Raw genomic sequence first — 45,185 nt, forward strand, 5'->3', positions numbered from 1 at the left:
ACGACGACCTGCCGTGCATGGACGACGACGACGAGCGCAGGGGCAGGCCGTCCTGCCACGTCGCCTTCGGAGAGGCGCTCGCGCTTCTCGCCGGAGACGGCCTGCTGACGAAGGCGTTTTCCGTCGCTTCGGAGGGCGGCAGCGCGGAAGCGGTGCGCGTTATCTCCGACTGCGCCTACGAAATGGCGCTCGGGCAGGCGGATGAATTCGTCAACAAAGACGCATCAATTTTGGTTGACAATATACTCGAAATATACGCACGCAAGACGGGCGCACTGCTTGTTGCCGCCGCAGTCTGCGGAGGCATAGCAGCAGGTGCGGACGGCGAAACGCTCGATAAGCTCCGCGCCTTCGCACTCAATCTGGGGCTTGCGTTCCAGCTCCGCGACGACCTTCTCGACGCGGACGGCGAGGAAAGTTTGCTCATCGCCGTCGCGGGAAGAGCCGCCGCGGAAAAGCTCGCCGCAGAATACACTCAAAAAGCCGAAGCCGCGCTCGCGGGCTTCGGGAACAAAGGTTTTCTTCTGACGCTTACCGATAAATTACTTCACAGAAACAGATAGGACGTAAAATGCAGTTTTCGGACATCGCAAAACTGAATATGCCTCAGGCGGTGCGCGATATGAAGCAGGAGGAGCTGACCGCCCTCGCGGACGCGGTGCGCGAAGCGATAATCGCGACCGTTTCCAAAAACGGCGGACACCTCGCGTCGAGTCTCGGCTGCGTGGAGCTGACCGTCGCGCTGCTTAAGGTGCTCGATCTGTCGAAGGACCACGTCGTCTGGGACGTCGGCCACCAGAGCTACGCCTACAAGATCCTTACCGGCAGGGCCGAAAGTTTCGCCACGCTGCGCAAAAAGGACGGACTTTCCGGCTTCCCGAAGCCGCGCGAGAGCGAATACGACGCCTACGCGACCGGACACAGCGGCAGCGGCGTTTCCGCCGCCTTCGGCATGGCGTCCGCCGACGCGCTGAAGGGCAGCGACGCTAAATCCGTCGTCGTCATCGGTGACGCGTCCTTCTCCAACGGAATGGTTTTCGAGGCGCTCAACAGCATCGGCAATTCCAAAAAGAACCTCATAATAATCCTCAACGACAACGGGCGCTCGATAGCGAAAAACCACGGCGCCTTCGCGCGTTATCTGCTCCGCACGCGCACGAGGATGTCGTATTACAACACGAAGAAGCGCGTTGAGCGTTTCTTCAAGGCGCTGGGAATATTCGGCAGGCCGTTTCTGGCGTTCCTCAACTGGATTAAGCGGATGCTCAGGGCGATGCTGCTGCCGAACACCATGTTCGAGAGTCTCGGCGTCGACTACCTCGGCCCGATCGACGGCCACAATATAGAAGACACCGTCGCGGTGCTGAAACGCGCCTACCGGATGAACAAGCCGGTGCTCGTCCACGTCGCGACCGTCAAGGGCAAGGGCTACGAGCCCGCCGCCTCCGAGCCGGAGGGCTTCCATGGCGTCTCCGGCTTCGACGTCGACACCGGCAAGGTAGCCGAGGGGACGGGCGAGACCTTCTCCGCGGCGTTCGGTGACGCGCTGACAGCGTTCGCGGAAGCGGATGACCGCGTCTGCGCCGTTACCGCCGCCATGACCGCGGGAACGGGCCTCAAGCCATTCAAGGAGAAGTTTCCCGACAGGTTCTTCGACGTCGGCATCGCGGAGGAGCACGGCGTTTCCTTCTGCTGCGGGCTCGCCGCACGGGGTATGAAGCCGGTGTTCGCGGTGTATTCGGCGTTCCTGCAGCGCGCCTACGATCAGCTTCTGATAGAGGCCGCGTTCCAGAAGCTGCCGGTAGTATTCGCCGTCGACAGAGCCGGAGTCGTCGGCGAGGACGGCGAAACCCACCAGGGACTTTTTGACGCCGCGTACTTGACCGGTATTCCCGAAATGACCGTCTACGCGCCCGCATTCCGCGACGAACTCGCCGCGATGCTCGGCGAAGCGCTCGCGCTCGACGCGCCCTCCGTCGTCCGCTATCCGCGCGGCGGCGAGGGAACGAAGCCCGCGGGCTATTCCTACGCCGGAGCGCCTTACGAATACTCGGAGCGGGGGAGCGTGCTCGCCGTGACCTACGGACGTATTTACTCCGAGCTGCGCGCCGCGATTGACTTTGAGAATCTGCCCGTCTCGACGCTGAAGCTCAACAGGATCAAGCCGCTCGAGCTTCCCGACGGGATAGCGAAATATGACAGGATAGTATTTTTTGAAGAGGGCATAAAGACCGGCGGCGTCGCCGAACAGATGCTGGCGAAGCTGTCCGCGGCGGGCTGGAACGGAGAGTTCGTCATCCGCGCCGTCGATGACAGATTCGTTCCTCATTCCACCGTGAAAGAAGCGCTCGCCGCGCTCGGCCTCGACAGAGCCGGTATAGCGGCTTCGCTGAAGGAGATCATAGGCGGGTGATATTATGAAAGCATTAATAGTATGCAACAATAACGAGCGCAGCCGTCTTGCCGCGAACCGCGCGCGGGAGCTGCTTCTCGCGTCCGGTGACGAGGCCGTCGTGACGGAAGAGGGGCTGCGCGAAGACGCCGACCTCTGTGTTGTCGTCGGCGGCGACGGAGCGGTGCTCCACGCCGGCAAGGAGGCCGCGCTGCGCGGGATTCCCGTGCTCGCGCTGAACACCGGCAGAGTGGGCTTCCTCACCGCGCCGGAAGCGCCCGCCGTGTTCAGCGTCGGAGGTCTGCTTGAAAGCGCGCGCAGGGAGAAGCGTATGCTGCTGGAAGTGAAATTGACCGGCACCGACGGAAGCGAGCTGAGCTCCGGCTATGCGCTGAACGAAGCTGTCATATCGCGCGGCGGCATTTCCCGCATAATCGATATAGCCATTGCTGTCGACGGCAGCGAAATATACACCGTGCGCGGCGACGGAGTCATAATCTCCACGCCCACCGGCTCGACCGCGTATTCGATGTCCGCGGGCGGCCCGATAGTCGCGCCGGAGGTATCGTCGATGATCGTCACGCCCGTCTGCCCCTACACGCTGGCGGCGCGCGCGGTCGTTCTGCCGGATACGGCTGAGGTTTCGGCGAAGGTTTTCGGCCTCGACGAGCGGGAGGCGATGCTGACCGTAGACGGCGGCGCGCCGGTTTCGCTCCGCGAGGGAGAATGCGTCGTGCTTCGCCGCTCGGATAAGTTTCTTGAGCTGCTGACGCCGGACGGGGCGTCCTTCTACGAAAAGATAAAAACAAAACTATTCGGTATAGATTGACCGGAAGAGAGGTAAGCTTATGAAGCCCACCAGACACGTCAAGATACTCGAAATAATCGAAAGCCGCACTATCAGCACTCAGCAGGAGCTCCGCAGGGCGCTGCTCGACGAGGGCTACAACGTCACGCAGGCGACGGTCTCGCGCGACATCAACGATCTGAACCTCGTCAAAGTCCGCACGCCGTCCGGCAAATACGCCTACGGCGTTTCCGGCAGGGAGGACGCGCTCGGCAATCCCGAGAAGTTCTCCAAGCTCTTCAACGAGGCGATGATAAAGGCGGATATCGCGCAGAACATAGTCGTCATCAAGAGCTATCCCGGCATGGCGAACGCCCTCTGCTCACTCATCGACGCGATGAAGAACCCCGACATCGTCGGCACCATCGCGGGCGACGACACGATCTTCGTCGTGCTCCGCACCAACGAGCGCGCGGAGCTGCTGCGTATGGATCTGGAAGAAATGATATCCTGACACGCGGAAAGGAGGGAGCATATGCTTTCTTCGCTTCACATAGAGAATATCGCCGTGATACGCTCCGCCGACGTGGAATTTTCCGCCGGCTTCAACGTGCTGACCGGCGAGACCGGCGCGGGCAAATCCATCCTCGTCGATTCGATAAACCTCATCCTCGGCGGCAGGGCGGCGCGTGACATGATCCGCTCCGGCGAGGCGAAGGCGTCCGTTTCCGCCGTCTTCACCGACGTTGACGAAGCGACGCTGCGCTTCCTCGCGGAAGCGGGCATCTACGCGGAGGACGGCGCGGTGCTCTTCCGCCGCGACGTTACCGCGGACGGCAAAAGCTACTGCCGCATAAACGATAAGCCCGTCGTCGCCGCGACGCTACGCGGCTGCGCCGCCGCGCTCGTGGACATCCACGGCCAGCACGACAGCCGCCTGCTCATGCTGCCGGAGCGGCACATGGACTACATAGACGCTATCGGCGACTGCGCGCACGAGCTTGAGAGCTACGGCGAAAAATACGCCGAATACACTGCGCTGACCGACAAGATAGACGACCTGCGCCGCAAATCCGCGGACAGGGAGAAGCGGCTTGAACTGCTTTCCTTCCAGTGCGATGAGATCGCCGCGGCGAATATCCGCGTCGGCGAAGAGGACGAACTGAACGAGCGCAAGGCGCTGATACTCAACCGTCAGCGCATTGTTTCCGCGCTCTCCGAAGCGCGCGAAAAGCTCAGCGACGGCGAGGAATTCAACGCCGTTGACGCGGTCTACCTTTCGCGCCGCCTGCTCGACGGCGTTTCATCCGTTTCGTCCGAGCTCGCTGAGACCGCCGCGAAGCTTGAGGAGGTCTACTTCTCGCTGCGCGACGCCGCAGACAGAGTCGCCGCCTTCCTCGACTCAATGGACGGTGGCGAGAACATCGACGAGGTCGAGGAGCGCCTCGACGTCATCTACAAAATGAAGCACAAATACGGCGGAAGCGAAGCCGCAGTGCTGGAATACTACCAAAAAATCAGCGAGGAATTGGGGCTCATCAGCGATTACGAAGGCGCGCTGAATAAGCTCGAAGCGGAGCGCGAAGCCGTCTTCGCGGAGCTGAAGACACGCGCCGCCGCGCTTTCGGAAAAGCGGCGCGCCGCCGCCGCGAAATTCGAGCGCGAGGTGCTCGCGCAGCTTAAGTTCCTCGATATGCCGAACGTCGTCTTCAACGCGAAGCTGACGGAGTGTGATTACTTCTCCGGCGGCGCCGAGACCTGCGAATTCCTCATCAGCGTCAACCCGGGCGAGCCGCCGAAGCCGATAATCCGCATCGCGTCGGGCGGCGAGCTTTCGCGCATAATGCTCGCGATCAAGACCGCCCTCGCCGAGAAGGACGACGTTGCCACCATAATCTTCGACGAGATCGACACGGGCATCAGCGGCAGGGCTGCGGACAAAATAGCGTTAAAGATGAAGGAGGTCAGCCGCGACCGCCAGGTCTTCGCGGTAACGCACCTGGCGCAGATCGCCGCCTACGCCGACCGCCATCTTCTGATAGAGAAAAACGTCGTCGGCGGCAGTACCTTCACATCCGTCAAAGAGCTCGACGAAGCCGGCAGGGTGGAGGAGCTCGCCCGCATCATAGGCGGAAGCAGGATAACCGACGTCACCAGAGAGAGCGCAGCGGAGATGCTTTCGCAGGCGCGCGCGGAAGGAGCGTAAAAATGAAAACGGTAGTGCTTGACGGATACTCCGCCAACCCCGGCGATCTTTCGTGGGAATGGCTCGCGAAATACGGCGAATACGAGGTCTACGACTACAGCAAGCGCGAGGAGATACTCCCGCGCAGCGAAGGCGCGGACGCGCTCATCATAAACAAAACCGTGCTCGACGCTGATACACTCCGCGGGCTGAAAACGGTGAAATACGTCGGCCTGCTCAGCACCGGCACGAACGCCGTCGACCTGGAGGCCGCGCACGCGCTCGGCATAACTGTCGCGAACGTGCCCGCCTACAGCACGATGTCAGTCGCGCAGCACATATTTGCGCTGATCCTTTCGCTGACCGACGGCGTCGCGGAGCACAACGCCGCCGTAAAAGCGGGGAAGTGGACCGCGAGCCCGCAGTTCTGCTTTTACGAAACGCCGCTCCACGAGCTCGCCGGCAAGACCTTCGGCGTCGTCGGCATGGGCAGCATCGGCGCTGCGGTGTCGAAGATCGCCGACGCCTTCGGTATGCGCGTTATCTACACGAGCCGCACGAAGAAGGACTGCCCGTATGAGTTCGTTTCGCGCGACGAGCTTCCGGCGAGGTCGGATTTCATCGCCTTCTGCTGTCCGCTGAACGCGGAAACGGCAAACTACGTCTGCGACGATTTCATAGCGAAATGCAAGCCCGGCTGCGTGATCATAAACACCTCGCGCGGCGGAGTCGTCGACGAGGAGGCGCTCGCGCGCGGGCTCGACAGCGGCAGGATATCCCACGCGCTGCTCGACGTTATGAGGCGGGAGCCGCCGTTCGGAGGCAGTCCGCTGCTGAACCGCGCAGACTGCACGATTACGCCCCACACCGCGTGGGGAACCTACGAGGCGCGCGTGCGCCTGATGGAAAAGGTCGAGGAGAACCTCCGCAGCTTCCTTGAGGGGAGCCCGATAAACGCGGTCTGAAAGGAGCGTTCCGATGCCGAAGAACCCGTACCAGAAGCTGAAGCTGCTTTATATAAAAGACTACCTCGAGCGCTATTCGGATGAGGAGCATCCCGTCAGCGTTCATGAGTTGATACAGTATCTTGACAAAAACGGCGTTTCCGCCGAGCGCAAAAGCATATACGATGATATCGAATGCTTGCGCGACTTCGGTATGGATATTGTCAACGTTAAAGGTAAACAATCCGGTTATTACCTCGTATCGCGCGACTTTGACCTGCCGGAGTTGAAACTGCTCGTCGACGCGGTCGCGGCGGCGAAATTCCTGACGGAGAAAAAGTCGCAGGGCATCATCAAAAAGATCGCGTCACTCGCGGGCGAATACCGCGCGGGTGAGCTGAAACGCGTCGTCTACGTCCCGAACCGCGTCCGCGCGCACAACGAACGCATATTCTACAACGTCGACGCGATCCACTCCGCGATCTCCGCGGGGAAGACAATAACCTTCCGCTACACCGAGTGGAAGCTCGACTTCGGCGGCACGAGCCGCGTCAAGCGCACATTCCGCCGGAACGGCAAAAACTATGAGATAACCCCCTGTGAACGGGTGTGGGACGACGAGTACTACTACCTGATCGGTTACGACGCCGCCGAGGATATAATAAAGAACTTCCGCGTCGACAAGATGGAGCAGCCGCGCGTTTCCGACAGGCCCGCCGACAAGTCCGACAAGATTGCGAAGTTCGACGTCGCCAAGTATATGGAGAGTACCTTCCGTATGTTCAACGGCCCGGAGGAAGACGTCGCGCTGCTGTTTGACAACTCACTCATAGGCCTCGTCGTCGACCGCTTCGGCGAGAACTGCCGCGTGTCGAAGCACGACGAAAACAGCTTCGAGCTGCGCGTCAGAGCGAAGATCAGCCCGCAGTTTTTCGCCTTCCTTTTCGGCTGCGGCAGCATGGTAAGGGTGCTCGCGCCCGAGTCGCTGAAAAGGGAGTACGCGGAAAAGATCAAGGAGGTTGCCGACCTGTACTGACGGCGCGTTTTTCCGTCGTTTGCCGCTGTTGCTATTGAAACAACGGTCGACCGGTGTTATAATATTCTGATAAGGAGAAACAATGAGCGTGATTCCGAAAAAGCTGACGGCGTTACTTGTCGCGGCCCTGATGCTCGTCGCCGCGACGGGCTGTTCCTTCGTGAACAGGGGCGTTGTTTTCCTGCGCCGCGTTACCACTCCGCAGAGCGAAGCGGTGATTGACGTTTCGGGTACGCGCAAGTTTTATTACGATCAGCTTACCGAGGAGGAGAAGCTGAATTACCGGCTGCTGCTCGCCGCATATCAGCGTATGGACGAAGAGGTCACCGGCCTGACGCTCCCTGTCAAGGATATGATCCGCATAAACAAGCTGATGCTGCTGGACTGTCCGGAGCTGTTCTGGGTGGCGAACTCGGGTGTTTACTATGACGAGAACCTCATCCCGCTGCTCTATATGGGCGGCAGGTACACACCGCGCTACCGCTACACACGCGAGCAGGTCACGAAGCTGACGGCGCAGATAGACGCCGTCTGCACCGCTTTCGCGGAGGAGTACGGGGACAGAAGCGACTACGAGAAGGCGCTCGCGGCATACGAATACATAATAGATACCACCGAATACGACAACGAGACCGCGGAGGTTATCATTGAACGCAAGGACTACGATCCGCTTACAGACGACAGTCAGTGCATCGTCAGCGTTTTCGTCAATCACGAATCGGTCTGCGCCGGATATTCGGCGGCGTATCAGTACCTGCTGCGCAGGGTGGGGGTATTCGCGACTTCAATTATCGGCACCGTGACGAACGCCGAAACGGGGCAGAAATACAACCACGAATGGAGCGCGCTTCAGCTCGACGGCGAATGGTATTACACCGATATAACGTGGGGCGAGCCGGAGGCGGAGGAACGCCTCGCGGAATACAGCTACTTCTGCGTGACGAGCGAGGAGATGACCGCGTCCCATAAGCCGAACGACTGGGCGGAATACCCGGAGAGCGAAGCGGTCGCCTGCAATTATTTCTACCGCAACGGCGGCTATTACGCCGAGCTCGATATACCCGGGATAGGCGCGGAAATAGTCGCTGCCGTCAGGGACCGCCGCGACTTCCTCGCGCTCAAATTCGCCGGCAAACGCGACTACGCGGCGGTGAAGGAATACCTGCAGTACGCGACGGGCAAAGCGGTGAACATTTCGCGCTATCTGCGCTACGCCGCGGCGAAATACGAGTATATGCAGTTGGATAAAACAACTTTCAGCGCGCTGGACGATCTGAAGATCATAAGACTGCATTTTACATACGATAACGGAGAAGAAACGTAATGGAAAAGGTCGACGTATTACTTGCGACTTACAACGGAGAACGGTTTTTAAGGCCGCTGCTTGACAGCGTCCTCGGCCAGTCGCACTCCGATATATCGCTGATAGTCAGCGACGACGCCTCCTCGGACGGCACGAGGGAGATCCTGCGCGAATACGCGCGCAACGACCGCCGCGTGAAACTCTTCGAGCAGCCGCACAACCTCGGCTTCGTCCGCAACTTCGAGTTCCTGCTGACGCAGAGCGACGCGCCCTACGTCGCGTTCGCCGATCAGGACGACGTCTGGGCGCCCGGTAAACTCGAGATAATGCTCTCGGTGCTTAAAACGTCCGGCAAAAGTCTTGCCTACACCGATATGCGCCGCATAGACGCGGAGGGTAAGGTGATTTCGGAGAGCTGGTTCAGGGAAAAAAGCTACCCGAAGCTTTCCGGCACAGCGATAAAGGCGTGCGCCGTCCGCCACTTCTGCGCGGGCTGCTCGCAGCTTTTCACCGCGTCAGTCAGGCGCAAGATGCTGCCCTTCAAGAGCGACGTTTTCGCTCACGACTGGGTGAGCGTCTTCTGCGCCGCGGAGCTGATGGGCATCATCTATATGCCCGCCGCGCTGACGAACTACCGCGCCCACGAGGGCAATGTTTACGGCACTGTTACCGACTACGCCGGCAACGTCATAAGGCAGAGCCGCGGGGACGCTTCTTACGCGGGCTACCTTGAATACAGGCGCGCGCTCATCGAGCAGAACCACCTGCGCGGAGCGCGTATGTGCCGCGGCTACTCCGCGCTCGGCGGCGGGCTCGACGCTTCGATCGCGTATCTCGAAAGATGCAAGCAGGTCAAGCGCTTTTCGCCGCTGCTGCACAAATACTTCATGAATATGAAGCCGGGCGGACTCGGCAGGCGCATGTTCTACGAGCTGCTCTACCTGCATTTCCCGTTTTTACATTTCCTGGCATACAAAAGAATTCTGAAAAGGAGCGCACAATGAAAGGAATTATTCTTGCCGGCGGCAGCGGCACGCGTCTTTACCCGATAACGATGGTGACGAGCAAGCAGCTCTTGCCCGTATATGACAAGCCGATGGTATTCTATCCGCTGTCGACGCTGATGCTCGCGGGGATAAGGGATATCCTCATCATCTCCACCCCCACCGACCTGCCGAATTATCAGAAGCTTTTCGGCGACGGCGGCAGCTACGGCGTGCGCCTGAGCTACAAGGAGCAGCCCTCGCCGGACGGACTCGCCCAGGCGTTCATTCTCGGCAGGGAGTTCATCGGCGGCGACACCTGCGCGATGATACTCGGCGACAACATCTTCTACGGCAACGGCCTTGCGGAGCTGCTGAAAAAGGCGGCTTCGCGCACCGAAGGCGCGACCATCTTCGGATACTACGTCGAGGATCCGGAACGCTTCGGAGTCGCCGGCTTCGACGAGAACGGCAAGGTCGTTTCGCTCGTCGAGAAGCCGAAGGACCCGCCCTCGAACTACGCGGTCACGGGGCTTTACTTCTACGACAACAAGGTCGCGGAATACGCCTCTTCGCTGAAGCCCAGCGCCAGAGGCGAGCTTGAGATCACCGACCTCAACCGCATATACCTCGAAAAGGGCAACCTCAACGTCGAGCTGCTCGGCCGCGGCTACGCGTGGCTGGATACCGGCACCGTCGACTCGCTGCTCGAGGCGTCCTCCTACGTTTCCGTCATCGAGAACCGACAGGGCACTAAGATCGCCGCCCTCGAGGAGATCGCCTACAACAACGGCTGGATCGACGTCGAAACGCTGAAGGAAGCGGCCCGCAAATACGGCAAATCCCCCTACGGCAAGCATCTTATGAACGTCGCCGAGGGCAAGATAAAAGACTGAAGGAGAACCGTTGTTAATGGAAATAATCAAAACGGAACTTGAAGGCGTGCTCATCATCGAGCCCAAAGTGTTCGGCGACAACCGCGGCTGGTTCACCGAGACCTACTCGAAAAAGGTTTTGCAAGAAGCGGGTATAGATGTCGAATTCGTGCAGGATAACCACTCCTACTCCGCGCAGAAAGGAACGCTCCGCGGCCTGCACTTTCAGATGAACCCCATGGCGCAGACGAAGCTCGTCCGCTGCACGCGCGGCAGGATAATCGACGTCGCCGTCGACTTCCGCAAGGGCTCGCCGAACTATAAGAAGTACGTCGGCGTCGAGCTTTCAGAGGAGAACAAGCGCCAGCTGCTTCTGCCGAAGGGCTTCGGCCACGCGTTCCTGACGCTGACCGACGACGTCGAGGTGCAGTACAAGGTGGACGCGTACTACGCGCCCGACTGCGACCGCTCCGTCAAATTCGACGACCCCGACATCGGCATCAACTGGCGGCAGTGGGTTGACGGCGACCCGGTAATTTCGGAAAAAGACAGAAAAGCGCCGCTGCTCAAAGACAGCGACTGCAACTTCATTTATAACAAATAAAACCGCTGAGGCGGGGAATGGAGACGTTATGAAGATTCTCGTCACCGGAGGAGCCGGCTTTATCGGCTCGAATTTTATCTACTACATGCTCAGGGAGCACCCGGACTACAATATAGTCTGCATCGACAAGCTGACCTACGCCGGCAACCTCGAAACGCTCGAGGAGGCGCTGAAAAACCCGAACTTCTCCTTCGTAAAGGCGGACATCGCCGACCGCAAAGCCGTCTATGAGCTTTTCGAAAAGGAAAGCTTCGATATCGTCGTCAACTTCGCGGCGGAGTCGCACGTCGACCGCTCGATCGAAACGCCGGAGCTTTTCCTCGCGACCAATGTCATGGGCACGCAGGTGCTGCTGGACGCCTCCCGCAAATACGGCGTCAAGCGCTATCACCAGGTATCCACCGACGAGGTCTACGGCGACCTGCCGCTCGACAGGAAGGACCTCTTTTTCACCGAGACGACGCCGATCCACACCTCCAGCCCGTACTCCGCGTCAAAGGCGGCTGCGGACCTGCTCGTGCTGGCGTACCACCGCACCTACAAGCTGCCGGTGACGATCTCGCGCTGCTCGAACAACTACGGCCCCTATCACTTCCCGGAGAAGCTCATACCGCTGATAATCTCCCGCGCGCTCGCCGACGAGCCGCTGCCGATCTACGGCAAGGGCGAGAACGTCCGCGACTGGCTCTTCGTCGAGGATCACTGCTCCGCGATCGACCTTATCATACATAAGGGCAGAGTGGGCGAGGTCTATAACATCGGCGGCCACAACGAAAAGACCAACCTCGAGGTCGTCAAGGAGATACTCAAACAGCTCGGCAAGCCGGAGTCGCTGATAACCTACGTCACCGACCGTCCCGGCCACGATATGCGCTACGCGATCGACCCGACGAAGATAGTCGACGAGCTCGGCTGGAAGCCCGCCCACGACTTCGAGAGCGGCATAAAATACACCGTGCAGTGGTATCTCGACAACCGCAAGTGGTGGGAGAACATCATCAACGGCGAATACAAGAATTATTACGAAAAGATGTACTCCGGCAGATAAGGAAGCGATATAAATGAAAGTATTGGTCACGGGCGTCAAGGGCCAGCTCGGCTACGACGTCGTCAAGGAGCTTGAAAAGCGCGGCGTAGAAGCCAAAGGCGTCGACATCGAGGATTTCGACCTCACGAACGCGGCTCAGGTAATGGATTACGTCACCGCCTGCGCGCCGGACGCGGTCGTGCACTGCGCCGCCTTCACCGCCGTCGATAAGGCGGAGGAGGCGACGGAGCTCTGCTTCGCCGTCAACGCCGAAGGCACCGGCAATATCGCGAAGGCGTGCAAATCCGTCGGCGCAAAGCTGATCTACATCAGCACCGACTACGTTTACGACGGGCAGGGGAGCGAACCCTTCGCGCCCGACAGCCCGAAAGCGCCGATAAACAAATACGGCGAGAGCAAATACCTCGGCGAACTCCGCGCTGCCGAGCAGACGGATAAGCTCTTCATCGTACGCATCTCGTGGGTGTTCGGCGTCAACGGCGGCAACTTCGTCCGCACGATGCTGAAGCTCGGCGAAACGCGGGGGGAACTGACCGTCGTCGACGACCAGATCGGCTCGCCGACCTACACCGCCGACCTCGCCGTGCTGCTCGCGGATATGGTGCAGACGGAGAAATACGGCGTCTACTGCGCCACTAACGAGGGGTACTGCAGCTGGGCTGAGTTCGCGCAGGCGATCTTTGACGCCGCGGGCGCGGACGTGAAGGTCCTTCCGATCAGCACGGAGGAATACCTGCAAATGCGCCCGCAGGCAGCGAAACGGCCGAAAAATTCGCGTATGTCAAAGCAGGCGCTTGACGACGCCGGCTTCAAGCGACTCCCGCCGTGGCAGGATGCGCTCGTGAGATATATTGATACTATTCTGGGGGAATACGGCTATGCACAAAATCGTTAAAAAACAACGGCTGAACGAAAACACGGTGCTGATGGAGATAGAAGCGCCGCTCGTCGCCGCTAAGGTTAAGGCGGGGCAGTTCATCATGCTCCGCATCGACGAGCACGGTGAGAGGATACCCCTCACCGTCGCCGACCACGACGCCGTAAGGCAGACGGTCTCGATCATATTCCAGGAGGTCGGCGCCACGACGATGCGCCTCGGCGAAATGAACGAGGGCGATTGCCTCCGCGACGTCGTCGGCCCGCTCGGCAGACCGTCCGAGCTGGAGGGCATAAAGCGCGCCGCCGTCATCGGCGGCGGACTCGGATGCGCGATCGCGTATCCGCAGGCGAAGGCGCTTCACGAAATGGGCGCGAAGGTGGACATCATCGCGGGCTTCCGCAACGTCGGCATCGTCATCCTCGAGGACGAGATGCGCGCCGTATGCGATAACCTCTACATAACCACCGACGACGGCTCCAACGGCAACAAGGGCTTCGTCACCGACGAGCTGAAAAAGCACATCGAGGAGGGCGCGGACTACGACGCCGTCATCGCCATCGGCCCGCTGCCGATGATGAAGTTCGTATCGAAGCTTACGAAGGAGTACGGCATAAAGACCATCGTCAGCATGAACACCGTAATGATCGACGGCACGGGGATGTGCGGCGGCTGCCGCGTCACCGTCGGCGGCGAAGTGAAGTTCGCCTGCGTCGACGGCCCCGACTTCGACGGACACCTTGTCGACTTCGACGAGGCGATGAGGAGAAACGGCTTCTACAAGGCGGAGGAAAAGGCCGCGGTCGAAGCGCATAAGTGCCGTCTCGGCATGGGAGGCAAATAATGGCAAACATGACACCCAACAAATGCCCGATGCCCGTTCAGGACCCGGACGTCAGAAACAAAAACTTCGAAGAGGTCGCCCTCGGCTACACCATGGAAATGGCGATGGGCGAGGCGGAACGCTGCCTCAACTGCAAAAACAGCCCCTGCGTCAGCGGCTGCCCCGTCGGCGTGCGCATCCCCGACTTCATCTCGCTTATCAAGGCGGGGGATATCGAGGGCGCTTACGCGAAGATAAAGGAAACGAACGCGCTGCCCGCCGTCTGCGGCAGAGTCTGCCCGCAGGAGAACCAGTGCGAGAGCAAGTGCGTGCGCGGCATAAAGACCGAGCCGGTCGGCATCGGTCGGCTTGAACGCTTCGCCGCCGACTACTGCTTCGGCAAGGGAGACGCCGGCGAAAAAGCCGCCCCCAACGGCAAGAAGGTCGCCGTCGTAGGCGCCGGCCCCGCGGGTCTTACCTGCGCGGGCGCGCTCGCGAAGCTCGGTTACTCGGTCACTATCTTTGAGGCGTCTCACGTTGCCGGCGGCGTGCTCGTCTACGGCATCCCGCAGTTCCGTCTGCCCAAGGAGATCGTCAAGGCGGAGATCGACGCGCTTGAGGCCTCCGGCGTGGAGATCAAGCTCAACGCCGTCGTCGGCAGAGCCGTCACGATCGACGAGCTGCTCGGCGGCGAATACTCCGCCGTCTTCGTCGGCACCGGCGCTGGACTCCCGAAGTTCATGGGCATCGAGGGCGAGGCGCTCAACGGCGTCTATTCCGCCAATGAATACCTGACTCGCATCAACCTGATGAAAGCGTACAAGGACGAATACGACACGCCAATCAAGCGCGGCGGCAGCGTCGCCGTCGTCGGCGGAGGCAACGTCGCGATGGACGCCGCCCGCTGTGCGCTACGCATGGGCAGCGATCACGTCTATATCATCTACCGCAGGAGCGAGGCGGAAATGCCCGCCCGCGTCGAAGAGGTCCACCACGCCAAGGAGGAGGGCGTCGACTTTAAGATGCTGACCAACCCCGTCCGCGTGCTCGACGACGGGAACGGCTGCGTCAGCGGCATCGAGTGCGTCGAGATGGAGCTCGGCGAGCCGGACGAAAGCGGCCGCCGCAGTCCGGTCGAGAAGCAGGGCAGCAACTTCGTCATTCCTGTCAACGCCGTGATAATGGCGCTCGGCACGACGCCGAACCCGCTCATCAGAAGCACGACCGCGGGACTTGATACCAACCGCCGCGGCTGCATAATCGTCAACGAAGAGACGATGGAATCGAGCAAGCCGAACGTCTACGCCGGCGGCGACGCCGTCACCGGCGCGGCTACGGTCATCCTCGCGATGGGCGCGGGCAAAAAAGCCGCCGCCGCCATCCACGAGAAGCTTAGCAAATAATAAAAGGCGTAATAATAACGGCGCGTTTCGCTTGAAACGCGCCGTTACTTTTTTGTTCTCTTTTCACAGCAGTTTTATCACGCTCATGAACGCGATCAGCGCCGCGAGGAAGCCGAAGTTGAACGCAGAAAACTTCGCGATATAGCTCCACGTTTTTCCGGGGTTGTGCCTGACGTATTCGCGAAAGGTTATCAAGCTCGCGAGCGAAGCGATCAGCGCGCCGACGCCGCCGATATTGACTCCGACGAGCAGGTCGGGGTAGTTCGCCGTGAACTGCGAGAGCAGTATCGCCGATGGCACGTTGCTTATGCACTGGCAGCTCGCCGCGCTGAAAACGAGCGTGTTCCGGTCGAGCAGCGACGAGAAAAAACCGCGCACCGCTTCTATCCGCGCCATGTTGCCGGCGAAGACGAAGAAAAAAACGAAGGTCAGCAGCAGGGGATAGTCCACCTGAAGCAGCGCTTTTCTGTCAAAGACGAGCAGCGCCGCCGGAATGACGATCAGCCCTATCCAATAGGGTATTCCTCGGAAAACTATCGCTATCGAGAGGGCGAAAAGCGCCAGATATACCGTCGTTTTTACCGGGTCGAGCTCTACCTTTTCATCCGGTACCTCCAGCCGCTCCGGGCGCACGAAAAAGACGCAGCAGAGCGTTATCAGCGCGATAGATACCGCGAACGGCGGCGCCATTATCTTCATGAACTCCGTCGCGGGAATGTTGAACTTCGTGTATAGATAGAGGTTCTGCGGATTGCCGAAGGGAGTGAGCATACCGCCGAGGTTCGCCGCTATATTCTGCATTATGAATGTGAACGCCATATACTTCTCTTTGCCGGTCGTCGTCAATACGAGGTATCCGAGCGGCAGGAAGGTCAGCAGCGCCATGTCGTTCGCTATCAGCATCGAGCCTATGAAGGTGATATAGACGAGCGTGAGTATGCACTTGCGTGCGTTTCTGAAAAAATGCACCGCCTTCCGCGCCAGCAGGTAGAAGAAGCGCACGTTCTTCAAAGCGCATACGACCGCGAGCACGCAGAAAAGGCAGGTCAGCGTCTTATAGTCGAAGTAGCGGGCGTATTCGGCGTCCGGCGGGACGATGACGCTCGTGATAACGGCCGCAATAAAAGCGACGAACATAACGGCGTATTTTACGATAAACGCCTTCGTCGCTCGTGCGATATTCGGTTTTTCCGTCGGCTGCATTGGTCGCGTCACTGTCCGTTTGAGATTTTAACATAGAAAAACTACCACTATTCGCGCCGGATGTCAAGAGGTTTTTTCGACGGATCCCGCTTTTTTTCGCAAAGGCGTTTCCGGTTGACTTCGGGCGCGGTTTGCGGTAAAATATATGCATAGATAAGCAAGGGGTGTTATTATGAAATTAGCCGAAATATTCTGCGACGGGATGGTGCTGCAGCGCGATAAGGAGATACGCGTTTTCGGCAGCGGGAAAGGCGAGGGCAAGGTCGAGTTCCTCGGCCGCGAAACCCGCTTCACCGCCGACGGCGGCTTCGTCGTGACGCTTCCCGCGGCCTCCGCGGGCGGGCCTTATGAAATGCGCGTCACGCTCGGCGGCGAAGAAGCCGTCATCCGCGATATCCTCGTCGGCGACGTTTACCTCGCTTCCGGGCAGTCGAATATGGCGCTGATGCTCGGAGAGATCGGGCAGGAGGCGTACGCGGAAACGGACGCCGTCAGATACTTCAAGGAGCCGCATTTTCCGGACGATAACCTCGATCCGTGGCTCGACTTCAAGGGCTGGGAAAAGTGCGGAAAAGAGGCGTCGAAGGGCTTCTCCGCCGTCGCCTACTACTTCGCGGCGAAGCTGAACGCCGAGACCGGCGTTCCGGTCGGGATCGTATGCAGTAGCATCGGCGCTTCCACCGTGGACGCGTGGACCTCGCCGGAGGTGGTGAATACGCCGGAGTATCAGGCGCTCGTCGCCGTGCGGCACAACGACTTTTTTGAATATAAGTTCAACCAAAACTGCTGGCTTTACCGCCACAAGCTGCGGCCGCTTATCCCGTATTCATTCGCGGGCGCGCTGTGGTATCAGGGCGAAAGCGACCGCCGCGTCGAGGAGGCGCGGAACTACGACAAAATGCTCGCCGCGCTGATAAACGACTGGCGCGGACGCTTCGGATACGAGCTGCCGTTTTACTGCGTGCAGATAATGCCCTTCAACGAGCCGGAGAGCGAGCCCGCGTGGGCGGTCATACGCGAAGGGATAGAGAAGGCGTCGAAGACGCTGGACAAGACGTATATGGTCACGCTTTTCAACACCGGCGAGGCGGATAACATCCACCCGACTAAGAAGCGCGGCGTCGGCGAGGCGCTCGCGAACGCCGTCCTGTGCCGTCAGTTCGGGCGCGGGGTCGAATACTGCGGCCCGGTGCTCGAAGCCGTCTCCGTCGCGGACGGGGAGGCGAAGCTGACCTTCTCCCACGCGGACGGCCTGCGCTTCGACGGCGCACCGCGCGACGTTTACGCGCTGCTGCCGGAGGGCGAGGCGCCCGCGGAGTGCGCGATCGCCGACGGCGCGGTTTTCGTCAAGCTGCCGCCGGACGCGGCAGGCGTTTCCATGGGCTGGCGCAACGCGCCGGAACACAATCTTTATAATTCAAGCGGCCTCCTCGCGTCGCCGTTCAGATACTGTTTTCAGAAAGCGGAGAAATAAATGAACTATTCCGAAGTAATCGCAAAGCAGTTCAACGTAAAAGAAGAATACGTCGGCAACATAATCGCCCTTCTCGACGAGGGCAACACGATCCCTTTCATCGCGCGCTACCGCAAGGAGGCGCACGGCACGATGGACGACCAGCTCATCCGTCAGATCGCGGATAAGCTGACCTACCTGCGCAACCTCGACGCGCGGCGCGAGGAGGTGCGCGGGCTGATAACGGAGCAGGGGAATATGACCGATGAGATCTCCGCCGCGCTCGACAAGGCCGCGACGCTCGCCGAGATCGACGACATCTACCGCCCCTTCCGCCCGAAGCGCAAAACGCGCGCCTCCGTCGCTAAGGAAAAGGGACTTGAACCCTTAGCGAAGGAGCTTCTCGCGGGGCAGAGCGGAAACGCCGATCCGCTCGGGCTCGCCGCGAAGTATATCGACGCGGAAAAGGGAGTCGAAACCGCCGAAGACGCGCTTCAGGGCGCGAAGGATATCATCGCGGAGGACGTTTCCGACAACGCCGAGGTGCGCCGCCGCATTCGCAACCTCGTAATGCTCGGCGGGCGGCTGGACTCCAAAGCCGCCGACGAAAGCGCCGAGAGCGTCTACGAGCAGTATTACGACTTCTCACAGCCCGTCCGCGACGTCGCCGGACATCGCGTCCTCGCGGTCAACAGAGGCGAAAAAGAGGGCTTTTTGAAGGTCTCGATCGGCATGGATGACGAGAAGCCGCTGAATTCGATAAGATCGCTTTACGTCAGAGGCGAAACGCCCTGCGCCGCCGCCGTCGCGGAGGCGTGCGAGGACTCATATTCGCGCCTGATATTCCCGTCGATAGAGAGGGAGATACGCGCCGAGCTGACCGACTCCGCGTCCGAAGGCGCGATAAAGCTTTTCGGCGCGAATCTGCGCCAGCTGCTGCTTCAGCCGCCGGTCAAGGGCAAGGTTGCCATGGGGCTCGACCCTGGCTACCGCACCGGCTGCAAGGTTGCCGTCGTCGACGGCACCGGCAAGGTGCTCGACACCTCCGTCGTCTACCTCACTCACGGCGAGGCGCAGGCGGAAAAGTCAAAGCGTATACTTAAAGACCTCATCAAAAAGCACGGCGTTGAAATTATCGCGATAGGGAACGGCACGGCATCGAAAGAAACGGAATTGTTTACCGCAAACCTGCTTCACGAGTTGACAAATAAAGTGTCGTATATGGTGGTCAGCGAGGCGGGCGCGTCGGTCTATTCGGCGTCCAAGCTCGCCGCCGAGGAGATGCCGGACTTCGACCTGACGCTACGCAGCGCCGTTTCGATAGCGCGGCGCCTGCAGGACCCGCTCGCCGAGCTCGTCAAAATCGAGCCGAAGGCGATCGGCGTCGGGCAGTATCAGCACGATATGCCGCCGAAGCGTCTGGACGAGGCGCTCGACGGCGTGGTAGAGGACTGCGTCAACAGCGTCGGCGCGGAGCTCAACACCGCTTCGCCCGCGCTCCTTTCGCACATTGCCGGGATCACTCCCGCGTTGTCGAAAAATATCGTCGCATACCGCGAGGAGAACGGCCGCTTCAAGTCCAGAAGCGAGCTGAAAAAGGTCCCGAAGCTCGGGCCGAAAGCGTTCGAGCAGTGCGCGGGCTTCCTGCGCGTAGCGGACGGCGCCGACCCGCTCGACAACACCGGCGTGCATCCGGAATCCTACGCCGCCGCGAAGGCGCTGCTGAAGCGATTCGGGCTCACGCCCGCGGACGTCGCGGCAGGCAAAGCCGCCTCCGCCGCGGAGTCGCTCACTCCCGCGTCGATCGCGAAGCTCGCCGCCGAGCTCGGCGTCGGCGAACCGACCCTCGCGGATATAGTCAAAGAGCTCGCGAAGCCCGGGCGCGACCCACGCGACGAGCTTCCGCCGCCGCTGCTCCGCACGGACGTGCTCGCGATGGAGGATCTGCGCGAAGGGATGACGCTGAAGGGTACCGTCCGCAACGTCATCGACTTCGGCGCCTTCGTCGATATCGGCGTCCACCAGGACGGGCTCGTCCACGTTTCGCAGATCAGCGATAAGTTCGTCAAGCACCCGTCCGAAGTCGTCTCCGTCGGCGACGTCGTGACCGTCCGCGTGCTCGGCGTCGACCTCAAAAAGAAGCGCATCAGTCTTTCGATGAAAACCGTCGTCGAAAACTGAAAGGAGAGATTATGAAAAAGATGTTATCGCTATTGCTTGCCGCGGCACTCGAATGACCTTCGCCGGCGCCGTCTCCGCCGCGAAGCCGGACCGTCCGTTTCCGACGCGCTGCGCGCTCCGCATCGCCGCGAAGCTCGCGGAATGACAAGCGCTTGTATGGCGCTTCGGCGGCAGGGACGAGCATCGCCCGTCCGCAATATAACTCAAGAGCCGCTTCCGTAGAAGCGGCTCTCATCATATCTTCGCCTTATTTCACTTCGACTATCCTGACGTTTGCGAGCTCCTCGCCGGTCTCGCCCGTGACGATCTCGGCGATCTGCGCGGCTTCAGCGGGGAGGAGGCCCGCTGACTGCACCATCACCTTGACTCCGTCGTCGCCGATCATCACGACGCATTCGGCGAATCCCTTGGCTTTTATCAAACTCTCGATATTCGCCTCCGCCTCGATGCGCCTCGCTATCGCGGAAGCGGCCTCCGCGGCTTCGGTCTTCGACGCTTCGTCTACGTCCGCGCTCGCGGCTATCGCGTCGAGTATCTCGAGCGAGCTCGCGCGGGACGTCTCGCGCTGCATACGCGCAGCCGAGAAGAACTCGTCGAAGTTGCCGTTCGCCGTGCCGTTGACGAGCTCGGCTTCGCCGATGACCTTGACTTCCTGCGAGTCGTTTTCTCTGACGGCGGCGTCCGCGTCCGTCAACTGCCAGTTGAGGAACAGCGCGGTCCCGAGCGCGAGCACCATCGCGGATAATACGATCCATTTCTTCTTTTTGAACATAGTGATTCTCCTTTTCTGACGCCGAACGGCGAATGCTAACTCATTTTCAGGACGCAGATCTTGTTCGCGGGTATGCCGAGCAGCGCCCTTACCGCGTTGTATACGCTTTCTCTCACCTCCGGGCTGCCGGCGCCGCGGCAGACGACCACGACTCCCGTCACCGGCGGCGAAAGCGACGATGCGAGCACCGGACTTTCGCTGCCGTCGGAGTTTTTCACGACGACGGTGTCGAAGTCGGATGAGTGCGTGTATTTCGCGTCGCCGTCGTTTTCGTCCGTCTCCTTCGCGTCGGTCTGGTAATAATATTCCGCCGAGCCGTCGAGCGTGAGCATAACGCGCGTTTTGCCCGCGCCGCTGACGGAGGAGATGATGCTTTCCAGCCGCTTTTCAAGCGCGGCGACGTAGGCATCCGCGTCAAACGTCTCCGCGGGCGAAGGCGGCTTCGCGCTCTTCGCCGCCGATCCGGACGACGAGAAAAACAGCAGGCACGCCACCGCGGCGACGGCTATGACCGCGAGCCCTTTTTTCGATTTCAGCGCCTTCTTCAGCTTCGCGCCCGAGACGACGCCGACGACGCGTTTCTTTTTATCCGACATTGCTTTCACCTTTCTATTTCAACGGAGGGCTCGACGCCGAAAACCTCCGTCACCACGCGCATCGCCTTACTTCGCTCCGCGGCGGTAACGTCGGAGGGGAGCGTCAGCGCGACGTCGTAAAGCTGCAGTTCGCCGTTTTTCTCCGTAACATATATATTCACGTCAGACGGGCTTATGCCGTTTCTTTCGAGAATATCGCGCACGGATTGCGAAAAACGCTCCCGCGCGAGCTCCGTGCGCTGCTTGCGCTGTGTTTCCGCGAGGTCGTAGTAATGCGGGGGCAGGTCGGTATCCGCGGCGGCGATTATATCACGGTAGTCGCCGGAAAGCTTCAGCAGCGGAGCGGTCAGCACGAGCAGCACCGCGACCGCCGCGGCGATACGCGCCGGCTTCGCGACTTGCTTCGCGGGCAGCAGCAGAAACACCGCGCCCGCCGCGAGAACGGAGAAGACGACGCCGGTCGCGTATATGCGGAATTCCTCCATTGTCACACCTTCAATCTGACGAGTATCGCCACCGAAACGGTAATCGCTACCGCGGCGGCCGCGAGCAGCGCGGCTGTCGCCGTGACCGTTTTCCGCGCCGCGCCTGTGAGAGCCGCGACGTCGTCGCTCCCGAATGACGCGGCGGCGAACTCCGCGAGCCGAAGCGCCGCCGCCCAGACGAGCGCGGTGAAAAGCGGCTTCGCGAAGGCGACGGCTATCACGACGAGCGCGAGCCCGCCCATGCCGCCGCGTATCAGCTCCGCCGCGCCGAAGACGGTCTCCGAAGCGTCGGAGATAATCCCGCCGACGACGGGGAGCGCGCCGGAGACGGTGACCTTCAGTGCCTTGTGCGTCAGCCCGTCGAGGGAAGACGTGATGCCCGACTGTATGCCGATAAACGTCAGATAAAGCGTCAGCGCCGCGCCGACGCCCCACAGGGTGAAATTCCGCACGCTTGAGGCGAGCTTTTCCGTCTTCAGCTCCGGCGCGAACGCGCCGACCGCGGATAAGGCCAGCGACGCGCAGGCGACGGGAAGCAGCACCTTGCCGCCGATCGCGGAAAGCGCGTTCGAGAGCCCGAGCATAGCGGCGTTCATGAACCCCGACGAGACCGGCATCCCGCCCGAGACGGTCAGCGTCGCGAAGACGGGCAAGGAAGCGGTCATAAAGACCGAGCATTCCGTCAGCGTCGCGGCGGCGGAAGCGGCGAGCGAAGCGATCGGCGCGATGACCGCGATCCCCGCGCCCGCGGTGCATACGGAACGCAGTACGCGCCGCTTTTCGTCCGCGAAGACCGACGCGATAAGCACCGCGCCGAGTATCGCACCGAGCGAACGCAGGGGCGCGGATACCGCGCCGAGCAGTCCGTCTTTGACGACGTCAAACAGCGCGCTGATCGTGAACTTTTTCATTCCCTCGGCGGGGTGCGCGGGGTCGATCCCAAGCTCCTCGAGCGCGTCCGCGGCGGATTCCGGCACCGCCTCCGCGACCGAAGCCGTATCCGCGGCGTCCTCCTGCCGGCGCACGAGCTCGTCCTCCGTCAGCGCGTGAACGCGCGCGGGCAGCAGAACGAGCAGAGCCGCGAGCAGTATTGTCAAGCATAAACGTCTTTTCATTTCAGCCCTTTATCAGCGCCGCGACGAGCGACGCGAATTCACGCAGCAGCGGTATCGAAACGGCGAAGGCGGCGAGTCGCCCGAAGGTTTCCACCCGCGCCGCGAGAGCGCTTTCTCCCGCGTCGCGGCAGGTGTCGGAGGCGAACTCCGTGACGAAGCAGACGCCGACGCATTTGAGCAGCGTGCGCACGCTGAGCGCGGACATTCCGGAAGCGTCCGCGAGCTCGCGGAAGAAGCTTATCGCGTCGAGCGCGACGTCGATGAGTCCGGAAAGAATAAACGCCGAAACTCCCACTCCGGCAAGCAGCGCGAGCTCCGGCCGGTACTGCTTCAATAAAACGCATATCAGCGCGCCGATGACGCCGATCGCGGCGACCGTGTAAATATTCATCAGAAACCGAACATCGTCTTTATCATGGCGAAAAGACGGCTGATTTCGCCCGAAATCACGACGAGCACGACCACGAGGCCGGCGATAGTCGTCAGCATCGCCTGTTCCTCTCTGCCGGAGCGCACGAGGAGCTGATTTAATACGGCGGTTATTATCCCGACCGCCGCGATCTTGAAAATGAGGTCAACGTCCATCGAATTGCCTTCCTTACGCTAATATGATGATCGCCGCAAGTCCGCCGAGCCCGCCGAGCGAGAGGCAGAGGCGGCCTTTTTCGGCCTTTTCGCGTTTCGCGCTTTCGGCGGCGTCTTTCCAGAAGTCGCGGAAGTCGTCCGTCAGCGCGAGCTGCCGCTCGAGCGTGCCTTCGCCGAGCGCGGATATGAAAGCGCGGAGCTTTTCCGCCTCCTTTTCGCCGAAGGGGAAGTCCGCTCCGTCAAGGTATTCGAGCAGCGCGGCCTCGTCGCCGCCGCAGGGGAAGGGCAGCTCCGCCAGAAGCTCGCGCTTCAGCGCGTGGCGGTGCATGATCGCGGAGCGTATGCGTCCGGCAGAGGCGGCGAGCGCCTCGGCGGTTTCGGCGCGCGCTGATATGCGGCGGCTGCGCCGCAGTCCGCACCAGAAGACTCCCGCGCCCGCGGCGCAGGCGGCGGCGAATCTAAGCGTCAGCAATTACCGTCACCCTTTCTATCACTCCGACCGCGCCGGCTTTGAAGAACGCCGCGCGGCGGAAACAGCCGCTTTCCGCGAGCCGCCTGAAGCGGCGGGAGCGTTCGTTCCCGTGAACCGCCGCTACGACGTCGACTCCGCAGTCTGCGCATTCGATCAGCGCGTCCGCTTCGCCTTCGCCGACCTCGTCGCATACGATGACGTCGGGGGAAAGACAGCGCAGCGCAAGCTCGGCCGCGTAGGTCTTCGGGTAGCCGTCCAGAACGTCCGTCAGCGGCCCGACGTCGGCGGATGGGAATCCGTCAGCGACGGCGGCGATCTCGCCGCGCTCGTCTATGACGCAGACCTTGCGCCCGCTTTCGGAGAGCCGCCGCACCAGATCGCGCAGCAGGGTAGTCTTGCCGCAGGCGGGCGGACCCGCGAGCAGCAGGCCGCCGCTGATGCTCCCGCCGAGCGCGGCGAAAAGCCCGTCCGCCGCGCCTTTTACCTCGCGCGCGAAGCGCAGGTTCAGCGATCGCGCGTCCTTGACCGAAACGATCTTTCCGTCCTCGGCGACCGCGGTGCCGCATACGCCTATCCGGCAGCCGCCGACGGTGAAGTATCCGCGCTTTATCTCGCTTTCATAGGCGTACGGCGCGCCGCCGCAAAGCTCGGAAAATAGCTTACGGAACTCGCTGCGGTCGATGCTTCCGACGCGTCTGACGCCGCTTTTCGCGACCGCCCAAACGCCTCCTCCGGCGAAGACGCGCAGCTCGTATAATTCGTTTTTCAGCGCCTCCGCCGCCCCGCGAAACCGCGCCGGCAGAAGCGATATGATTCCGTCAGAGTCCATAAACTCACCCCGTTTTTGTAAATGATATGCCGAGGCTCGTCCGTATAGAACACTTGTCCGTAAAAAGCGCGCAACAAAAGAGCGTAACAAAAAGACGTTCCTTTCGGAACGCCTTTCTGTAAAGGAGAAATAATGAAAGCTTGAAAGCGCGTATCAGAACGTGAGATTGCCGAGCAGCTCGCCGGTGGCGTAGTCGTTGATCTGGATCATATCGCAGGAGATCGTCACTACGTTGTCGCCGATGAAGATACCGCGGGTGATGTCGAGCGTTTTATCTTCACCGTCGCCGGCTCCGGCGCGGAGCTGCTGTATCTGACTGACGAGCTCGATCTTTTCGCCGCCGCCCATCGAGAAGACGCAGAAGGAGTAGCCGTCAAACTCACCGTAGTCGTATATGTTTTCCTGTTTGCCTTTGAAGGTGAAGAGCTCGACCGGCAGGCCGAAAACGTCGCGTTCTCCGTAGTAGGCGAGCGCCTTGTGGTCGCGCTCGACCGCGGAGTAGGTGCCTCTGTCGCCGAGGATGAAGGTGTCGATCTCTGCCATATTATCGGGATCGGTGACGTCGAAGAGCGCGATCTTCAGCCCCTGATAATAGGCGATGTCGGCGTCCTCGCTCTCGGCCGCGGCGTCCTGACCGATGCCGAGGAGCGTGTTTTCGTCATATGGATGGAGGTATTCACTGTAGCCGGGGATCTTCAGCTCGCCGGTGACCTTCGGCTCCTTCGGGTCGCTTAAGTCGAAGGCGAAGAGCGGGTCGACGGTGCGGAAGGTGACGACGTATCCGGTCGCGCCGTTGAAGCGGACGGAGTAGATGTGTTCGCCCTTCGCGAGTCCGGTCAGCTCGCCGAGCTTCTCGAGGTTTTCGTCGAGGATCGTGACGGCGTTCTCGGTGTAGAATTCGACCGTCTTATCCTCCTTAGTTGTATATCCATCGTAGGTGGTGGCGACGCGGAGGTTGCCCTCGTATTCGTCGGCGGCGAACTGATTTATCATAGTGCCGTTGACGCTGCCGGAGGCGGTGAAGGCGAGCTCGGAGCCGCTCATCGTGAACTTGTAGATATTCGTCGTGATCGCGGCGTCTAAAACCGCGCCTTCGGCGTCGTCGGTGTCGGCGGGCTCGTAATCGTAGCGCGTGCCGAAGACGTAAAGCGCCTTTGCGGAGGAATAGACGGTGTGACCTTCACCGAGCACGGTCACGGTGCCGGCGGGCTCGGAGGCGTCCTTGATATTCAGCGCGCCGAGCGTGATGAAATTGGTGGTGTTTTCGCCGATATAGACGCAGTCTGGCGCGAGCGGAGCCGCAGTTTCTTCGACCGTACTGTCGCAGCGGCAGGGGACGACGGATTCGGGCTTGCCGTCATAATTGCCGGCGAAGACGTATTTTCTCGTTACGACATAGACGTGATCGCCGACGCGGCGGGAGCTGATATACGAGCCCTCCTGCGTGTAATACCGCACGGTCTCGGGCTTCGCGGGATCGGAAACGTCATAGACAGCGACGCCGAACTGCGAATTGTCGCGCATCGCGAAGTAGTAGTCGGAATAAAGCATCTCGTCGCGGTATCTTTGCTTTTCAGCCGTGAAGACGACGGTCAACAGATCGTTTTCAAGGAACATTTCGATGACGTTTGCGTAGCCGTAAACGCTGTTGTCGAGCAGATCGTCAACGCGTATGGTTGACGATTTTGCGATTTCGGAAGGCGTCCTTACGTCGAAAACGACGACGTGTCCTTCTTTGGCGACGTAGACGAACTTGCCGTCCGTCTTGACGATATCGGCTTCGTCGACGCCGTCGACCTGGACGTTCGTCTTGCTGTAGCCGCCGTCGGTTCCTTCCGGCAGCGCAGGCGCGAAAGCGCTTTCTTCTACGCCGCCGATGGTGATGTTTTCGGGATCCCCGGCGTAGTCTGAAACGCCGCTAAAGGCGTCGTTCGTCGCCGTCGCAGATTTGTAATACATACCGTCAAACACGTTGCGCGAATCGGCGCGGTCCTTCGCCTTGGTGAAGACGGCGTCGAGGTCGTCGTAGGTCGCGCAGCGAGTGAGCTCCGGCTTGCCGCCGGAGACGGCGACGCCGTTCGATTTCGGCACGACGTAGACCGCGGTCAGCGAAATGCCGACAACGAGCAGCAGCGAAAGCGCCGCCATCGCGAAGCGGAACGCGGGGCGCTGCGTGAAGCGCGGCTTCGCAGTTTCCGCAACCTGCGGAACGACCGGCGTGTCGGGCGTTTCTGCCTTCGCTATCGCGCGGTATTCATTCTTGAATCTGTTGAAGTTCATAACAAAACCTCCCAATCGTTAATTCAGGTCTGCCAGCAGCGGCTTGAGTTTCTTGACGATCTGCGCGTACTGCCAGCGGACGGTGGACGGGTTTGACGAAACGATCTCTGCGATCTCGCGGTGCTTGAAGCCGCCGAGCACCTTCAGATCGAAGATCTCGCGCTCTTCATCGGAGAGGGTGCCGAGCGCCTGGCGGATCATGACGGATTTTTCCGTATCCGCGGCGGCGTTTACGGTGTGCGCTTCCGGATCATCCGAGGGAACGGAGCGGCTTTCGCTTTTGACGTGGTCGAGCGATCGGTATTTGGCGAGCTTTATCAGCCAGCCGCCGATCTCGTCGGGCACGGAGCCGTTGTTTTCGCAGTTTTCCATCAGCTCGAGGAATACCGACTGCATGACGTCCTCTGCGGCTTCCTTTGAGCGCGTCAAGCGGAGCGCCGTGTAATAGACGGCAACGCGGTATTTCTCATAGATCCTCGTGAACTGTCTCGATGCGTACTCGGTCATCCTGTCCCTCGCTTTCGCCATGCGGTGATCGGTTCGTCATTCGCTATATTAACGACGGGGAGGTTCGTTTTGTTGGAAAAATATTTATTATTCGAGCATTTTTTTGAATTCGTCCTCGCTGATGACGGGAACGCCGAGATTCTGCGCGTTGGTCAGCTTGCTGCCGGGGTTTTCGCCGGCGAGGACGTAGGTCGTCTTCTTCGATACGCTGCCGGAGACCTTGCCGCCGCGGTCGGTGATGAGCGCGGAAGCGGCGCTTCTGTCCATCGAGGGCAGGGTGCCGGTCAGCACGAAGGTCATTCCCGCGAAGCGTTCGTCGGCGTTCGCCTTAGCGTCCTCGGTCAGCTTGACTCCCGCTTCGCGCAGACGGCCGAGCAGGTGGCGCGTGCCTTCGCGCGCGAAGAAGGAAACGACGCTTTCAGCGATGACGCCGCCGATCTCGTCGAGCTGCGTCAGCTCCTCGGCGGTAGCGACCTCGAGCTTTTCGAGCGTGTCGTATTTCTTCGTGATGATCTTCGCCGTCTGGAGCCCGACGTTGCGTATGCCGAGCGCGAAGAGCAGGCGCGCGAGCCCTGCGTTTTTGGAACGCTCCGCGGCGGCGATCAGGTTGGCGGCGGAGGTCTGTCCCATGCGCTCGAGCGCGGCGACCTTGTCCGCCTCGAGATAGTAGATATCCGCGGCGTTGGAGATCAGCCCTTCCTTGACGAGCAGCTCCGCGAGCGCGGGCCCGAGGCCGTCTATATCCATCGCGTCGCGTGAGGCGAAGTGTATGATGTTGCGCAAACTCTGCGCGGGGCATTCGGGGTTGACGCAGCGGACGGCGACTTCGGCTCCGTCGTTGACGACGGTCTCGCCGCAGGCGGGGCACTTATCCGGGAAGGCGTATTCCGGCGTCAGCGGCGGACGTTTTGAGAGGTCTACGCTGACTATTTCGGGGATAATATCGCCGGCTTTGCGTACGATGACGGTGTCGCCGATGCGTACGTCCTTTTCGCGTATATACTCGCGGTTGTGCATCGTCGCGCGGCTGACGGTAGTTCCGGCGAGGCGGACGGGATCGAGCACGGCGGTCGGGGTGAGCACGCCCGTGCGGCCGACCTGTATCTCGATGTCGCGCAGGATCGTCGGCTTTTCCTCCGGCGGATACTTGTATGCGATCGCCCAGCGCGGCGCCTTCGCGGTCGTGCCGAGCGCGCGGCGCTTCGTGAAGTCGTTGACCTTTATGACCGCGCCGTCGATGCCGAACTGCAGGCTATCGCGCATTTCGCCGATGGCGGCGATGTGATCGAGCGCCTCGTCGATGTTTTTGCAGAGCTTGCGGTTCGGGATCGCGGGGATTCCGAGCGAGGCGAGCCAGTCGAGCGACTGCGAGTGGTTCTCAGGCGTGTAGCCGCGGACTTCCTCGACGTTGAAGACGATGATGTCAAGCGCGCGCTTCGCCGCGATTTTCGGATCGAGCTGGCGCAGAGAGCCGGCGGCGGCGTTGCGCGGATTCTTGAAAAGCGGCTCGCCGAGCTCTTCGCGTTCCGCGTTGAGCTTGTTGAAGGTGGCGGCGCTCATATATATCTCGCCGCGTATGCGCAGGTATTCCGGCGCGCTCCGGAGCTTCAGCGGCAGAGAGCGTATCGTCTTGACGTTCTGCGTGACGTCCTCGCCGACGACGCCGTCGCCGCGGGTGGCTCCGCGCACGAGCACGCCGTTTTCGTATTCGACGGCGACGGAGAGCCCGTCAATCTTCGGCTCAACGTCGTATTCGGCATCGCCGCACGCCTCGCGTACGCGGCGGTCGAACTCGCGCAGCTCGTCGAAGGAGAAGGCGTCCTGCAGACTCTGCAGCGGCGAAGCGTGGGTGACCTTCGCGAACTCGTCCAGCGCCTTGCCGCCGACGCGGACGGTGGGGGAGTCGAAGTGTCGCAGCTCGGGGAAGCGCTCTTCGAGTCCGGCGAGCTCGCGCAGCAGCATATCGTATTCGTAATCCTCGACGGCGGGATCGTCCAGCACGTAATAGCGGTAGCTGTAATCGTTCAGCGTCGCCGTCAGTTCGTCTATTCGCTTTTTGGCTTCGGAAGCGTCCATAAAACTCCTCTTTTCGCGTTTGCGTTCATACAAAGATATTATAACATATCCCGCCGGATATATCAACGGTTATTGCTCGCGAAAAACGAAAAAAGCGGCTCGCATGAGCCGCTTTTTTCGTACCGTCTTCGCGCTTGTCAACGGGCGCGTCAGGTCTCCTTTTTGATGCCGAAAAGCTTTCTCAGCAGTCCCGCCAGCACACGCGGGCTTTTCACCACTACAACCTTCATAATCTGAAACTCCGTTCCGCCGTCGCGCGCGGCAATTCTTTCTCCGCCGTCAGCAGTACAGCGAGAACAGGCCGCACAGAAAAAGCAGGCACGCCATCACTATCACCGTGACCGCGGAGGGCAGCAAGGTCAGAAAAATAACGCAAAGCCCCATTCCGAGCGCGATATACCCGATGACGTTTTTAGGGCCCATAGCCGTCGACCTCCGTTCGATATTACATTATACGGGGAAGCGGCGGAAATGTTCCGGAATGTTGCCCGAAAAAACCGATTTTGCAAAAAAAGAAGACGCCGCGCGGGCGTCTTCTCGCTTTACCGGTTTATTCAGAGGCACTCTTTGACGCGCCCGACGGCTCTTTCTTCGCCGAGCAGCTGCATGATGCTCCAGAGGTCGGGGGTGTTGCGGTGGCCGGTAACGGCTACGCGGAGCACCTCCGCGACGTCGCTGACGCTGCCGGGGAAGGCGTCGGGGTTCTCCTTATACGCTCTCATGTCGGTGGCGAAGCCCATCGACGCGGCGATCTCCTTTACCTTCGCGAACCACGCCTGCCCGTCGTCCGAATGGTCGTAAGTGGCGAGGAACGCGGTGAGTATCTTCTTGCAGGTCTCCTTATCGAGCGGGAAGTCGCGCTCCGGCTTGAAGGTCTCGTCGAAGTAGCAGGAGACGACTTCCTTCGCCTGGCTCGCGCAGATGAAGTCCTTGCGGCGCTTCTTGCCCGCGCCCATGCAGAGATCGAGCACGCCGAGGGCGTAAGCTTTATCCGCGAGCAGTTTCGCGAAGTCGGGGTCGTAGTTGTTCGCCCATTCGAGCAGGAAGGAGTAGAACTCCTCGCCCGTCAGTTTGGAAATGACCGTCTTGCTGACGTCGTCGAGTTTGGCGATATCGAAAAGCGCGCCGGACTGTCCCATCTTGCCGATGGAGAACTTGAAGTCTTCAAGCGGCGCGTCTGGGTTTTTCAGCATCCACTCCTCGAAGTTTGAGTTAAGAAGAGTCATAAGATACGTCTTGACGGCGAGCGGGTGATAGCCGAGCTTGCGGTAGTATTCGAGCGCGAGCTCGGGATCCTTGCGCTTCGAAAGCTTGCGCTTCGTGCCGCCGTCGAGCTTCATCAGCTGCGCGTGGTGGCCGTATTTCGGCGGTTTGAAGCCGAGCATACGGAAAAGCTCGAGGTGGATCGGCAGGGAGGAGAGCCACTCTTCGCCGCGCAGCACGAGCGTGGTGTGCATAAGGTGGTCGTCGATGACGTGCGCGAAGTGGTAGGTCGGGATGCCGTCGGATTTGAGTATGACTTCGTCGCGGTTGTTGGCGGTGACACTGATCTCGCCCTTGATGCTGTCGCGGAAGGAGAACTTCTGCGTTCCGTCGCCTGCGGATCTCATTCTGATGACGTAGGGGAGCCCGGCGTCGAGCTTTTCGCGGATCTCCTTATATGAGAGGTCGCGGCAGCGCGCCCATTCGCCGTAGTAGCCGGGAGTGAGCATCTTTTCGCGCTGCCGGTCGCGGATTTCGTCGAGGTCTTCGGCGGTGCAGAAGCAGGGATATGCGATGCCTTCCTCGACCATCCACTTGACGAAGGACTTATATACGATTTCGCGCTGACGCTGATAAAACGGGCCGTATGTCTTGTCGCCATTCATTTCGGCGCCCTCGTCGAAAGTTATGCCGAAATAGCCGAGCGTCGTGATGACGGCTTCGACCGCGCCTTCCACCTTGCGTTTCAGGTCGGTATCCTCAATGCGCAGGAAAAACACGCCGTTGCTCTGGCGCGCGATACGCTCGTCCGCGAGCGCGGAGAAAAGGTTGCCGAGGTGAATGAAACCGGTAGGGCTCGGCGCGATACGCGTTACCTGGGCGCCTTCGGGAAGGTCGCGCTCGGGGTAGTAATTGGCGTAATACTCCGGAGTGGTGAGCACGTCGGGAAAGAGCTCGTCAGCAAGCATTTTGCTTTCAATATGCTCCAATGGCTTCGTATACATATTTTGTCTCCCTTCGTTATTTCACTTCAAATTGGCTCGGGTGCTTCGCGAAGAAGTCGAAGCGCGGCTCGAGTTCGGCGAGCTTGTGACTTTCCTTGTTATCGCAGAAATAGTAGACGTTCTCGAAGATGTGCTCCCAGCTGAAGAAGTCCTCGCCGAAGCCGAGAAGTTTGACGAGCAGCTCCGTGCCGGCGGGCGCGACGGGGTGGACGAGCACGGCGCAGACGCGCAGCATATGGAACGCGTTGACGAGCATCCTGCTGCGCAGTTCGGCGTCGTCGTTTCTGTCGGCGTCGCCCATGTTTTTCGCCCAGTACTTGTTGCAGTCGCGGATGTACTTGTCGAGTATCGCCATGACAGTGTGCAGCTCGCACTTATACATCGCCTCCTCGTATTCGAGGATGACGCCGTTCGCTTCTTCGACTACGTCCGCGTCCGGCTCGCCGTAAGGCATAACGCCGCCGTAATACTTCTGCGTCGTGTAGAAGCAGGAGCGGCAGAGGCGGTTGAGGACGTTTGTCAGCAGGTTGCCTTCCTTGAGCGCGGGATCGCTGTCGGTCGGGTTTGCTTTGGGGTTGTACGGCTTCGGCTGGAAGCTGACACTGCGCAGTCCGAGCCCGAGCGCGAGGAAGTGGGCGCGGAGCTGTTCGGCGGTGTAGTGGCCGAGGAGCTCGGCGGCCATCGGCGGCTTCACCTTGCCGCTGCTGCTGGCCTTTTTATCGAGGAAGAGTATGTGATAGTTGGCGACGAGCGTCGGGAGCGTGAGCTGCCCCTCGGCGGGCTCGGTGGTGAGATTTTCCTTGCCCTGCTGCGCCATGAACATCGCCATTTCGGCGATGCCGTAGAAGTAGATGTTGTCCTGCCCGATGAACTGAAAGACCTCGCAGTCCTTTGAAAGCCACCATTTCTTCCATTCGTCGTCAGGCGCGCCCTTCGACTTCAGATACGTTTTCGTGAAGGAGATAGGCGCCCAGAGGGATTCCGGCCATACCCAGACGGTCAGCCCGCTTTCGCCTTCGAGCGAGGGCGCCGGAACGCCCCATTCGATGTTGCCGGTCAGGCGGAAGGGAACGAGCGTTTTGCCGGTGCGGAAGCGTATTCCGTTCTCGGTCAGTATCTCGCAGGCGCGGTCGCGCACCGTCAGTTCGTCGAATTCAAGCACGAAGGAGGTCTTGCCTTCTTCGGAGCGCATCACGTGTTTCGGCAGGGAGGCCTTCAGCGCGTCGTAGTCGGGGAGGTTCTCGTTCTTTACGTATATGACGGGAGGGATCAGGAATTCGTTGATAGTGTCGGAAACTATGCGGCGGACGTTGCCTTTGTCCTTCAGCTCTTCGGTGTATTTCCGCATCAGCTCGCGGAAGTCGGTCAGCGAGAAGTACCAGTTCGTGACGTCGCGCATCTCGGGCGTTTCGCCGGTCAGCGTGCTTTTCGGCGCGATGAGGTTTTCCGGCATATACTGGTGGCCGAGGTCGCACTCGTCGGCGTAGCCCTTTTCGGAGGCGCAGCCCTGAACGGGGCAGCGTCCCACTACCTGTCTGCCGTTGAGGAAAACGCCGAGCTTCGCGTCGTAGAACTGCGACGTGACGAGCTTTTTCAGCCAGCCGTTTTCATAGAGGTTGCGTATGAAGCGGTCGGAGACCTCGCGGTGGATATCGCGGCTTTCGCCGAGTCCGGAAGCGGCGAAGAGGTTGAGCGATATCTCGTAATCCTCCAGCGTCTTCTTCTGGCTCTCGTGGTTGCGGGCGACAAAGTCTTCTATCGTGCCGCTGAACTCTCCGTCCTCGCAGAGCTTGCGGTAGCCCTCGGCGATGGGGGAGCCGTAGCAGTCGGTGCCGGAAACGAAGATGACGTTATCCTTGCCTATTCTGTCGCGCAGGAAGCGCGCGTAGGCGTCGGCGGGCACAAATACTCCGCCGATGTGGCCGAAATGCAGACTCTTGTTTCCGTAGGGCATTCCCGCGGTAATGACGGCGCGCTTCGGGAAGTGCGGCCGCTTGATGCTTCCTTCCATAATAACCTCCGATGGATGTGCATGTATAAGAATATTATACCGATTTCGCGCCGTTTTGCAAGAGCAAAATGCGCATCAAATCAAAAAAGAGAGGTGAAAAATGGGGGTTTGGTATTGACATATTCTTCTACTTTGATATAATATAATGGTTTTTATAGTGAGCGAGTATGCGTTTGCGTACCGCTTTCGGGACGTCAACTATTATTAAAATAATATCCGGAGGAAAACATGGGACTAAAAAACAAGAAAGAAATCGAAAAGAACGTCGTCGAGCTCGAGATCGTCGTAACTCCCGATGAGTTCAAGGACGCGACCGACGTCGCTTACAAAAAGATCGTCAAGGAAGTCAAGGTCGACGGCTTCCGCCAGGGCAAGGCCCCGAAGGGCATGATCGAGAAGAAGTACGGCAAAGAGATCTTCTACGAAGAGGCCGTTAATTTCATATTCCCGTATTCCTACGACGCCGCCGTCAAGGAAGCGGGCATAACCCCGGTTTCGCAGCCCGACGTCGAGATCGTCGGTGACGTTACCGACGACGGCTTCACCTTCAAGGCGAAGGTCACCGTCAAGCCGGAGATCTCGCTGAAGGCGTACAAGGGACTGAAGGCGACCAAAAAGAAGGTCACCGTCACCGCCAAAGAGGTCGATGAAGAGCTTGAGGTGCGCCGCGAGAAGGTCGGCAGACAGGTCGCCGTCGACGGTCCTGTCGAGAACAAGGACACCGCGGTCATCAACTTCGAGGGCTTCGTGGACGGAGTCGCGTTCCCCGGCGGCAAGGGCGAGGACTATCCCCTCGTTATCGGCAGCGGCAGCTTCATTCCGGGCTTCGAGGAGCAGCTCATCGGCGTCGAGAAGGGCGGCGAAAAGGACGTTGTCGTGACCTTCCCGAAGGAGTATCACGAGGAATCCCTCGCCGGCAAGGAAGCTGTCTTCAAGTGCAAGGTGCTTGACATAAAGCGCACCGAGCTGCCCGCGCTCGACGACGAGCTCGCCAAGGACATCAGCGAGTTCGACACGCTCGAGGAGCTGAAGGCCGACATCAAGGAACACATCAAGGAGCACAAGAACGAGCACGCCGAGGCCGATTTCGAGGAAGAGCTCATGAATAAGCTTTCCGACAACATAATCGGCGATATTCCGGAGATAATGTACGAGAACGAGGTCGACTATATGGTCGAGAACTTCGAAGACCGCCTCAAGACGCAGGGCATCGACCTCGACAGCTACATCAAGTACACCGCCACTTCGCTCGAAACCCTCCGCGAGAACTTCGCCCCGCAGGCGAAGCAGCAGGTACGCATCCGCCTCGCGCTCGAAACCGTCGCGAAGGAGGAGGGCCTGACCGCCTCCGAGGACGAGCTCGAAGCCGAGTATAAGTCCATCGCGGATTCCTACAAGATGCCCGTCGACAGGATCAAGGCGATAATCCCCTCTGACGGACTCGAAAAGGACATCGTCGTCAGAAAGGCGATCGACTTCGTGAAGTCCGCCGCCGTCGCCGGCGCGGACAAAGCCGAAGAGAAGCCCGCCAAAGCGGAAAAAGCTCCCGCGAAGAAGCCCGCGGCAGAGAAGAAGCCCGCCGCGAAAAAGGCGCCCGCGAAGAAGCCCGCCGCCAAGAAGGGCGAATAATCAGGCGCGCAGACGCGCTGTTACAGAAAGGAAGAATGAGAATGAGTTTGGTACCGATGGTAGTGGAGCAGACCAACCGCGGAGAAAGGTCTTATGACATATTCTCACGCCTGCTCAACGACAGAATAATTATCCTCTCCGACGAAGTCAACGACGTTACCGCGAGTCTCGTCGTTGCGCAGCTTTTGTATCTTGAGGGCCAGGATCCCGATAAGGACATCAGTCTTTACATCAACAGCCCCGGCGGCTCCATCAGCTCCGGAATGGCTATCTACGACACCATGCAGTATATCAAGCCCGACGTCGCGACCATCTGCGTAGGCATGGCCGCGAGCATGGGCGCGTTCCTTCTCGCCGCCGGCGCGAAGGGCAAGAGATTCGCGCTTCCGAACTCCGAGATAATGATCCATCAGCCCCTCGGCGGAGCGCAGGGGCAGGCGACGGACATCAAGATCCACGCCGACCACATCATCCGCATCCGCGAAAAGATGAACAAGATGCTCGCCGAAATGACCGGCCAGCCGCTTGAAACCATCACCGCGGACACGGAACGCGACAACTTTATGACCGCCGAGCAGGCCCGCGAATACGGCCTTATCGACAAGGTCATGGACAAGAGATAAGCCGGTAACGGCGGAACGGAGACGAAATGGCTGAAAACAAGCAGGGCGGAGGCCCGATATGCTGTTCCTTCTGCGGCAAGGAAACGACCAAGGTCGACAGAATGATAATGGGCAACGGCGCGTATATCTGCGACGAGTGCATCCTCGCGTGCCTTGACATCATCTCCGACGACATCGACGTTGAGCTTGCTCCCAAGCGCGGAAAGTCCCGTGAAAAGTATACCCGTCCGGATAAGCTTCCCACGCCCGTGGCGATGAAGCGCAAGCTGGACGAATACGTTATCGGGCAGGACGCCGCGAAGGTCGCGCTTTCGGTAGCGGTCTATAACCACTACAAGCGCATCTTCTTCAACGGCGAAGGCAAGGTAGACCTTCAGAAGAGCAACATCCTTATGCTCGGCCCGACCGGCGTCGGCAAGACGCTGCTCGCGCAGACGCTCGCCAACGTGCTTAAAGTTCCGTTCGCGATCGCGGACGCTACGACGCTTACCGAAGCCGGCTACGTCGGCGAGGACGTCGAGAACATCCTGCTGAAGCTCGTGCAGGCCGCCGATTACGACATCGAAGCCGCCGAACGCGGAATAATCTATATCGACGAGATCGACAAGATCGCCCGCAAGAGTGAGAACCCGTCCCTGACGCGCGACGTCAGCGGCGAGGGCGTCCAACAGGCGCTGCTGAAGATCGTCGAGGGCACCGTTTCCAACGTGCCTCCGCAGGGCGGCAGAAAGCATCCGCAGCAGGAGTTCATCAAGCTCGATACGAAGAATATCCTCTTCATCTGCGGCGGCGCTTTCGACGGCATCGAGGACATAATCGAGAAGCGCAAGTCAAAGTCGATCCTCGGCTTCGGCTCGGACATCAAGAGCCGGAATTCGATCGACCGTTCGATGATCCTCCGCGACGTCGAATCCCACGATCTGATAAAATACGGCCTCATTCCCGAACTCGTCGGCAGATTGCCCGTCGTGACCTCGCTCGATCAGCTTACCCGCGAGGACCTCGTCAGAGTGATCAAGGAGCCGAAGAATTCAATCTACAAGCAATACGCCGAGCTTTTCCGTATGGATAAGGTCGAGCTCGTCTTCGACGACTCCGCCTTCGAGGCGGTCGCCGACCTCGCCATCGAACGCAAGATAGGCGCCAGAGGCGTCCGCGCGATAATGGAGGGCGTGCTGCAGGAGTATATGTTCACGACCCCGTCCGACAAGACGATATCGAGGATAACCTTCAACGGTGGCTGCGTCAGAGGAACCGAAAAGCCGGTCGTCGAACACCGCCAGCACCAGGCGAGGCAATCATCCGTAACGCAGAATCTCAACACGGAGGCCTCCTGAGCGGAATAAATAACGCGGGGCAAGCTGATACTTGCCCCGCGCCTGTTTTTACGGTGAAACTATGAACGAAAACAACGAACCGAGAATAATACGCGATATACCGATGATCGCGCTTCGCGGAATGGTAATGTTCCCGAAGACGGTCATGCACTTCGACGTCGCGCGCGACGTTTCGCTCGCGGCGCTGAACTACGCGATGGAGCACGACTGCGATATCTTTCTCGTCGCGCAGCGCGACATAACCGTAGACGCGCCGAACGAGAAGCAGCTCTACGCCGTCGGGTGCATCGCGCGCATAAAGCAGATACTGAAAAACCCCGAGGGCGGCATCCGCGCCGTTGCCGCGGGCTTTTCGCGCGCCGAACTGTGCGGCATAACCGTGCGTAAGCCGTTCCTCCGCGCCGACGTCGCGCTTTGCGAAACGAAGCCTGTCAGGAGCAGCGCGGTCCGCGTCGAAGCGCTCCGCCGCAGCGCGATGGAGCTGTTTGAGGAATACTCCGAGCTCGTGCCGCGCATGGCGCCCGACCTTTATATGAACGCGGTCGCGACGACCGACGTCGGTGAACTTGCCGACTTTTTCGGCGAATATCTCTACTTCAAATACGAGGACCGTCAGACCATACTCGACGAGCTCGATCCCGTCAAGCGTATAAAGCGCGTCGTGGCGATATTCGAGAAGGAGATAGACATCCTCGAGCTCGAGAACGACATACACTTCCGCGTCAAAGAGCAGATCGACAAAAACAACCGCGAATACTACATACGCGAGCAGATCCGCGTGCTGAACTCCGAGCTTGACGAGGATGAAGACCTCGACGAGTGCGACGCCTACGAGGACAAGATCAAGGCGCTGAAGCTCTCGGCCGAGAACGAGGAGCACCTGATGAAAGAAGTCGACCGCCTGCGCAAAATGCCCGTCGGCTCGCACGAAGGCACTGTCGTGCGCACCTACCTCGACACCGTCATCGACCTGCCGTGGAACACCTTCACAAAGGAGAAAAACGACCTCGCCGCCGCGAAGAAGCAGCTTGACAAAGACCACTGGGGCCTCGACAAGATCAAAGAGCGTATCCTTGAGTTCCTCGCCGTCAAGCAGCTCGCGCCGGACATAAAAGGGCAGACCATATGCCTCGTCGGACCTCCCGGCGTAGGCAAGACCTCGCTGGCGAAGTCCATCGCCAAAACGCTTAACCGCAAATACGCGCGCATTTCGCTCGGCGGCGTGCGCGACGACGCGGATATCCGCGGCCACCGCAAGACCTACATCGGTTCTATGCCCGGCCGCATCATGAACGCCGTCAAGCTCGCCGGAAGCAGCAACGCGCTGATCCTTCTCGACGAGGTCGACAAGCTCTGCAGCGACTTCCGCGGAGACCCCGCCGCCGCGCTGCTCGAGGTGCTCGACGCGGAGCAGAACAACGCCTACCGCGACCACTATATAGAGCTGCCGTTCGACCTGAGCAACGTAATGTTCATCACCACGGCGAACACGACCGACAGCATTCCCGCGCCGCTGCTCGACCGAATGGAGCTCATCGAGCTCGACAGCTACACCCGTGAGGAAAAGCTGAATATCGCGAAAAAACACCTGCTCCCGAAGCAGATGAAACGCCACGGACTCAGCCGTTCCGTCTTCTCGGTGACCGACGGCGCGATACTTGAGATTATCGACTTCTACACCCGCGAAGCCGGCGTCCGCGAGGTCGAGCGCGAGCTTGCCGCCGTCTGCCGCAAGGCCGCGAAAGAGTACCTTGAGAACGGCAAGCGCATTAAGGTCGACGAAAAAGCCGTCGGCCGCTACCTCGGCGTGCGCAAGTTCCGCGAGAGCGACTTCGCCTCCGAAGGCGCGGTCGGTACGGTCAACGGCCTTGCGTGGACATCCGTCGGCGGCGTGCTGCTTCCCGTCGAAGTCAGCGCGCTCGACGGCAGCGGCAAGCTTGAGCTGACCGGTCAGCTCGGCGACGTGATGAAGGAATCCGCGCGCACTGCGGTCAGCTTCATCCGCTCCCGCTGCGACGCGCTCGGCATAGACAAGGATTTCTACAAGACGAAGGATATACACATCCACGCTCCCGAGGGCGCGGTGCCGAAGGACGGCCCCTCCGCCGGAATAACAATCGCGCTTGCGCTCGCGAGCGCGCTTTCCGGCCGCAAGGTCGCCGGCGGTATCGCGATGACGGGGGAGATAACCCTGCGCGGCAGGGTGCTGCAGATTGGCGGGCTGAAGGAGAAGTCGATGGCGGCGTACCGCCACGGCATAAAGCGCGTTATAATCCCGAAGGAAAACCTGCCCGACCTCGAGGATATCTCAAAAACGGTCAGGGAAGCGACCGAGTTCATCCCCGTGTCGCATATGGACGAGGTGCTCGCGCTCGCGCTTGAAAAGGACGTGGGCGAATGATAAAGTGGCAGAACGCAAGCTTCGAGACATCCTGCGGCGCGCCTTCTCAGCTGTTCGCGTCCGACCTGCCGGAAATCGCGTTCTCCGGCAAATCGAACGTCGGCAAGTCATCGCTCATCAACAAGCTTCTTGGCAGGAAATCGCTGGCAAAAACCGGCTCCGAGCCGGGCAAAACGCGCACCGTCAACTTCTTCAATATAGACGGGCAGCTCCGCTTCGTCGACCTGCCGGGCTACGGCTACGCGAAGGTCTCCAAAGAGATAAAGGAAAAATGGATGAAGCTGATGGACGCCTTCTGGCAGAGCGAACGCGACCTGCGGCTCGTGCTTCAGCTCATCGACCTGCGCAACGGGCCGAGCGCGGACGACCTCATGATGCTCGACTTTCTCAACTATTACGGCTACGATTACGTCGTCGCGGCGACGAAGGCCGACAAGCTCTCCAAGCGCCAGCGCGCCGAGAACATAGAAAAACTGCAGTCGATAAAACAGCTCTCCGGTGTGAAGATCGTTGAATTCTCAACCTTTGAAGACGCGGGGAAGAACGAACTGATCGCAATGATCGAAGAAAAGGTGAAGTAAAATGTTCGTATCCGATCACGCAAAAGTCAACGCCGCCGGACACCTCGCGTTCTCCGGCGCCGACACCGTCGCGCTCGCGCAAAAGTACGGCACGCCGCTTTACGTCACGTCGCTCGACGGCGTGAAGGCGTCCTGCGCCGAATTCACCGCCGCGCTTCAGAAGCATTACGGCGGCAGGGGAATGATCCTCTTCGCGAGCAAGGCGAACTGCAACAAGGCGGTCTGCAAGACGGTCTCCTCCTGCGACTTCGGACTCGACGTCGTTTCGGGCGGGGAATTGTATACCGCGCTGAAGGCGAACGTCAACCCGGAGAAAATCTGCTTCCACGGCAATAACAAGACCGAATCCGAGCTGCGCCTCGCCATTGAAAGCGGCGTCGGCAGGATCTTTTCCGACAGCATGAGCGAGCTCGACGATATCGAGCGTATCGCCGCCGAACTCGGCAAAAGGGTGAAGGTGCTCGTCCGCGCCAACCCCGGCGTCGAAGCGAGCACGCACGAATATATCATGACCGGCCAGGTCGATTCCAAGTTCGGCCTCTCGATCGAGAAGGGCGACGCGCTCGCCGGCGTGCTGAAAGCCCTCGCGAGCGAGCATATTGAGCTTGCGGGCATCGACTGCCACATCGGCAGTCAGATATTCGAGGTGCTTCCGTTCGAGGACGAGGCGGAAATGCTGATGCGCTTCCTTGTGAACGTCCGCGCGCTCACCGGAGTAACGCTCCCCGAGCTGAACATCGGCGGCGGCTTCGGCGTGCGCTATGTCCCGTCGGACGATCCGCTTTCCGCGGACCGCATAATCGGCGCCGTCGCGGCTCGCGTCAAACGCTTCTGCGCGGAAAACGGCTTCCCCGAGCCGTTCCTGATGTTCGAGCCGGGCAGGGCGATAGTCGCGAATAACGGCATAACGCTCTATACCGTCGGCTGCGTCAAGGAGATCGAAGGCGTCCGCAACTACGTCAGCGTCGACGGAGGAATGTTCGATAACCCGCGCTACGCGCTCTATAAAGCGCGTTACACCGCCTGCGTTGCGAACAAAGCGTCCTTCCCGTCGGATTACCGCGCCGCGATAGCGGGCAAGTGCTGCGAAAGCGGCGACCTCATCGGCAGGGATATCGAGATCCAGCGCCCGGAGCGCGGCGATATCCTCGCCGTCTTCACCACCGGCGCGTATAACTATTCGATGTCGTCGAACTACAACCGCAACCCGCGCCCGGCGATGGTCGTCATCGAGAACGGCGAAGACCGCGTAGCGATCCGCCGCGAAACCTACGCCGACCTCGCCGCCTTCGACGAGGAATAATCGGCGCAAGAATAAAGAGTACCAGAAGACAGTCACTTTGCCGTGGCTGTCTTTTTTACGCAAAACCGGCAGAGGGGCGGCAAGCTCGCAATTTCATAATTTTTATGCTATAATAAAAAAGAGAAAAATTTGTGACCAAACAAGTGTTTTTTCTGTGTATTAGAGTGAAAGGCCTTTCAGCAAAGGGGAATGGAGTGCGGCGTGAACGACGAGAGCATAGTCGCTTTGTTCTGGAACAGAGATGAGAGCGCGGTCGCGGAAGCGCAAAAGCAATACGGCGCTTATTGCCGATACATAGCGGAGAACGTGCTGGGTGACGAACGCGACGCCGAGGAATGCGTCAACGACGCGCTTCTCTCCGCGTGGAACAGCATACCTCCCAAGCGTCCGGAAAACCTGAAAGCGTATCTCGGTATGCTCGTCCGCAACGCCTCGGTGAACAGGCGTCTGCGCAATAACGCGAAAAAGCGCCTGCCGAAGTCGCTCGGCTCGCTCGAGGAGCTCGGCGAGATCGCGGCTTTCCGCGACGTAGACGGGGAGGTCGGCGCCCGCGAGCTTGCGCGTCTGATCTCGGATTTCGTCCGCTCGCTCGGAACGACCGAACGAAACGTATTCATCCGGCGATACTGGTATTACGATTCGATAGACGAGATATGCAAGCGCTGCGGCTTCGGCAAGAGCAAGGTCAAGATGATGCTCAAGCGCACGCGGGATTCACTCGCTGAGTATTTGAAAGAGGAAGCGGATTATGAATTATGAGCTTATAAACGAAACGATAGGGCTGATGGATTTTGACCTTATCGAAGCGGCGGACGAAGCCCCGCAAAGCGCGGGCGCCGTGCGCGTTACGCCGTTTGTGAAAAGGCCGTGGCTGAAATGGGCTGCCGCGGTGGTCGCAATAGTCGTGATCGCCGCCGGAACGCCGCTCGCGTTGAAAGCGATCGGCTCCTTCCGCAACGAAAACTTCGTCGCCCCGAACGGCAGCGGCAATTCCGGCGTCGTTGTTCCCGTCGACAGCAGCGAGCCCGACGGCAGCGAGCCGGACAGCGGCTCAACCCCGAGCGGCGAAGACGGATCGGGCTCAAGCGACGGCGGCTCGCAGCAGCAAGGCGGCGAAAGCGCGCCTCACGGCAGCGAGCAGCAAACCCCGCCCGCCTCGGATCCGCCCGAAACGAGCTCGCCCGAGCCAGACTCCTCCTCATTTGACATCGAAGTCGGCTCCGGCAGCATCGGCGGCCCGCTGAGCATCGGCGGCAGCCATTTCGGCGGCAACTTCCACAAAAAGAATATGCCCGCGGTCACGTATCGGATAAACGGCGAATCAAAATCCTTCGATTATGACCACTCGGCATGGATAATGATCGACGCGGAATCCGACCTTGACGGCAACGAGGGCGTATATATCATAGATTATTACTCCGGCAAAGACGGCAGCAGCGCAGTCGCGTATGACGGTTCCGAAGAGCTGATGGAATACACCGGCCGCTATAACGACTACGGCTCCGGCGATGAGATCTCCGAAGTAGCAGCCGCGGAAGCGGCAAAAAACGTGCTGCTTAACACCGATCTCCCGTTCGCTGCGCTCGAAAACCTGCAGATCTCGAAATCGGAATCCGGCAAAAACTATTACAGGATCGTGGTTTCCTTCACCGGCGGCGAAGTCGAGATTCTTCTCAACAAAGACGGCAGTCTGAAGCACTTCATCGTCAACAGAGACGCCTCCGTCTGGCTGACGCCGGAGAGGATAGCGGCGGGCAGGGAAAAGCTCGACGCGAAGATCGACGCGTTGAGCGCCGAGCGGCCGAACGAGCGCTTCGTCGCTACCGGCGTCGAGAGTTATCAAAAGCTCGCGAATAAGATATACGCGATCTACGAAGTGATACAGTATCCGTATCAAGGCTCGGATTTCCAAAAACGGTTAAGATTCTACTGCGTCGTATAACGCCGCTTTTCGGATAACGCTTGACAAATCAGAGAGGGAGGAAATAATAACAATGAAAAACCTCACGAAAAAACTGCTCGCGGCGCTTCTGACGCTGCTGATGGCCGCTGCACTGATGCCGGTGACAGCTTCGGCGGATCAGAACGCGATCATCATCGTCGAACTCAACGAGCCCTACTACGGCGAAAACCTTAACGAGATACTTCCGGAGATCAAGATGGAGGTATCGTATTCCTTTATTGACGGCTACGCGTTCGTCGTCTATTACGCTCACACCTCTGACGAAGACGCCTACGCCGCCGCCGCGGCTCTGGAAGCGAACCCGCGCGTCAAGAGCGCGACCTACTGCCCCGGTAACCCGACCGAAAACACCTCCCGCGTCAGGTTCCATATCACGATCTCGGAGGATTATTTCGGCGAGGATTATTACACGCCGATATCCTCGGTAGAGTTGGGAAAGCTTTTCCCCGGCAGGACGATAAAAAGAGCCAGCAAATGGGGCTTCCGCAGTTTTGATATTTACTTTGATGTCAGCTCGTCGGAAGAGTGGTACGAAATCTATGACGAGTTAAAATCCAACCCGTTCATTCTGTCGTTCCACACCTTCGACATGGGCGGTTCCGGCAAAGCCGTTACGATCGGCACTCTCGCGGTGACGACGAAGGCGGAGCATACCGAAAATGAGATCATCGGCCTGTATGCGGACTTGGGAGCATACGAAGTTGTCGAATCATACTCCGGGCATTATTTCAAGTTCAACATTCGTGACAGATCGCTCAGAGGAACGCTCGAGGCGGTCAAAGCGCTGAAGAACAATCCCGACGTCGCAAACGTCGTATGGACAGATACGATTGGCTTTCCGACCGTAATGCCGAAGGAGCTTGAAGAATCCGAGTTCCTTGCGCCGGAGCGCGAGGAGGTAACTGTATCGACCGCGCTCGGTGCGTTAAGGATAGCTGCGCAGCTTACCGAGGTCAGAAACGACGTTTATGATTATAAGCTCGCTGACGCGATCTGGCAGTTCGACTGCGACGGCGACAAAGAGATCACCGTTTCCGACGCGTTGCGCCTCCTCCGCAAAGCCGCGAAGCTTGCGTGAGATGACCAAAATCACCAGTTCTATTATCTGTAATTAAGTATTTGTTATCTGTGGTTAAGTATTTCGGAAAACCCCTTGACAAATTCGGGGGGAGGGTACTATATAATATAGATATACTCAACCGTATCAATAGAATTATCGCGTGTATGTGAACTAACGGAGGTAATACTATGAAAAAACTCACCAAGATCATTTCCGTGATATTGACGGCGGCGCTGCTGCTCGCTTTGCTTCCAGC

General features: G+C 59.7%; 42 protein-coding genes. 26 read left to right on the forward strand and 16 right to left on the reverse strand.

Annotated features, from left to right (window positions below):
- The 15 genes from IJL83_05375 to gltA all read left to right on the forward strand — a co-directional run.
- The coding region (locus IJL83_05375) for a polyprenyl synthetase family protein (protein MBQ6553026.1) at window positions 1-563 on the forward strand (563 nt) is incomplete at its 5' end.
- Window positions 564-571: 8 nt separating this feature from the next.
- Complete coding sequence (locus IJL83_05380) at window positions 572-2,413, forward strand: 1-deoxy-D-xylulose-5-phosphate synthase (protein MBQ6553027.1); 1,842 nt, start codon at window positions 572-574, stop codon at window positions 2,411-2,413.
- 4 nt (window positions 2,414-2,417) lie between these two features.
- Entirely contained in the window at window positions 2,418-3,221 is an 804-nt protein-coding gene (locus IJL83_05385) for an NAD(+)/NADH kinase (GenBank protein ID MBQ6553028.1), read from the forward strand.
- Window positions 3,222-3,240: 19 nt separating this feature from the next.
- Complete coding sequence (gene argR / locus IJL83_05390) at window positions 3,241-3,693, forward strand: arginine repressor (GenBank protein MBQ6553029.1); 453 nt, start codon at window positions 3,241-3,243, stop codon at window positions 3,691-3,693.
- Window positions 3,694-3,714: 21 nt separating this feature from the next.
- Complete coding sequence (recN, locus tag IJL83_05395) at window positions 3,715-5,385, forward strand: DNA repair protein RecN (protein ID MBQ6553030.1); 1,671 nt, start codon at window positions 3,715-3,717, stop codon at window positions 5,383-5,385.
- 2 nt (window positions 5,386-5,387) lie between these two features.
- On the forward strand, window positions 5,388-6,329 hold the full coding sequence (locus tag IJL83_05400; protein ID MBQ6553031.1) for a D-2-hydroxyacid dehydrogenase: 942 nt from the start codon (window positions 5,388-5,390) through the stop codon (window positions 6,327-6,329).
- Window positions 6,330-6,342: 13 nt separating this feature from the next.
- Complete coding sequence (locus IJL83_05405; protein ID MBQ6553032.1) at window positions 6,343-7,344, forward strand: WYL domain-containing protein; 1,002 nt, start codon at window positions 6,343-6,345, stop codon at window positions 7,342-7,344.
- 82 nt (window positions 7,345-7,426) lie between these two features.
- Window positions 7,427-8,668 carry a hypothetical protein gene (locus IJL83_05410; GenBank protein MBQ6553033.1) on the forward strand — a complete coding sequence of 414 codons (1,242 nt, stop codon included), beginning with the start codon at window positions 7,427-7,429 and terminating at the stop codon, window positions 8,666-8,668.
- Window positions 8,668-9,651 (forward strand): glycosyltransferase, encoded by a 984-nt coding sequence (locus IJL83_05415; GenBank protein ID MBQ6553034.1) that lies wholly within the window; start codon window positions 8,668-8,670, stop codon window positions 9,649-9,651. Before IJL83_05410 ends, IJL83_05415 begins: the two co-directional genes overlap by 1 nt.
- On the forward strand, window positions 9,648-10,526 hold the full coding sequence (gene rfbA / locus IJL83_05420; protein ID MBQ6553035.1) for a glucose-1-phosphate thymidylyltransferase RfbA: 879 nt from the start codon (window positions 9,648-9,650) through the stop codon (window positions 10,524-10,526). Before IJL83_05415 ends, rfbA begins: the two co-directional genes overlap by 4 nt.
- 16 nt (window positions 10,527-10,542) lie before the next feature.
- Window positions 10,543-11,109: a dTDP-4-dehydrorhamnose 3,5-epimerase gene (gene rfbC, locus IJL83_05425; protein MBQ6553036.1), complete on the forward strand. Its 567-nt coding sequence runs from the start codon at window positions 10,543-10,545 to the stop codon at window positions 11,107-11,109.
- A 28-nt stretch (window positions 11,110-11,137) separates the two neighbouring features.
- On the forward strand, window positions 11,138-12,157 hold the full coding sequence (rfbB, locus tag IJL83_05430; protein ID MBQ6553037.1) for a dTDP-glucose 4,6-dehydratase: 1,020 nt from the start codon (window positions 11,138-11,140) through the stop codon (window positions 12,155-12,157).
- Window positions 12,158-12,170: 13 nt separating this feature from the next.
- A complete protein-coding gene (gene rfbD / locus IJL83_05435; protein MBQ6553038.1) occupies window positions 12,171-13,052 on the forward strand; it encodes a dTDP-4-dehydrorhamnose reductase in 882 nt (293 codons plus the stop codon).
- Complete coding sequence (locus tag IJL83_05440; protein MBQ6553039.1) at window positions 13,036-13,878, forward strand: sulfide/dihydroorotate dehydrogenase-like FAD/NAD-binding protein; 843 nt, start codon at window positions 13,036-13,038, stop codon at window positions 13,876-13,878. Before rfbD ends, IJL83_05440 begins: the two co-directional genes overlap by 17 nt.
- Complete coding sequence (gene gltA, locus IJL83_05445) at window positions 13,878-15,260, forward strand: NADPH-dependent glutamate synthase (GenBank protein MBQ6553040.1); 1,383 nt, start codon at window positions 13,878-13,880, stop codon at window positions 15,258-15,260. Before IJL83_05440 ends, gltA begins: the two co-directional genes overlap by 1 nt.
- 63 nt (window positions 15,261-15,323) lie before the next feature.
- On the opposite strand, the gene IJL83_05450 is transcribed toward gltA, so the two are convergent.
- Complete coding sequence (locus tag IJL83_05450; GenBank protein ID MBQ6553041.1) at window positions 15,324-16,463, reverse strand: citrate transporter; 1,140 nt, start codon at window positions 16,461-16,463, stop codon at window positions 15,324-15,326.
- 172 nt (window positions 16,464-16,635) lie between these two features.
- Between IJL83_05450 and IJL83_05455 the strand changes: the two genes are divergently transcribed.
- Window positions 16,636-17,937: a hypothetical protein gene (locus IJL83_05455; GenBank protein MBQ6553042.1), complete on the forward strand. Its 1,302-nt coding sequence runs from the start codon at window positions 16,636-16,638 to the stop codon at window positions 17,935-17,937.
- Window positions 17,938-20,097 carry an RNA-binding transcriptional accessory protein gene (locus IJL83_05460; GenBank protein ID MBQ6553043.1) on the forward strand — a complete coding sequence of 720 codons (2,160 nt, stop codon included), beginning with the start codon at window positions 17,938-17,940 and terminating at the stop codon, window positions 20,095-20,097.
- Window positions 20,098-20,344: 247 nt separating this feature from the next.
- Here the strand turns inward: IJL83_05460 and IJL83_05465 are convergent, their stop codons facing one another.
- The 15 genes from IJL83_05465 to IJL83_05535 form a co-directional block, all read right to left on the reverse strand.
- A complete protein-coding gene (locus IJL83_05465; GenBank protein MBQ6553044.1) occupies window positions 20,345-20,869 on the reverse strand; it encodes a SpoIIIAH-like family protein in 525 nt (174 codons plus the stop codon).
- Window positions 20,870-20,904: 35 nt separating this feature from the next.
- The gene (locus IJL83_05470; protein ID MBQ6553045.1) at window positions 20,905-21,465 is read right to left on the reverse strand and encodes a hypothetical protein; all 561 of its coding nucleotides are present in this window, start codon (window positions 21,463-21,465) and stop codon (window positions 20,905-20,907) included.
- A 5-nt stretch (window positions 21,466-21,470) separates the two neighbouring features.
- Window positions 21,471-21,950: a stage III sporulation protein AF gene (locus IJL83_05475; protein MBQ6553046.1), complete on the reverse strand. Its 480-nt coding sequence runs from the start codon at window positions 21,948-21,950 to the stop codon at window positions 21,471-21,473.
- 2 nt (window positions 21,951-21,952) lie between these two features.
- Window positions 21,953-23,065, reverse strand: a complete 1,113-nt coding sequence (locus IJL83_05480) for a hypothetical protein (GenBank protein MBQ6553047.1) — start codon at window positions 23,063-23,065, stop codon at window positions 21,953-21,955.
- A gap of 1 nt (window position 23,066) precedes the next feature.
- Window positions 23,067-23,456: a stage III sporulation protein AD gene (locus IJL83_05485; protein MBQ6553048.1), complete on the reverse strand. Its 390-nt coding sequence runs from the start codon at window positions 23,454-23,456 to the stop codon at window positions 23,067-23,069.
- Window positions 23,456-23,650: a stage III sporulation protein AC gene (gene spoIIIAC / locus IJL83_05490; protein ID MBQ6553049.1), complete on the reverse strand. Its 195-nt coding sequence runs from the start codon at window positions 23,648-23,650 to the stop codon at window positions 23,456-23,458. The genes IJL83_05485 and spoIIIAC overlap by 1 nt, the downstream gene beginning before the upstream one ends.
- Window positions 23,651-23,663: 13 nt before the next feature.
- Window positions 23,664-24,122 (reverse strand): hypothetical protein, encoded by a 459-nt coding sequence (locus IJL83_05495; protein ID MBQ6553050.1) that lies wholly within the window; start codon window positions 24,120-24,122, stop codon window positions 23,664-23,666.
- The gene (gene tadA / locus IJL83_05500) at window positions 24,109-24,951 is read right to left on the reverse strand and encodes a Flp pilus assembly complex ATPase component TadA (protein ID MBQ6553051.1); all 843 of its coding nucleotides are present in this window, start codon (window positions 24,949-24,951) and stop codon (window positions 24,109-24,111) included. The genes IJL83_05495 and tadA overlap by 14 nt, the downstream gene beginning before the upstream one ends.
- A gap of 153 nt (window positions 24,952-25,104) precedes the next feature.
- Window positions 25,105-27,231: a beta-propeller domain-containing protein gene (locus IJL83_05505; GenBank protein ID MBQ6553052.1), complete on the reverse strand. Its 2,127-nt coding sequence runs from the start codon at window positions 27,229-27,231 to the stop codon at window positions 25,105-25,107.
- Between the two features lie 18 nt (window positions 27,232-27,249).
- Window positions 27,250-27,738 (reverse strand): sigma-70 family RNA polymerase sigma factor, encoded by a 489-nt coding sequence (locus IJL83_05510; GenBank protein ID MBQ6553053.1) that lies wholly within the window; start codon window positions 27,736-27,738, stop codon window positions 27,250-27,252.
- Window positions 27,739-27,825: 87 nt separating this feature from the next.
- A complete protein-coding gene (gene ligA, locus IJL83_05515) occupies window positions 27,826-29,814 on the reverse strand; it encodes an NAD-dependent DNA ligase LigA (GenBank protein MBQ6553054.1) in 1,989 nt (662 codons plus the stop codon).
- A gap of 149 nt (window positions 29,815-29,963) precedes the next feature.
- Window positions 29,964-30,044 carry a stage V sporulation protein SpoVM gene (gene spoVM / locus IJL83_05520; GenBank protein MBQ6553055.1) on the reverse strand — a complete coding sequence of 27 codons (81 nt, stop codon included), beginning with the start codon at window positions 30,042-30,044 and terminating at the stop codon, window positions 29,964-29,966.
- Window positions 30,045-30,093: 49 nt separating this feature from the next.
- Window positions 30,094-30,237, reverse strand: coding sequence for a hypothetical protein (locus IJL83_05525; GenBank protein MBQ6553056.1), 144 nt, complete (start codon window positions 30,235-30,237; stop codon window positions 30,094-30,096).
- Window positions 30,238-30,368: 131 nt separating this feature from the next.
- Window positions 30,369-31,997: a glutamate--tRNA ligase gene (gltX, locus tag IJL83_05530; GenBank protein ID MBQ6553057.1), complete on the reverse strand. Its 1,629-nt coding sequence runs from the start codon at window positions 31,995-31,997 to the stop codon at window positions 30,369-30,371.
- 40 nt (window positions 31,998-32,037) lie between these two features.
- Window positions 32,038-34,032, reverse strand: a complete 1,995-nt coding sequence (locus tag IJL83_05535) for a class I tRNA ligase family protein (GenBank protein ID MBQ6553058.1) — start codon at window positions 34,030-34,032, stop codon at window positions 32,038-32,040.
- Between the two features lie 228 nt (window positions 34,033-34,260).
- Between IJL83_05535 and IJL83_05540 the strand changes: the two genes are divergently transcribed.
- The 9 genes from IJL83_05540 (at window position 34,261) to IJL83_05580 (ending at window position 44,947) form a co-directional block, all read left to right on the forward strand.
- Window positions 34,261-35,661, forward strand: coding sequence for a trigger factor (locus IJL83_05540; protein MBQ6553059.1), 1,401 nt, complete (start codon window positions 34,261-34,263; stop codon window positions 35,659-35,661).
- Window positions 35,662-35,702: 41 nt separating this feature from the next.
- Window positions 35,703-36,284 carry an ATP-dependent Clp endopeptidase proteolytic subunit ClpP gene (gene clpP / locus IJL83_05545; GenBank protein ID MBQ6553060.1) on the forward strand — a complete coding sequence of 194 codons (582 nt, stop codon included), beginning with the start codon at window positions 35,703-35,705 and terminating at the stop codon, window positions 36,282-36,284.
- Between the two features lie 26 nt (window positions 36,285-36,310).
- Window positions 36,311-37,621 (forward strand): ATP-dependent Clp protease ATP-binding subunit ClpX, encoded by a 1,311-nt coding sequence (gene clpX / locus IJL83_05550; protein MBQ6553061.1) that lies wholly within the window; start codon window positions 36,311-36,313, stop codon window positions 37,619-37,621.
- 61 nt (window positions 37,622-37,682) lie between these two features.
- Window positions 37,683-40,022 (forward strand): endopeptidase La, encoded by a 2,340-nt coding sequence (gene lon / locus IJL83_05555; GenBank protein MBQ6553062.1) that lies wholly within the window; start codon window positions 37,683-37,685, stop codon window positions 40,020-40,022.
- Window positions 40,019-40,603 (forward strand): YihA family ribosome biogenesis GTP-binding protein, encoded by a 585-nt coding sequence (locus tag IJL83_05560; protein MBQ6553063.1) that lies wholly within the window; start codon window positions 40,019-40,021, stop codon window positions 40,601-40,603. The genes lon and IJL83_05560 overlap by 4 nt, the downstream gene beginning before the upstream one ends.
- A 1-nt stretch (window position 40,604) precedes the next feature.
- Window positions 40,605-41,906 (forward strand): diaminopimelate decarboxylase, encoded by a 1,302-nt coding sequence (gene lysA / locus IJL83_05565; protein ID MBQ6553064.1) that lies wholly within the window; start codon window positions 40,605-40,607, stop codon window positions 41,904-41,906.
- A gap of 189 nt (window positions 41,907-42,095) precedes the next feature.
- Window positions 42,096-42,665 carry an RNA polymerase sigma factor gene (locus tag IJL83_05570; protein MBQ6553065.1) on the forward strand — a complete coding sequence of 190 codons (570 nt, stop codon included), beginning with the start codon at window positions 42,096-42,098 and terminating at the stop codon, window positions 42,663-42,665.
- Window positions 42,655-43,848: a hypothetical protein gene (locus tag IJL83_05575; protein ID MBQ6553066.1), complete on the forward strand. Its 1,194-nt coding sequence runs from the start codon at window positions 42,655-42,657 to the stop codon at window positions 43,846-43,848. Before IJL83_05570 ends, IJL83_05575 begins: the two co-directional genes overlap by 11 nt.
- Before the next feature lie 52 nt (window positions 43,849-43,900).
- Window positions 43,901-44,947 carry a hypothetical protein gene (locus tag IJL83_05580; GenBank protein ID MBQ6553067.1) on the forward strand — a complete coding sequence of 349 codons (1,047 nt, stop codon included), beginning with the start codon at window positions 43,901-43,903 and terminating at the stop codon, window positions 44,945-44,947.
- Window positions 44,948-45,185: the final 238 nt, after the last annotated feature.

Source organism: Clostridia bacterium (genome assembly GCA_017438525.1).
GTDB lineage: Bacteria > Bacillota > Clostridia > Oscillospirales > RGIG8002 > RGIG8002.

What these genes read in the sequence shown, in the direction of transcription:
- clpX (MBQ6553061.1), top strand. Translation starts at nt 36,311, where the DNA reads ATGGCTGAAAACAAGCAGGGCGGAGGCCCGATATGCTGTTCCTTCTGC.
- IJL83_05440 (MBQ6553039.1), top strand. Translation starts at nt 13,036, where the DNA reads ATGCACAAAATCGTTAAAAAACAACGGCTGAACGAAAACACGGTGCTG.
- IJL83_05415 (MBQ6553034.1), top strand. Translation starts at nt 8,668, where the DNA reads ATGGAAAAGGTCGACGTATTACTTGCGACTTACAACGGAGAACGGTTT.
- IJL83_05570 (MBQ6553065.1), top strand. Translation starts at nt 42,096, where the DNA reads ATGGAGTGCGGCGTGAACGACGAGAGCATAGTCGCTTTGTTCTGGAAC.
- IJL83_05450 (MBQ6553041.1), bottom strand. Translation starts at nt 16,463, where the DNA reads ATGCAGCCGACGGAAAAACCGAATATCGCACGAGCGACGAAGGCGTTT.
- rfbA (MBQ6553035.1), top strand. Translation starts at nt 9,648, where the DNA reads ATGAAAGGAATTATTCTTGCCGGCGGCAGCGGCACGCGTCTTTACCCG.
- IJL83_05470 (MBQ6553045.1), bottom strand. Translation starts at nt 21,465, where the DNA reads ATGTCGGATAAAAAGAAACGCGTCGTCGGCGTCGTCTCGGGCGCGAAG.
- IJL83_05410 (MBQ6553033.1), top strand. Translation starts at nt 7,427, where the DNA reads ATGAGCGTGATTCCGAAAAAGCTGACGGCGTTACTTGTCGCGGCCCTG.
- lysA (MBQ6553064.1), top strand. Translation starts at nt 40,605, where the DNA reads ATGTTCGTATCCGATCACGCAAAAGTCAACGCCGCCGGACACCTCGCG.
- IJL83_05405 (MBQ6553032.1), top strand. Translation starts at nt 6,343, where the DNA reads ATGCCGAAGAACCCGTACCAGAAGCTGAAGCTGCTTTATATAAAAGAC.
- IJL83_05385 (MBQ6553028.1), top strand. Translation starts at nt 2,418, where the DNA reads ATGAAAGCATTAATAGTATGCAACAATAACGAGCGCAGCCGTCTTGCC.
- IJL83_05460 (MBQ6553043.1), top strand. Translation starts at nt 17,938, where the DNA reads ATGAACTATTCCGAAGTAATCGCAAAGCAGTTCAACGTAAAAGAAGAA.
- IJL83_05560 (MBQ6553063.1), top strand. Translation starts at nt 40,019, where the DNA reads ATGATAAAGTGGCAGAACGCAAGCTTCGAGACATCCTGCGGCGCGCCT.
- IJL83_05480 (MBQ6553047.1), bottom strand. Translation starts at nt 23,065, where the DNA reads ATGAAAAGACGTTTATGCTTGACAATACTGCTCGCGGCTCTGCTCGTT.
- IJL83_05510 (MBQ6553053.1), bottom strand. Translation starts at nt 27,738, where the DNA reads ATGACCGAGTACGCATCGAGACAGTTCACGAGGATCTATGAGAAATAC.
- IJL83_05455 (MBQ6553042.1), top strand. Translation starts at nt 16,636, where the DNA reads ATGAAATTAGCCGAAATATTCTGCGACGGGATGGTGCTGCAGCGCGAT.
- ligA (MBQ6553054.1), bottom strand. Translation starts at nt 29,814, where the DNA reads ATGGACGCTTCCGAAGCCAAAAAGCGAATAGACGAACTGACGGCGACG.
- clpP (MBQ6553060.1), top strand. Translation starts at nt 35,703, where the DNA reads ATGAGTTTGGTACCGATGGTAGTGGAGCAGACCAACCGCGGAGAAAGG.
- IJL83_05575 (MBQ6553066.1), top strand. Translation starts at nt 42,655, where the DNA reads ATGAATTATGAGCTTATAAACGAAACGATAGGGCTGATGGATTTTGAC.
- IJL83_05380 (MBQ6553027.1), top strand. Translation starts at nt 572, where the DNA reads ATGCAGTTTTCGGACATCGCAAAACTGAATATGCCTCAGGCGGTGCGC.
- spoVM (MBQ6553055.1), bottom strand. Translation starts at nt 30,044, where the DNA reads ATGAAGGTTGTAGTGGTGAAAAGCCCGCGTGTGCTGGCGGGACTGCTG.
- IJL83_05535 (MBQ6553058.1), bottom strand. Translation starts at nt 34,032, where the DNA reads ATGGAAGGAAGCATCAAGCGGCCGCACTTCCCGAAGCGCGCCGTCATT.
- tadA (MBQ6553051.1), bottom strand. Translation starts at nt 24,951, where the DNA reads ATGGACTCTGACGGAATCATATCGCTTCTGCCGGCGCGGTTTCGCGGG.
- IJL83_05540 (MBQ6553059.1), top strand. Translation starts at nt 34,261, where the DNA reads ATGGGACTAAAAAACAAGAAAGAAATCGAAAAGAACGTCGTCGAGCTC.
- IJL83_05505 (MBQ6553052.1), bottom strand. Translation starts at nt 27,231, where the DNA reads ATGAACTTCAACAGATTCAAGAATGAATACCGCGCGATAGCGAAGGCA.
- IJL83_05465 (MBQ6553044.1), bottom strand. Translation starts at nt 20,869, where the DNA reads ATGTTCAAAAAGAAGAAATGGATCGTATTATCCGCGATGGTGCTCGCG.
- IJL83_05400 (MBQ6553031.1), top strand. Translation starts at nt 5,388, where the DNA reads ATGAAAACGGTAGTGCTTGACGGATACTCCGCCAACCCCGGCGATCTT.
- argR (MBQ6553029.1), top strand. Translation starts at nt 3,241, where the DNA reads ATGAAGCCCACCAGACACGTCAAGATACTCGAAATAATCGAAAGCCGC.
- lon (MBQ6553062.1), top strand. Translation starts at nt 37,683, where the DNA reads ATGAACGAAAACAACGAACCGAGAATAATACGCGATATACCGATGATC.
- recN (MBQ6553030.1), top strand. Translation starts at nt 3,715, where the DNA reads ATGCTTTCTTCGCTTCACATAGAGAATATCGCCGTGATACGCTCCGCC.
- IJL83_05485 (MBQ6553048.1), bottom strand. Translation starts at nt 23,456, where the DNA reads ATGAATATTTACACGGTCGCCGCGATCGGCGTCATCGGCGCGCTGATA.
- IJL83_05580 (MBQ6553067.1), top strand. Translation starts at nt 43,901, where the DNA reads ATGAAAAACCTCACGAAAAAACTGCTCGCGGCGCTTCTGACGCTGCTG.
- gltA (MBQ6553040.1), top strand. Translation starts at nt 13,878, where the DNA reads ATGGCAAACATGACACCCAACAAATGCCCGATGCCCGTTCAGGACCCG.
- IJL83_05525 (MBQ6553056.1), bottom strand. Translation starts at nt 30,237, where the DNA reads ATGGGCCCTAAAAACGTCATCGGGTATATCGCGCTCGGAATGGGGCTT.
- spoIIIAC (MBQ6553049.1), bottom strand. Translation starts at nt 23,650, where the DNA reads ATGGACGTTGACCTCATTTTCAAGATCGCGGCGGTCGGGATAATAACC.
- rfbC (MBQ6553036.1), top strand. Translation starts at nt 10,543, where the DNA reads ATGGAAATAATCAAAACGGAACTTGAAGGCGTGCTCATCATCGAGCCC.
- rfbB (MBQ6553037.1), top strand. Translation starts at nt 11,138, where the DNA reads ATGAAGATTCTCGTCACCGGAGGAGCCGGCTTTATCGGCTCGAATTTT.
- IJL83_05475 (MBQ6553046.1), bottom strand. Translation starts at nt 21,950, where the DNA reads ATGGAGGAATTCCGCATATACGCGACCGGCGTCGTCTTCTCCGTTCTC.
- rfbD (MBQ6553038.1), top strand. Translation starts at nt 12,171, where the DNA reads ATGAAAGTATTGGTCACGGGCGTCAAGGGCCAGCTCGGCTACGACGTC.